We start from the raw sequence: 57,671 nt of genomic DNA on the forward strand, positions 1-57,671 counted from the left end.
TCAACCCGCGCCTCATTATGGAGCCAACAACCGCGACCAACACCGGCGCTGGTCTCATAATGAGGTGGCGGGCTGGCGTCCCGATGTCGGGATCGTTGATCCTTATCGGCATCAGCATGAAGGCCGAATTGCCGCTTCCAGCCGTGCCCGCGTAAGGAATACAGCATGCTCAAGCGCATCCTCTCCGCAGCCCTTTCCCTCGCAGCCGCCCCAGCGGTTGCGCAGGACAATGCCGCCTCCGACACGCGCCAAGCCGCGCGCGGAATATCTCATCGATACACGTAATAAAAAGCGTGCGTTCGTGGATCCTGTTGCGGCCTAGTTTGGACGATATTCATGGCAAACATTGATTTCGGAACAGGTCTCAATACGCCGACGGGGGACCTATGCCCCTCAGCGATTGAGAAGCTGAATGCCCGTTTGAACCTTCTGGGCAAAGCGCGAGCTGACGGCGGCACGAACATCACGACCTATCAAAGCTCCTTCAACGGCGTCGACAACACGCCGTTGGGGGGTTTCGAGGGTTGGACGCTCGATAGCAATTCCACGGCGCAGTGGTTGTCGATTGTCGACAACGACATCGCGGTTACCGGAACGATTAATTTTCAGTCTACGTACACCCATCCGACCGGCGCTGATGATTATGAATGGGAGTTCACGGCGTATCTGGATGCCACGCCAACCGGATCGAACACGAAATACGCTTACCCCGTGTATCTCGACAAAAATAACTATATCGTAATGAACTTTGCAAACAATAACTACGTATTGCAGTCGAAAGTTTCGGGCGTGACGGCCGATATCAGAAGTTACGCGAACTTTACCTTTGCCACGGATGTTTCGATTAAGATCCGCGTGCAAGGCCTGAACTTCCGCATTTATTACAACGGGGCGGAAATCGCGGATAGCGTGGCGGCGAACGGGGGTTTAGGTTTTGCCATTCCGTCCGCATTGGCTACGCGGAGCAAGGTGGCGCTTTCGGGCGTCAACAGCTCGCCGTTGCCCGCGAAATTCATCCGCAGTATGTCCATCACCAGTATCCCTGATGACAACATGGTTGTTAGCGCATCGGTCAGCATGATCAATGCGACGCCGGGTCGTCAGCGCATTAGCATCGTGGGAGCCAAGCAAGGCAACGTGACCCAGCCACAAGCCTCTGTGGTTTCGAGCTCGAGTCAGGTCGTTCAAAACTGGGTAAATCTGACCCTCAACGGAGACGCAATCTCGGGGGATTTGCCGGAGCTTCCGCAGTCGATCGAAGGGGACAACGTCAAGATCCTGATCCGGGATAAGGTCAATCCGTCGATTACGACAACGGCTGCTCTGCGGAACGGCGTGCCGGTTCAATGGCACGCATCGAAAATTGATTTCGGCCTAAACACGACAGGTGGCCTTCACTATGGACGCGCGATGGAGTTCGTCGATTTCGCCAAGAACACTAGCGCTGGCGTAACCGATGGCGGCCCAATTTTTCACACGCCGATCTTTGCTCAACATTGCACGCTGACACCGCCGTCGGGTTCGACTCAGTACATGTCGTACGATGAAATGGGAATGGACGACGGGTGGCCGACGAAGGTTCCAGCTGGTGTTGGAGTATGGCCTGCAAATCTGAAGTTTGCTCTAAAATGTAGCCCGGGCGCATCTGGCTTCACTGACGATCAGGCTGGCGTTTACGACGTACAATTTGCTCCCGGCCTCGACTGGTTTCACAGCGGAGCATCTCACGTCGCTATCACGAACTACAACCTGGCCGCCGGCACGGCAGTGATGACCATCACAGCCAACTCCGGCAGCGGCCAATCGAGCCGCTTTATCTTCAACAGCTATAATGGAGTTGCCAACAAGTTCCCCCCGGCGGGGCAACGCGTGTTCAAGATGATCAAGCGTGGACAGGATGCCGCCAGCGCCTTCACGGCTACTACGCTCAGCAGCTGGATTGGCCTGACGTCCGCGGCAAAGACTGACAACACGACGTACCGCGGATGCTTGCGGTTCATGTCCAACGACATGATCAATCGTCCGTACAGCTCGGTTGTCAAAGAGAACTATACGCGTAAGTCGCTACCCGACAACCGCCTTGGCTTCTTAGAGCGTGGCGGTGTAATTAGCATTGTGGAAAAACTAGACGCTTGTAAGCGAATCCGCTGCAACATGTATCTCAACATTCCAGATACCGCTGATCCGTCACTTGTATTGGAAACGGCTAACTATTTAAAAAATAACATGCCCGCCGGTATGAAGGTATTCGTCGAATATTCGAACGAAATCGTATTCAACTATCAGCAAGGCTTTTTCCAAACGAACGAACTTTTGCGCCGCACGCGCGAGAACGGTTTGGCGGACGATCAGACGCGCATCCAGCTCGCACGCGATATCAAAGCGGTGGTCGCCGTGCCGTTCGCATCGGTGTTCGGCATCGACAACCCCCGCTGGAACCTGATCGTCGGCGAGCAGGCCGCAAAGTACGCCCTGAACTCTGAGGCTCAGCAAGACGCCAACGTCGCGTCGTTGCTCGACGAGGGAGATCTCTATCTGTATGCTCGTGGCATGTGCGTCGCCTGCTATGTAGGCAATGGCTACACCTATAGTGACGTGTCGCCGGATAACGGCTTTATGTCCAAAGCCTCGCGCGACAAGGCTGGTGTCGATAACGCCGGATTCCTGAACGACTATTTCGCGGCACAAAAGGTTATGAGCGCTTGGACGCGCGACAATTACTGGAATTCGTTTGCCAACGCGCTTGCTCGGTATGCGGTGAAAAAAGGGTTCGCTGTCGGGCGATACATGCCCGTGGCCTACGAATATTCGTGGCAGCACAGCAACATGTCGACTAGCAACAAGGTCAGCGCGACCGGGTATATCAGCGGCAACACGCTCACCATCACGGCCAACAACAACGGCCCGATCCGCGCCGGTGACGTTCTCACCAAATCGGACATTATTGCGGGAACGAAGGTTCTCGCGCAGCTCACCCAGGATGCCGGGGCCGCGCCAGGCAAGGCGGGCACATATTCGGTCGATACAACCCACGCGACCGCGACAACCTCGGGTACGATTACCAGCACGACCAATCTGTATGCGTCAGCGGCCGGAACGCTGCTGGGGCAGGCTCTCCGCGACCCGCGTGCAGGGGAAGCGCAAAACTACCAGGACTCTTGGATTAGGAACACCGGGGGCATAGCGTGCCACTTCGACCACATCGGCGGAACCGGCACGCTCTACAACATCACGAGCGGTTCCTATTGGGGATATGCCGACTACATAGGCCGCGAGGCATTGGATGAGCCTTACATTTCGACCAATCGCGATATGATCGCCAACGGTTGGAGTTAGAAGCGTTGGAAAATGGCCCCGCCTTTAAGTGGACGGCGCCATTGCCTCAGGCGAAAATCCGGAGCCTCGGGAAAAGCGGGACGCGACCCAATTTCGAGACCGCCTATGCATAGGCTGCTCGACCCAACGATAGCTGATCGCGGCGCATGAAATCGTAATCGCCAGCACCAAAATCGACATCGCGTCCCCGAACAACGCTGAGCCGCCGATTTCGTTGTGTCCCTTTACAGAGGTAACGAGCGGTTGATGGAGCACTCGTCCGACACCCGACAAAAGATTGACGAAGCGCAGTTCGATGAAACCGTGAATCATGTAGATTGAGTAAGACAGACCCCCGAGAATTAAGAACGGCTTCTGCATCAGAATGCGACTGACCCCGCCTGCCTGTTGAGCAAACAGGAGGATCACGACCAGAAGAAGCGGGGGGATCGCGAGTGAGTACACGCTTGGCCCCGCAAAAATCACTGCTGCGATCACGATCCCGACTGCCGTGATTTCGCTGAACGTCCACAGACCTTTCACCACCGTGCGATCGCCCAATGTCGCAACACGGCTCTGCACGGTGTGGGCAATGACGCCGAGCGAGAATCCATACAGGCACCGAGCAAGCGCCCCGTTGTGAAAGACCTCCAGGTAGCGGTCCGTCAGAAACGCGAGATAGATGCAGCTTCCAGCGGCCACCAGTAAGCAGATCGGCACTAACCAACGCCCGGCAGTCCGGAAGACGAAAGCGAACACCAGATACGTCCAAAATTCTGCGGCAATGCTCCATGCGGGAGCGTTCCAACTACCGTTATCGGGGCCAACGAAGATCTGCACGAGAAACAAATTCGCGACCAGCAGAGGAACGCTGTAAATGTCGGTAAACGAAGGTCGACCGGCGCTGTGCGGCATCGCGACTGCAAAGACAATTTCGAAAACCAGAAACAATGCCAGCACGGCAAGGTGCAAAGGGTAGATTCTGCCAAGCCGAAGCAGCATGAATGCCGTAGGGCTGTACCCGCGCGACAGCCGCCCCCCATAGCTCGCAGCTATAACAAAGCCGCTCAGTACGAAGAAAAAGTCGACGAACAAAAAGCCGTTCTGAACGAAGCCGCTGTTCGTGAGCATCCCTTGCGTGTTCAGGTGATAAAAGACGATGACACAGGCACAAATTCCCCTGAGGCTGTCCAAAACCTCATAGCGATGCGTCGTACTTTTGACGGTTATCTGCAAAGCCCACCCCCCTCGAATATGGTCTATGCCGCTCCTGGCTTTAATCGCCTGGCTCGGAAGAGTTCCTACATCAAGAGAAACGTCTCAGATAGCTCAACTTTTTAATTGTCTTTCTAGGGAATCGACGACTGCAACTGCCGCATGATCCCGTTGAGCGCGGCGTTAGTGCTTTGGAAGCGGCCGATCTCGTTATCGCCTGAAGAGCCGTCCCAGAACGCCACCAGCGGCCAACGCTCGGGGCAATGCGGCATCAGCACGCGGAGGGCGAGCCGGACCGCGATTGTGTCGACCCGCTGCTCCGGGCTCGCTGCTACAGCCGCGCGGAGGATCTGCACGGCAAGATCGATCGTGATTCGCTGGCGGCGGTGCATCCTGCTATGGAACGTAACAGGAACACGATAGCAAGGGATTCGCGATGGCGCGCTGCCGCCTATGCATGAGCAACGACGAAGATGCTGTGGTCGAGCACCTGGCGGAAACGATGTGGGATAGCCGGCAGGATCACTTTGAGGTGCGCACGCCGTGGAGTGAGGCTGGCGGGACGTGGCAGGCTGCGTTTCGGGAGATGGCTAAGGCAGCTGTGCAGGCTCTGCGTGCGGCCAACTACCATGCGTGACTTGCAACGATATGAAGTAATAAGAGGGTGGCCAAATAAAGGGAAGCCGGAATGAAATGGATTTTGGGTGCGGTCTTATCTCTGGTGGCGACGCCGAGCTATGCCATAGAGTCGTTCGATGGAGACCAGATCTATACCATCCCGATGCCAGCCACGACACCAGGAGCACGGGTATATGTGGCTACAACTGCGAGCGTTAGATATACCTTGAGCGGGTCGCTTACGATCCTCACGGATGACGGTGAGCGCGGAATACAACCTCTCGTAAATATCGCTTTAATGGGGATTTATGGGGGGCAGGCTTTCACGGTCGCCGGGGGTATTTCTCCCTTTTACTTCCCGTCGGGAATGGACGGTCAAACAGTAGACTTTTCCATTGATTACGACTTTAGTTTTAGCCCGCTTTTTGAGACAGACGGCATTCAGCGTGACCTCCGAGTGATATCCAGTGCGACGGTTGCGCCAGCGAGCTTAGGGGCTTTCAATGTTGCCGTGAATTCTTTCAACTTGGCATTCACCTCAGGCGAATTCGCCATCAATTATGTTGAAGAGGTGCTGCCGGTTCCAGGAGTTCCCGAGCCTGGCACCTGGAGCATGATGATCGCCGGCTTCGGCATGATGGGTGCGGGCTTGCGCTATCGCCGCCGCAGCTCGACTGTCGCTTTCGCATAATCCCGTTTCGCTCTGAAAATGCCGTCAATGAAAATTGGCGGCATTTTCTGGGGCGTCGACCACACGATTTCGCTACGGCTGGGCGAGCTTACGGTCATCAATATCGATATTCATTCCCAGCCATCCTACGATTAAACCATCACCGTTGCGCAATGGTACCGCATGCACCTGCATCCAGCGGTACGCACCGTCCCACCGTCTGAGCCGATATTGTGCCTCAACCGACTGCTGATCGTGGACGGTCTCACGCCACTTGCGCATCGTGGCGATCCGGTCATCGGGGTGGATAGCAGTCGCCCAACCATATCCTTTCCAATCGTCGTAGCTCTGGCCCGTATAAGCCCGCCAGCTCACACTATCGGTTTCGATCAGGCCGTCCGGCGCGCTTTCCCAAGAGGCAACCGCGATCCCGTCTATCAATAGCCGAGCTCGTTCTTCGGCATTGTTCCAGGCGGAGTTGTCGGCGGGGAATGGATCCGCTGCACTTTGCGCTCGACGACCGGCGGAGCGGACGCCCAGTTCGCGTGCATCTCGTCGTTCGGCCTTTTTCTGGCTAAGCGCAGTATCCGCAGCGACCAAAAGCGCGTCCAGAGTCTGAACGGACGACGCGTGACGACTGGACCCGATGCTCGCCCCCACCTCGATCGAACGTCCATTCAAGATGTACGGTGCGTTCAAGGATCGTTCGATCCGCATCCTTTGCTCGTCGACATCTTGGTCACCGGCGGTGTCGAACTGCGCCAGTACAAATTCGTCGCCTCCAATCCGAACGACAACATCGCCGGCGGCCCCACACCCCAACAATCGATCAGCAACGAGGCACAAGAGACGGTCCCCCGCCTGATGCCCGAACTGATCATTGACGGGTTTGAACTTGTCTAAATCGACGTAATGGAGGGCGATCCGCCCTAGTCGCTCGTTCCGACTGCTGGACTCGAACGCCTGGACGAGCGCGAGACGGTTGCCGAGTCCGGTCAGAGGATCGGTGCGCGCTTGTCGGGCGAGAACTTGTCGCGTTGTGGTCTTGGTACGCTGTGACCGGTAGCGCTGGCGAGCGCTGCGTATGCCCCCCATGAGAAGAGCGAGCAGACACACCGAAGTTAGAGAGGCGTTTACGTTTTCGCGCATCAATAAGATGTATGTCGGGGGGATGACCGAAAGCATCAGGCTCCAGCCGACAATGGACGGCCGCATGGCGACGGTGGATGCAGCACCAGCGGCATAGCCAACCACCAGGATACCAATCGGCATCTGCCATTCTGCGGGCGGAAGCATATAGGCTCGAGCGGCAAAGGCACCAAAGACCGCTGCGAACCCACAATAACTCATCGCGAACTGCAGTTCGAACCGCCGCGCTCTAATCGGCGACATTTGTGCCTGGTCACAAAGCTTTCGCCCGGCGAACAGAACACCGAGACGCGCCGCGCTCATTACGCCGCCGGTTACAACGAGCGCTGCCAGCGTGCGATCGGGCGCGGCCCGCACGCTGGCAGCGCCGACCAGTAGAAACAGGACGGTCATGATCACCGCGGGCATTCGCGTCCCGCACATGCTCGAAACGAGTTCTACATACGTCCCTTCAGGCAGGTCGCGAAACGATGGGCGATCGGTGGTTCTCACGGTATCTATCGTATGTGAGAAAGATGAAGGGTTTATCCTCGTCTGACCTGGCTGTACCGGTTGGTACGCATGCGGCATGAAGGACTGTCAGATCTCGACCGGCATATGGGGCATTCGGAAAGGATCGGCTCGCAGCAACGCAAGGATCGTTCGGCGCTTGCCGTCAGAATCGGTGCGAGACGCCAGCATAGACCGCGACATCGGGCGCGCTTTTGTTCAGGCCAACGTTGGTACCTAGGTCCATCTGCATGTTGCGGTTTGGCTGCCAAGAAACAGCAACGCTGCCTAGCGCTGGCGTACCGCGGACTTGCGGATCAGGATCATCATCGCGCGTAACCTGCGCACTGAGATCAGCTTTAACGGCCTCACTCAGCGAGTATTCTACCTCCAACGCGCTTCCGTAGAGGGAATGACGACCTCGACCGTCGTCGTTGACCGCAGCAGCCACAATTGGGGTAGCCTGCAGCGAGATCTTGTCTGAGGTACGGTAGGTAACCGGAAGCTGAAACGAGACGCCCCAATCCCCGGCGCCAATTGGTAGCCGCCCGATTGGTAAGATCGCAGTAGCCAAGGCTGACATCGCTAGTCCGGTATCACCCTTACGTTCTATGATTGACGTCTTGACGCCGACGGTCGCGTCGCCAATGCGACCGGCGCGCTCGACGCTACCGTCCGCGTGTCGATCTCGCGCAAACCCGTATGGTGTCCAGCCGAAGCGAAGTTCGGTTTTCCCCCCAATGCCATAACGAACAGAGGTATCGCCGCTTAGGAACGTATCGGTGCGCTCGCCGTCACCCTGCTCCAGCGTCCAGCTGGCGAGCCCCGTTTCGGTCTGGAGGCGGCCGGCCGCGGTGATACAGGCGGTAGTCGTTAGCCCTGGGCGTTCACTGCAGAGCCGGTCCGCATTGCTGTCCTCAGCCTCAGCCCTCACGGCGATGCATGCCACGCTGCAGGCTAGTATCTCTTTAAACCAACGCATCTCTTCCCCCTGAACTGCTTGGGGCACTCACTATCGAACGATCGGCTCCCGTAAAGCGTCACTTTCAAACCGGACTATGGTAAACGAACGCTGAGCAAGATCGCTGGAGCCATACAACGTTGGCGTGTACCGTGCTTCCAGTCAGGTAGGGATAAGATGGCGTGATTTTCAAATCCAATCGCGAAAATGCTGAGCTCGCCCAGGCTGCGGCGAATTCGGCCACACTCGAAAACGTTCGTCTCCGTGAACAGCGATCTGCAGCCGCATATGCTGCGCTGGCGACGCGGGACGAGCGCATTGCGGCAAAGGCTGCGGAACGATCAACCGAGGTACATGTCGAAGGAGAGTGATGACCATTGGTCCCGGGCTGCTCTCGATGTGTATCCGCGCAGTCCCGACCGCGCTACCTAGGAGACGTGTGTCCGATCGGATGCGGCGGGAGTGTTTACGAGCAGCAGTGCATCAGAAGGCAGGGGCGAACTGCACGTGCGTCACGGACGACCATTGCCTGTCATGACCTCCAGCTTTTGTATAATGGCGTCTTGATCGGCGAGCGCCTTTCGGATCGTCGCCATCATTGCGAGGGCTGAAAGCCTGTATTCAGGCCACCGAACTCCAACGTCAGCGTGCGTCCACTTCCATTGAAACGCCGTGTAGTCCGTACCTAGTTTTATGCATTCCGCCTTCAGTTGCTGACCGATTTTTTGCCGGGGACCGCCCTGCTGGATTATGGGGTCAAGAAGGGCTTGGTGTTTGAAAACTTGGAACTCCTGCATCCGCTTCGACAATTCCTGCCGAAATTGCAGAAGGGCATCCCAAGCTTCTTTGTGACCGAGATTCAACCACGGCCGCGCACGGTCTAACGTCCTGGTCACACCGTCTCTATGATCTCTGTATTCACGGACGGCATTAGAAATTGACATTGCATTTCACTCGCGTGCGACTGCGACATCTAGCGATCGCAGGTGATACTGATCGATCTTATAATTCGTTTGATCGTAGGTGTGGTACCGTAAAATACCTAACAAAACCAAGATGACCGCCGCGAAAGCGCTTTCCTACAAGATCGTCTCTTTGCTCCACGGTTGCGTATGCGCCACAAGCGTTCAAACACGCTGGCAGGCAAGATGCCGTCGACGGCCGTCCGCCCGATTTCACCCCCTGCCCTATATATTGGCGGCAGGCGCAATCTCTCACCCCGGCTCTGCACCCTGATCGATGCGACACCACAAGACATCTAAATCGAGCCGTTCGTCAGTATCAGAAAGGTGCTCCTTGTTTGGTTTTGTTGGTGCGAGGAACCAGTTGTAAGAAGCGTTAAGCGCTTTAAGATGTTACTAACGTTCTCGCTTTACATGCAGGACGATGACCTTTGCCAGCGCCTTGAGCGATGCGTCCGAAGCAGCGCGCCTGACCGCGCTTTGGAGCATGGCGATCCTCGACACGCCCGCGCAACGCGATTTCGACGAAGTCACGCGCTTGGCGGCACTCGCGCTTGGCGGCGAGAGCGCAGCAGTCAGCCTCGTCGATGACCGTCGTGCTTGGTTCAAATCTCGCATCTGCATGCCGGCGACGGAGGCGCCGCGAGAGCATGCCTTCTGTACTCTCGCACTGGACGGCGTTGAGCCGGTAGTCATTCTAGATACGCACGCGGACATACGATGCATCGGGAACCCGCTGACACTCGGACCCGACGGCTATCGGTTCTACGCAGGTGCCCCGATCATTACCCGCGACGGGCATTGCCTGGGTACGCTGTGTGTTCTTGATCGGCTGCCCCGCGACGAGGTCCCGCCCAATCAACTCCGTGCGCTAGCGGATCTCGCCGGGATCGTCGTGGGACTGATCGAGGCGAGACGGTATCGTCAGATCGGAGAGGTCGCCTCGCAGATTGTGGACGTTACCTCAGATGCCATCCTGTGCGTCGATGGCGGAGGCACAATCACATTCTGGAACAGAGCGGCTGAGCAGATGTTCGGCTATTCCTGCGGGCAGGCAATCGGCAGCACGCTCGATATCATCCTTCCACCGGCCCATGCGGACGCTCATCATGGTGGCTTCAGGCGGGCTTCCGCAGGCGGGCGGACCACTCTCGTTGGGAAATCGGTCGAGCTGACCGCCAAGCGCTCCGACGGTTCGGAATTTCCGATCGAACTCTCGTTGGCGCGCTGGCGATCCACTGAAGGCGCGTACAACTTCGCGGGAATTATCCGCGATGCTTCCGCTCGCAAAATGCTTGAGCGGGAGCGGCAGCAGGCGAAGGCTTTTCTCGATACGGTTGTCGATCATCTGCCCGCCATGCTGTTCGTCAAGGACGCCGACACTAGGCAATACTTGCTGGTCAATCGCGCCGGTGAGGAACTGACCGGTTGGTCTAGGGACCACATCGTTGGAAAGACCGACCCCGAGCTTTTTGCGCACGGAGCAACCTATGAGCGGCGCGACGACGCGGCGGTCGCGGGCGAAGGCCTTTACGTATCCGAAAGCGAATTCGTGCGGCCTGACAAAGCCCCAGTAACCTTGCGCACCAAACGGCTCGTTGTTGACGGCCCAAGTCGCCAGCGCGAGTATATCGTCGGCATGTCCGAGGATGTGACGGAGACCCGCAAGGCGCAAGCAGAGGTCCAGCGATTGGCGCATTACGATTCGCTCAGTGGCCTTCGCAATCGCGCGTCGTTCGTAGACGAACTGGATAGGTTGATTGCGGCCGAAGCGCCTTTCGCGCTCGTCAGCATCGATCTCGACCGGTTCAAGGCCGTGAACGATCAATTCGGCCATCTGGCTGGCGACGCGGTGCTTGCGCAGATCGGCGACCGCTTGCGTGCGGTCGCAACGGCCACCACGATCCAGGCGCGCGTTGGCGGTGACGAGTTTGCGGTCATCGTAGCCGGCGCAGCAGCTGTGGAACAGGCACGGCAGCTTGCGGCGACGATCGCTATTAGGCTGGCATCCCCGATCGTTACCCCTTGGGCAACCGTCCAGCTAGGAAGCAGTGTCGGCATCGCACTGTTCCCGGAAGACGCCACGACGACTGAAGAATTGCGACAGCACGCCGACCTTGCTTTGTATCGAGCAAAACAAGAGGGACGCGGGATCGTATGCTTCTTCAGCGCTGATATGGACCGGGCTGCGCGGGATCGACGGGAGTTGGAGCGAGATTTGTCCGTTGCCCTCGACCAGCACGATATAACGCTCGCCTACCAGCCAGTCTTCTCTGCAGATACCGGGCAGATTACGAGTGCCGAAGCGTTGGCCCGCTGGCATCATCCGGTTCGCGGACCGATCCCACCGGACCTGTTCATTTCGATCGCAGAGGAAAGCGGGCTGATCAGGCAACTAGGGGCGCGGATCCTCTGCCTGGCCTGCGAGGAAGCGATGACGTGGCCGCACCATATCAAGGTCGCGGTGAATATCTCTCCTATGCAGATCCACGCAGGTGATCTTTGCCAGGTTGTTCGCCACATTCTAGGCAGTACCGGCCTCGCCCCGGATCGTCTTCAGTTAGAGGTAACTGAGGGCCTATTCCTACGCGACGTCGACCACACATTCCGCGAGCTTGCGCAACTGCGCGCTCTCGGCATTCAGGTTCTGATGGACGATTTCGGCGTTGGCTATTCATCCCTCAGCTATTTCGAACGGTTTCGGTTCGACAAGGTGAAGATTGACCAAAGCTTCGTGCGGCAAATGCTTTCTTCCCAGGCTTCATCTGCCATCATTCAGGCCGTTGTCGGGCTCGGTCGAAAGCTTGGTATGGGCGTGGTAGCGGAGGGGGTCGAAACTGCTGAGCAGATGTCAGCCCTCATCGAAGCTGGGTGCACCCATTTGCAGGGCTATCTGTTGAGTAAGCCGCTTCGAAGCGAAGAGATCAAGGCATGTATTGTAAACGATGATCGAATTTTAGCGGTTGCTTCAACGGACGGTCTACAGGCGAAAGCCGCATAGGCCCGGCGGCGGAGCTCAACGGTATTTCTTCGCCTACATGGGTAGCGAAAGCACTTTCCTACAAGATCGCCTTTATGCTCCACGCTTGCGGATGCGCAATGAACGATCAAACACGCTAGCTGCCGAGTTGCCGTCGCAGGCGGTTCGCCCTGCGTCGCCCCCTGCCCCGTATATCGGCGGCAAGCGCAACTTATCGCGCCGTCTCTGCGCCCTGATCGATGCGACTCCGCATGACACCTATGTCGAGCCGTTCGTCGGCATGGGCGGCGTGTTCCTGAAGCGCACGCGCCAGCCTCGGGCCGAGGTTATCAACGATATCTCCGCGGACGTCACCACCCTCTTCCGGATCCTGCAACGGCACTATCCGCAATTCATGGACGTGCTGAAATGGCAGATCACCAGCCGGGCCGAGTTCGATCGGCTGCGCGCCGCGGCGCCGGAGACGCTGACCGACCTCGAGCGGGCGGCGCGCTTCCTCTATCTCCAGCGCCTGTCGTTCGGGGGCAAGGTCGACGGCCGCAACTTCGGCGTCGATCGACGGACGCCGGCACGCTTCGACATGACCAAGCTTGCACCAATGCTCGACGAGCTCCACACGCGCCTGACGGGCGTCGTGATCGAGCGCCTGCCGTATGCCGACCTGATCCGGCGATACGACGGGCCCGGGACGCTGTTCTTCCTCGATCCGCCTTATTGGGGCTGCGAGGGCGACTATGGGCCGGGTGTGTTCGAGCGTGCGGACTTCGAGCGCTTGGCCGAGCAGCTGGCGGGGATCGCCGGGCGCTTCATCCTGACAATCAACGCGACCGATGGCGCACGGGAAGTGTTCGGTCGGTTCGATGTCGTTGAGGCCGAGACGACTTATACGATCGCCACCGCGGCAACCGGCGGCGGCAAGCCGGTCAAGGAACTGATCGTGCGCGGCTAAAAACCGGGATACTCAACGGGGGTGACCTCCATAACGGGGTCACTCGCGGTTTTGTCGGCGGGCGCCTGGTGGAGAGTATGTTCGCACGTGCTATCACGCCTCGACATGATGGGAGGCTTTATGGAGGGTTACATATTCTTGCTGCTGGCATGCGCGACACCTTCCCTTGCCCAAACCAGTACGAATTGCAGCACGATCGGCGGGCAAACCAATTGCGTGACTGATCAACAAGTCGACCCTGCCTCGGCATTGCTCCAGAGAACTGCCAACCCGCCCCCGTTGGTGTCTGATCAAAGCAATGAAGCGGCGGCAGAGCGACGATCGCGCGCCTACGCTCAAGTAGGGGATTTGATCGCTAAAGGTGACTGCCCGGCGGCAAATCGGCTCGCAAAGTTCTATGGGCAACGCGACATTGTGAAGGATACTGCTAAGGCCTGCCCCTGATACTTCGGCGGTAGGGGGCTCCTTGCACACCCCCGGCGGCGGGTCAGGTGGGGCGGAGGGCGGGATCAGAGCGGGTCGCAGTTCGGAGACAACCGGAACTACGACCCTGGCCGCCTGCGTCGCTTGGGGGGACTTTAGCGGTTGCCGGCACGGTACATCACAGCGTCCAGATCGCGCCATGGTTTCAAGCGTCAAAACTTCAGCAGCAGCCGGACCCATCGGATTAGGGCTCCTAGTCCTCTCGCTTGCCGAATAGGCGCGGATCGACGCGGAAGAACTGCGCCAGCAGCGGTACCTCGTTCGTCGGCAACTGATCGGGCCCGGCGCCTCGAGCAAAGCGCGCCACATAGCCCGGTGGCCGGCGTAGCATGCGAGACAACGTTGCGAGGGTCACGCGATGCTCGGTGGCCAGCGATCGTAGCGTCTCGCGTACCCGGTCGGGTGTGGCGGCGGCGATAGGCTTCATTCGGGCATCCTCGGTTCACCATCGGCGAGCCACCTACGAAATCAAGAACACGTCCGCTACCGCGATGGCATAGAGCCATGGCGGCAAGCAGGGGTGCCGTACGTCAACGCAGCATTATGTAGCAAACTCGCCAAAGCGATGACCAAGATTTTGCCCTGTGCAGGCGAAGGCATCGCAGGCAGTGATATTGCGCGTAACTCCTCCTTGGAGAGGGCCTTAAGCGGGTCGATTTTTTGCGGCAGTGTCATATCTGGATGCGCTAGCGAATGGCTATTTCCCCAACGTCGCCAACTTTCACCATGGGGACTTCGCTAATGTTTCCGTGGGAGAAAAAGGAGCCCTGCAGTGCAAAGAGCTGTGCCAAGTGGTAGACATGCTCGACAGTTACCCCAAAAACTGTTTTGTATTTCAAGAAGACGGATACAGAAATGTATATGGAATGATCTGGAGCTTGGTGTGGAAGAGTAATGTCGAGTTCCAGCCAGAAAGTGTCTTCTTCCATACCGGCGCCAATGGGATTGCAAATGCTATCCGGCCCGGAGCCCCGCCCTGGCAACTCGTAAGATACCGACTTTGGGTTTGTGACCATGCCAACGGCACCAGAGGCTTGATAAGTGATATCGGTTGCTGGGGATTGGCCACTATTGCGAAAGATAAGCTTTATTCTAGGCCGGAACGATTCAACAAAGACGCTCCCAGCGCTGACTGTTACATACGCTCGAACTTGCGCTTCCCCGATACGTCTAGCCTCAAAGTTCGCTTCGCGCGCAAGTGCTAATGCGACCCGATTAAGCCACAGCGTTATTCCAAGTCCAATTATGCCAGCAACGCTAACAATAAGCTGCCACCACGCCCAAACCGAAGCATTCTCAGCGGCTTGCGCAGCGCGCCACTGGGCACAAAGATCGCTCTCCTCACGGGACCGCTGATCGTGGCATGGCTGCTTTTCTTTGAAGGGCTGGAGTGCCCTTGGGTCAGGCGACGTGGCCGCGGCAGTATCTGCATTGCCGCCGCCGTCGCGATAGCTGGGGTAAGCATTTGGTTGGTTCGACCCTAAAGTCGTTAGCCACGACCCAATGCCGACGGACGTTATAATTAGTCCGAAGATAGCCGGAGCGAGGAGGCTCCTATCGCTTCTAAGCATTGAATCAGGAACACCGCTGTCAATTTACCCCGCGCCAGCTTGTTCCCGATATTTTGTTCTATGTCCACGATATCTCTTTTATTCAATTGCCGATACCACCGCGCGTCAGGCGGCAAGCTCCAATGGGCCGCCTAGAGCGTTTGCCAACACGTGCTGCGCCAGTCGCTTGATCCGGCTATCGTCAGATACCTTGGCCGTCGGGGCCACGCCGGGATCGTTGATGCCGCGCGACTGATCGGACTTGATCCCGAGCGTCTCGAGCAGGACTGGATCGCTGCCCTCGTTGGTGTGCAGGTAGTGGGCGGTGACCTGATCCAACTGCCCAGGGCGGCGAAGGCGGCCAATGACCTGGTAGTGGACCTGCGGCGACCAATCGAGTTCGCCGAACACGACGTCGCGGCAATGCTGCTGCAGCCCGTCGAGGCCAGCGCCCGACCGTAGCGAGATCATCATCACCCGGCTGCTGCCGTTGGTGAACGCCTCCTTGCTGCGCTCCTTTCCTGCCCCGCTCTCCGATCCGGTGTAGAGGACAGGCTCGAACTCGCGCAGTTCCTCCTTCCAGATCTCGTAGACCTCGCGATGCCATCCTGCGAGCAGCACCCGCGGTGAATCGCGCAGCAGCAGCTTGACGTAGGCGGCGACCGATCGCGCCTTCGCGATGCCGGTCATCTGCCGCATCTTGAGGTCGAGCTCGCGCGCGGCGGCACCCGCCTCGACGAAGCTGCCGCGCAGCACGGTCATCGCCAGTGTCCGGGTCAGCGCCTCCTCGTCGGCGACCGCTCCCCGATCCCACTCGACCTGCCAATCGATGATGTTCGGCCGCGGCATCGATGCGTCGACCGTGGCGTCGTCTTCCGTCCGGCGGAGGAAATAGCCGCTCTCCCGCAAGTAGGATCCGAGCGCGTCGGGGTTCTTGACTATCTTGTCCCCGCCACACCATTCGCGGGTGAACTCCTCGACGCGGCCTAGCAGGTTCGGTCGGACGTATTCCATGACCTGGTGGATCTCGCTGCCGTAATTGTAGATCGGGGTCGCGGTCAGGCCAACGCGCAGCTCTGCGCGGCCGGACAGGATCGAGGCCGCCCTGCCCTTGTCCGTCGTAACGCCGTGGCGAAGCTCCTGCACCTCGTCATAGACGACGGTCTTGAACAGGCCGTCCTTGATGACGTCGACCCAGCCCGCGACATTCGAATAGCGGAAGAGGTACACGTCGGCGGCCGGGAGGTCGTACGGCTTGGTCCCGGCGATGATATGCACCCGCAGGTTGGTGAACCGCTCCAGCTGCTTGCGCCACTGCGCGGTGAGGTGCGCTTGAACCACGACGGCGGCTGGCAGCGGCGCGCCCATCGTCAGCGTCGCCGCGGCCGAGATGGTTTTGCCCAGGCCGACGTCGTCGCCGATCAGCAGCCCGCCATTGTTGATCGCGATCCGCGCGGCCTGGGCTTGGTAGAGATAGGGCTGCATCCCGATCCGGAAGCCCGGGACCTCGCCCGGCTGCCAAGTGGGCAGCAGGATCGCGTCGCGCTCGGCGATCCGGTCGGTGACGCGCTGCGCGCCGGCGTCGATCGCCTCCTGCTGATCGTGCTCGAGCGGATAGCGGAGCATGAACCATTGAAGGTCCGAGCGGATCTCGTCGGTGTCGCTCAGGTGGAGGGTCGTGGCCGTCGTCGGAACGCGCGGGAACAGCCGCTTGAACGCGATCGCGACGTGCGGCGCCAGGTCGTTGATCGCCCAACGCCCTTTGCCGGAGGGATCAACGCCAAGAGTCAGGGTGCCATAGGTCTTCATAGCGATGCTCTCCCCGTAGATACGAGATAGACCGGCTTCCCGCCGATCGCGGGCGGCAGGCCCATTGCGGTTCCGGTGACCAAGATCAGCGCGCTGATCGCTTCGTGCGCGGCGTAGCGCTCGAGTTGGCGGTAGATGACGCGCTTGTTGCAGCGGGTCTTCGCCTCGAGACCGACCGAGCCGAGTAGGAAGTCGATCCGGTCGGCGGCGCTCAAGCGGTGCTCGCGCTCGAAGCCCGCGCCAGCAGCAGTGAGTGCCTCCTCGATCGACAGCTGTAGCGCCGCCTCGTCGCCGACCCGCAGTCGCGTCCGGCGCAGCAGCATGACGATCTCTACCGGCGTCATGCTACAGGTCCCTTCCGAGCGCGCTTGGCGAGTTCCCATTCCTTGTTGACGCTCGACATCTTCGCGACGTCCTCTGGGAAGATTCCTGCGTTACAATGCGGGCAGGCCGGGACCATGTTCCTTTGCCGGAAATGCTCGTCCATCTGTTTCGCGGCGATCCGGATTAGGTTGTGCTCTTTGGCCTCCTCGACCGCCGCTCGGTCCCGCTTGATGCGCTCGACCGCGGCACCGTAATTCTGGCAGAGGATCTCAAAGGCGTCGAACGGCTCGACGTCCGTCTCGCAGTCCTTGCACCAAACCCGCCGCTCCTTGGGGTCATAGACCATCGCGCGGTGATTGCAGGATGAGTGAGGACGGCGGGACATGCCGCGCGCGACGCGGATATCTCCGATGTCGATGACCTTGAGGCCGGACAGATAATCCATCTCGACGATCGGCGGATCTTTGGGCTTGTCCGTCATGCGGTCCTCCGATCGCGGCGGCGGCGCAGGTTCACCGGACGCCCATCCCGATCGACGTAGCGCCGTTCCGAATAGTCTTCATCGAACCCCTCGGGCTCGTCGAAATTGAGGATTATCCCCCGATCGTCGATCGTGTACGTCCCGATCGGCGGCTCGTCGAAGATCGCAGTGCGGAGATACGCGCCCGCGCCGAACGCCTCGGACCGCTTTCCCTGCCGCTGCCACAGCATCACGCAGCGCCAGAACGGAGATCCCTCCGGCGGGTATGGGTTCGCCCTGATCTCGCCCTTCCCGTTCGTCAGGCTGGGGCCGAAGCGATCGCTCCAGTCGAAATGCCAGATCCGGACGCCATCGGTGATCCGGTAATCGTGAGCATCGCTGAAGGTGGATATGATGGCCCCGCCGCGCGCGAGGCTGCTCCTCCCGATGTGAATGCAGGTCATGGACGACGCCCTTTCTCCGCAATCTTCCGAAGTGCGTTGATGTCGTTCGACAAGCGCCAGAGCGGCCAGCCGAACCAGATCATCGTGACGAACACGTATGCGAAAATGTCGTCCCCGCTCATACAATCGTGTCCTTTGCGGGGGGTGCGGGGAGCGGGGCGCGGGCGAGATCCACGATGTTGTCGAGCTTGCCGATCGCGTAACAAAGGCCCTGCCCGAACCCGTCCCCATAAGTGTTGCGCTCGTCGCTGATTTGTTGGCGGAGCATGAGCACGCGCAATTCCTCGCGCAGTTGCTGCACTTGCTCCACCATCCCCCGGTCCACCCCCTCGCGCATGGCGGCGAGGGCCAGCGACCGACTTTCATGCAAAGCACGAAGCGCACCTTGCACAGCAGGATGATCGTTCCATAGCTTCCCTGCGCGAGCGGCATCTTGCTCGCCGGGACTACCATCCCCGTATAACGGCACGATGGCGCACGCCGCTTTTTGGGCGATTTCGAGGTCGAGCTCGCTGTAACCGATCCCGTCAAACCGACTCGCCACCCGCTCGACATCCTCATCCCCGGCGTCGGGGCGGGTGCCAACGATCAAGCCGCAAACCAGCGCCTCGATGTCGACCATGTCGATCATCACACGATCGTCCGGATCAATGATGGCGCGATCGATCGCGCGGGCATCCCCATACAGCATCTCGATGATCAGCGATCGCGCATAGGTGCCGTCCGAATCACTCGCCCCGGACCCATCGGGAAGGGTAATGCGTGCCTCGATCGCCGAGGCGAACTGGCGCTCCCAGTCGCTGACTGGGTGGTCGCTGCTCATAAGCCATTCGCGCACGAACTCGACGGTGTCGGGCTGCGCGTCGGGGCGGGCGGTGTGGGCGAGGCGGATGTTCCAAGCTGCGATAGCTTTAGCCGGGATTGACCATTCCGGCCCTCGCGCGCCGCAATGAGTGCATTCGACCCAGTACCGCGGATCATGCTCTTCGTCGCCGTCAGGATCGAATCTGGCCGCGTTGCCGCAGTGGGGGCAGGTATCGAGCAGCAAGGAGATCTCAGCCTGCGTAACATCCTCGCGCATCGGCGCGGCTTTGGCGGGGGCGGTCATGCGGGGGTTCCTTTTGGACGATCTGCGATGAGTTCGTGCGCGGCACGGAAGATGTCGCCGACACCATTGAAACGGCGGCTGTTGCCGACGTCGGGGTAAGTCGACCAGTCGGTTGTCTCGGCGTGAACGATGCCGACGAGCGCAGACCAGGCGCATTCTTCGTCCCACTCAGGCTCGTAATAGCCGCTGGTCGCGCCGACCATCATAGTGCCCTTAAGCGGGTGAACCGGCGGGCGCATCCGCACCCGATAACCGGCGCGCGTATCAAAGACGATGTCGTCGCCGTAGCCCTGGAAGGTCGCATGGCACCGGCTCCGATTCCAGCAGGTGCGATCCCGGATCAGCATGCCGTGGTAGTTGTCCCAGCGCTCGGACCGGAACTGCATGCGGCGATCGTCGAGCAGCGGCAGCAGAGGGGCAGCTCGCTTCGACAACTTCTTGAGGATGCGGAGGTTCATGCGACGCGCCATTGGCGTCGCGCAGCTGACCTTTTCGCTTTCCGACAAACTTCCGCTAGCGCGGGGCGGTGTTTCCGGTACAGATGCAGATAATCGCGGAAGACGCTTTGATTTATCAGGGAAATCAGCTGACTCTTAATCAGCGGGTCCTTGGTTCGAGCCCAAGTGCGTCCACCATCTCTTCTCCAGACGCTAGTTATCCCGGTAGATCCCGGCCACTAGCCTAGGCGGGAATAAGCGCCGCTCTGAGCGTCTTCGTGACCGTGACCGGGCTTTTCCGTCTCGGGTCCAGCGTAACCTGATCTGCCCTCAAAATCAGCTGGTCTGCGTAACGCTGCAAGTGGTTCACCGACCCGTGTGCGTAGCGGCGCACGAGCGTACGGTGGAATAAAGGCTAGTGCGTCTTGCCCGAGCGCCTACGACATACGACACGGTAGCTACTTCCTTCGGCACGCTAGCTGTATTACGTCCATAGCACGGTTATAAACTACGGGACGAGATATGGCGCAGTTGTGGAAGTTGGCAGCGATGATCGCTGCAGTTGCAGGCGCGTCGATCGCAACGGCGCAAGACTACCGTCCGTTTGATACAAGCCGGCTGAAGGGGCCGCATTCCGGAACACGCAACCAGTTGCTCGTGCTCGGCAGCACGCATCTATCGGGTATGCCGGCGGCGTTCCAGCCCGAGCAGCTCGACCCGCTCCTCGACAAGCTGGAAGTATGGCGCCCTCAAGCGATTGCCATCGAGGCGGTGTCCGGGGCGCAGTGCGATTTCATGCGGCACTACCCCGATCACTATAAGGACAGCGTCGAAAGCTACTGTTGGGACCCCGCCCCCGCTGCCAAGGCGACGGGGCTCGATGTGCCGTCGGCGACGGCTGCTTGGAGCCGCCTGCTCGCGATCTGGCCCGCGACGCCGTCGGCTACCGACCGTAGGCGCCTTGCCGCATTGTTCCTCGCCGGCGGCGAGGGCGCTAGCGCGCTGGTCCAATGGCTGCGCCTCCCGGAGAACGAACGCCATGTTGGCGAGGGTCTCGACACCACTTTGGTCGCGCGGCTCGAGCGGCTACGCACCCGGAACGACGAAAGCCTGTTGATCGCAGCCGCACTGGCCGTCCGGCTCGGCCTCGAACGCGTTCATGCGATGGACGACCACACCGCCGATTCGCCCGTTACCGATGAAAAAGGCTACGAAGCCGCGATCTCCAAGGCCTGGGATAATCCCGCCACATCCAAGCGCAAGGCAATGGATGCAGCACTGGCCGCCAGGGTGGGGCAACCGGGTACCATGCTTGCAATGTATCGTGCCTTGAATCGCGCCGACCAGGGGAAACTGATCTTCGCCAGCGACTTCGGTGCCGCGCTGGAAGAGCCTTCGACGGAACGCTTCGGCCGGGGCTATGTCGGCTATTGGGAGACCCGCAACTTGCGGATGGCGTCGAACATCCGCGATATGTTCGCCATGCGACCGGGCATCCGCGGTCTTGTGGTCGTCGGCGCCTCGCACAAGCCGTACATCGAAAACTACCTCAACCAAATGCACGACATGACGGTAGTAGATGCGGAGACCGTGCTTCGCTGATCACGAACGCTTTAGCACAATAGATGAAAGCTGAACCCGACATCTCAAACGCTGGAAGCGGCCTTTAACGTCACGGAAGAGAAACAGTGTCAAACGTTCGCGCGCCTCTGCATCTGTTCCAACTTCAGACATTCGTTATGTCCGTGTTGACGGGCCGGAACGGACGATCGCGCAACCGTTACGGTAACGCTTCCGTTTTCTGATTTGGCAGGCTCACCACCGATACTGCTTCAGGAACCGATCATATCTACTCACCAGATCGCGCACGCAGCGTAAGTCTGCCGCTGACCAATCTTTAGTTGTCAAAGACGAACTCCGGGGCCGAGGACAACAACGAACGCTACGACGCAAACGATTGCCGTGCCGCGTAGAATCCAGCTGGGTGGGACGTCCGAAGAGCATTGCCTCGGCGACGGAGTCATGAAACGCGCGATACTCAACAGGCCAGCGTTACCACCCAACGCAACCCCGATGGACGCGCCTAGGGTCGACTGCCAGGCGGCGTCTGCGGACAGCCCCGCGAGTAGGGAGACCCCACCCGTCGTCACCCAGATCGTTATCGCCAACCGGCGCGCGTGCGCCGCCACGCTCGGACCATTCAAAATGCACGACAGCATCCGGGCAGCCGCCCAGATGATGGCAACGTATCCAGCAACGCCGACGACAGCGAGAACGCCTCGTGCGAACCACGGATCTAAGACGCCCGCCATCACACCCGCCGCGTTCCAGTCTCCGATACCGAAAGTGGCAGAGAAGATCAGGTAACCGAACGACGTCAGGCCATTGACGACGAATGCGATCCAGGCCGCAAGCTTGACGGTCGCAGCTATACTGAGGCGCCAGCAGAGCCAGCTCAACCCCATGAGGGCAAGATTGACCACAGTTCCAGCACCGGCAACGATACGTCTGCCCCAGACGGACATCGCCTGGTGGTTGCATTCGAAGCGGAACGTACTCCACGCAATCGGCTCCCCGCCCATAGCCTTGCAGGCCAGACCATGACCCAAGCCTTCGTGGAACGTTGCCGCTGCAACCCAGATGACTGCCGCCATGGCGATAATGTCGGCGACGGCAGCGGGCGATTTGTGGCCGTGGTCAATCATGACAGCGCTCCTGCTTCGATTAGTCGAGCGCTGACGCGCCATGGACCGCATAGGAACAGAGCGAGGTTCAGCGGCAAGTGGCAGATCGACAAAGCCGTAAAGTTGATGAGCAGGATCACCACGGCATAGATGCGCCCGACGAACCGATGCCCGACCCTGCCCTTCGACAGTACAAGCCCTGCGGCGCCGCTTGCCAGCGCAATGCTTTCTACCGCGACATGCGCCATCGCGGTCACCGCTCTGCTACTCAACATTGATCCCCCTACGCCGATCTCGCCTTTGTGATCACCAAGGCGGACTGGCGTGAGAAGACGGTATTGCGCCGTATCAGCGTGCTTTTTCGTGAAGTCGGATTGGCGTTACGCCAGTCCGTCAGTGGATTCTTAGCCAACCACGTGCCCGGCAAAGGGCTACACTGGTTTCACTGACCGGCACGATGGTACCGTCTGCCAGCTTAAGTGACCAACGCCGACCGTCGCGTTGGGCCCCAACCACGCCGCTGTTCGCAACCCAGGCGCTACGATGAACCTGCACGCCGTGGCGATCGCCAAGATCCATGACCGCATCCTTGAAGCGGTAATGGATGAGCACAGACTCCATGTTGCGAAGCACCAGGCGGCAATAGTGGTCCTCTGCGCGGACCGCGAGAAGATCCTCGACATCGCGGATACCGGCACGCGCAAGGATCCCAGACGTAACAGGATGCAGTGGCTGAACAGCATCGACCGGTATGGGGCTGCTTTGAGGTTGCAGGATCGTTCGCCGGGCTTTTGCGACCCGCACAAGGTAGGCAACGAACGCCGTAACGAGCAGCCCGTACACGAATGGGCGCCAACCGATCACAGCGTTCGTCCGACCCATAAGCCGATAAAGCAGCGGCACCTCGATGGCGAGGAGACCGTTGAACAGCACGGCTCCCACGACCAGCTGACGGCCAGTCAACTCGTCCCCGGGCGTCAATCTGCGCCATGCGAACCAACACGCGATATTGACAGCAACCAGTCCACCCCAGAATGACGATGCTGCCGCAGGACCGAACGTCGTCGAAACGCCTAAGGCATTCACGATTGTTAGAATGGCTGTGACGCCTAGCCATATTGTTATGGGCGTCCGTAATTGGGAAGCGATCGAGAGAGCCCGCATACGTATCAAGGGTGTCCAATTTGTCTGGATTAAGAAGGTGTTCGGCCCTTCGTAGAAGCCTCGATCAACCGCGTCGATCACCTCCTGTCCCTTGCCTAGCTCCCCTCCTTAAGTCGCCACCCAATTGGCTCTGGCGGACCTTATCCGATGGGCGACAGCGATCAAAGCATCTCGGTAGCCGTGATCTTAATCCGGTAAATAAAAGCTTCCGGCTCATAGCCCAGACGCGGATCCCCGGTTCATGTGCATCCGGCGTCGCCCTTGGTGAAGACTCTGACCGCCGCGACCGACGCGAGGTCCACAACGAGCAGGTTCGCAACGCCGTCGTTGGCACCTCAGTGCCATCCCAAACGCAGCCCGCCGTCGCTCTCCATACCCCAGCCCAAGCCTCGGTCGGCGGAATGGGAACCGTCGTACCTCGGCTGGGGCCCCACGAACGTACGTTTGCTTTTCGCCGTGCTGGCGGTGATTGCTTTGCCCCATTTGATGATCACGTCGTGGTTTGAACATTCCGTCACCACGAATGTCCCCCGCTCAGTAACGTCCAGACGGTAAATACTTGCTGCGGGGCGTCGCCATCCGGAACCGACCGGCTTTTGCAACGTCCGGTAGCCAGATGCATTTGCGGGGCTTCATGACCGGACCGACGTTGATATTTCTCCATGCTCTCGGCGCCAGCGCCAGCGAATGGAACCACGTTTTCGAACATCTGCCGGAGCACGATTGCGTGGCACTGGACCTGCCTGGTTTCGGCACCGCGGCGGATGAAGGATACGCCAATGTTGGCGAGATGGCGAACTGGCTGGTGGACGAAATACGCGCTCGCGCGCCCACATCGTGCGTCCTCGTCGGTCACAGCATGGGCGGCAAGATCGTCAGCCTTGTTGCGGCCCGCGCGGTAGCAGGCGAGATCGGACTGTCAGGAGTCGTCGGTGTCATATTGGTCACCGCCTCGCCGCCATCGCCGGAGCCTATGGACGAAGACCGTCGCACTGACATGATCGGCTGGTTCGCCCATGGACAAGCCTCGCCGACCGATGCCGCGACCTTTATCGACGCCAATACGGCGAAGCCGCTCGCAACCCCTTTGCGGAATGCGGCGATTGACGATGTACAGCGCTCCAGCCGAGAAGCGTGGCTTGGCTGGCTCGAACGCGGCAGTCGCGAGGATTGGAGCGCTGCTGTTGGACGTATTGCGATCCCGGCGCTGATTATTGCCGGTGCCGAAGACGGGGATCTTGGCGAGGACGCGCAGCGTCGGCTCAACTTGCCGCATTACGCCGACGCCGACCTACGCGTCGTCCAGGGGGCGGCGCATCTCATCCCGTACGAACAGCCGCAGGCGCTTGCCGGACTGATCGAAAGTCACCTGGCAACGATAGCGTCGGCCGAACTTCCCGACGATTTCGGGAAACTGCTCGCCTCCGATCGCGTCAGCCGCAGGACACGGACTGTGCTGCTCGAGCGGTTGCAGCCACCGGCGCAAACGGAGTTCTGGACCGCGGAAGAGCGTGCCACGGCTGCGGGACTGGTCGTGCAGATCCTGCCCCGCTCCGGTGGGGATAGTGCTCTGGTGGACCGTGTCCTGGCGGGGATCGGCGATGGAACGGGTGACGGGTGGCGTTTCGCCGCCCTGCCGTGCGATCGCGAAGCATGGCAGCGCGGCCTCGCGACGTTGGAGAACGTATCCGGCGGTTTCACCGCTCTCGAACGCGACGAACAGACCAGAGTGCTGGAACGCGTCGCCGGCGGCGAGTTCGGCAGCGATGACGCGGCACAGCTTTCCCCGCAGCAGATGGCCTTGTGGTTCGAGGACGTCCGTGCCGAAGTCGTGCGCGTCTGGATGTCGCTCCCGTCGACGATGGCGTCGATAGGCTATGATGGATTCGCGGTCGGTGGCGATGGTCACCGCAAACAGGGTTATACCCGTACCGGCGCGGACGAACTGGAATCATGGCAGACGTCACCGGATCGCCGGTCGTGAAGGCGAAACGTTACGCGCCGAGCGACGTCGTCGACGCGGTGGTGATCGGCACGGGCGCCGGCGGCGCGCCGCTTACCGCGCGGCTTGCGCAGGCGGGCCTGTCAGTCGTCGCGCTGGACGCAGGGCGCGCTTTCCTGCCCGCCGAGCATGTTGCCGACGAAGTCGCCGCCGACATCTACTGGATGGAGGAGCGACTGAGCGGCGGGGCGACGCCAACGGCGTTCGGTTCCAATAACTCCGGCATGGGGGTCGGCGGATCGACGCTCCATTGGGGGGCCTTCTGCCCGCGTCCCGACCCACGCGATCTGCAACTGAAGACGCTGACCGGCGAAGGTACCGACTGGCCGATCAACCATGCCGAACTGATCCGCTACATTGCAGAGGTGGAAGGTTTCACCGGCGTGTCCGGTCCGGCGCAGTATCCCTGGGATACCAGCCGCCGCTACGCCTATCCCCCCGTAAAGCGGAACGCCTCCGCCGATGCCATGGCGCGCGGCTGTGCAGCGCTGGGCATTACCGCAACGGACGCACCCGCCGCTTTGGTCTCACGCGATCGCGATCAGCCGCATTGGGGACAGCGGCAAGCGTGCATCAATTGCGGCACCTGCCATCAAGGCTGCCGCACGGCGGCCAAGACCAGCATGGACACGACCTACCTGCCCCTCGCCACCGCGCATGGCGCCGAAATCCGTGCCGAAGCCCGCGTCCTGTCGTTCGAATTCGACGGTACGGGCCGGATCAGCGCGGTGATCTATCGGAAGGATGGCGAAGAACATCGCCAGCGCTGTTCCTCCGTCTTCTTATGTGCGGGCGGGATCGAGACACCGCGCCTGCTCCTCAACCTCGGCATCGTCAATTCGAGCGGTCAGGTCGGGCGGAATTTCATGGCGCATGTGGCGACTCAGGTATGGGGTCGGTTCGACGCCGAAATGCGAATGAACCGCGGCTATCCCTCATCTCTGATCAGCGAGGACATGATGCGGCCCGGCGAAGCGGGCTGCGCCGGCGGGTATCTAATCCAGAGCCTTGGCGTATTGCCCGTCACTCTGGCGACCGGCCTGGCGCGCGGTGCCGGCATGTGGGGCGAGCGGCTCCAGACGATCCTTCGCGGGTATAACCGGATGGCCGGGATCGGGATCAACGGAGAATGCCTGCCCCATGCGGACAATCGCCTGACGCTTTCCGACGAAGTCGATGCGTTTGGACATCGCAAGGCGCGTATCGACTTCAGCTACCACGCCAACGAACAGGCGATCGACCGCCATGCGCGGCGCACGCTGACCGAAATCTGGCAAGCGGCGGGCGCGCATGACATTTTCGCGGTCGACCGCTCTGCCCATACGATCGGCACCTGCCGTATGGGGCATGATGGCGACACGGCGGTGGTCGATCCGGACGGTCGCAGCTTCGACGTGCCGAACCTGCTGATCTGCGACAATTCCGTCTTTCCGAGCGCGCTCGCGGCCAACCCCGCGTTGACGATCATGGCGCTGTCGCTGCGCACCGCCGACCGCTTTCTCGCTTCTGACCGTTGAGGAGTTCATCATGGATCTGGGTATCAAAGACCGTATCGCGCTGATCAGCGGCGCAGACTCGGGAATGGGCAAGGAGACGGCACGCCTGCTGCTCGAAGCGGGCGTTCGCGTCGCGATCACCGACCAGCCAGGCGGCACGCTGGACGAGGCGCTCGCCGAACTGTCGCCGCTCGGCAGAGTCATTGCCGTCACCGGCGACGTGACCAAACCCGACGACGTCCGCACCTTGTGGGCACAGGTTCGTGACGAACTCGGCGAGCCCGACATTTACGTCAATGCGGCGGGCGTCACTGGTGCGACTGGTGACTTCCTCGACGTGGACGACGCCGGCTGGCAACAGACGCTCGACATCAATCTGATGGGTGCCGTGCGCATGTGCCGGGAGGCGATCCCGGTGATGCGTCAAAAGGGCTGGGGCCGCATCGTGCTGTTCGCATCCGAGGACGCGGTCCAGCCTTATGTCGACGAGCTTGCCTATTGCGCCTCCAAAGCAGGCATCCTCAGCCTCGCAAAGGGTTTGTCGAAGGCCTACGGTTGCGACAACGTGCTGGTGAACACTGTTTCGCCCGCCTTCATAGCTACGCCCATGACGGACAAGATGATGCGCAAACGCGCCGAAGAGCGCGGCGAGAGCTTCGACGCGGCGATCAACAGCTTCCTTGAGGAGGAACGTCCCGGAATGGTGTTGAAGCGCCGCGGTCGCGCGGACGAAGTCGCTGCCGCCGTTGCGTTTCTGTGCTCCGAACGTGCCAGCTTTATCAACGGCGCGGGCATTCGTGTGGATTCCGGTTCGGTTTTCACCATCGCCGGATAAAGGACACGCCGCGGTACCTTCCGGTGCCGCGGCGTTGCCACACAACTCTGAGGATCAGGGGTTAGCCAAGAACGGTCTTGAGTGTTCGGGTGCTCGGGACGTGACGACAGTAGACGCCGGTCAGCATGCATCCTGGTGAGACAGGACATCGAGCGCCATGACATGGGCAAGATGCGACAAACCCTGCGGCAAGTTTCCGAGGAACACGCCGGTTGTTGGGTCCGCCATCTCGGTCATGATGCCGACGCCGCGATCGAGCGCAGCGGTAATCGACATGAATGCCTTTTCCGCTTGATCGCGTTGACCGAGCAACACGCGCGCCTCGACCATCCAGAACGTGCAGGCGAGGAAACAGCCCTCCTCCGCGTCGACGCCGCTATACCGGTAATGGTACGGCCCGGCACCGAGCTCGGCGTCGATCGCGTCGAGTGTTTTCCTAAGTTTCTCATGCCCGTCGAAGCCGAAGCGAACCGCGAGCGCCAGCGAGGCGTCGAGCTTGTCGCTGCCGGGATAGAAGACGAATGCCTGCTTCGTTTCGGACCAGCAATGCTGTTCGATCCACGCCGCGATCCGGTCGCGTTCGCGGGCCCAGCGGTCACGGCACGTCGTGGGCAATTGACCATCGTCCGCCAGCTCGACAGCACGCGCAAGCGCCTGCCAGCAACTGACCTTGGACATCGTGTAATGCTGCGGATCCTCCAGCTCCCAGATCCCGGCGTCTTTCTTGCGCCAGGCGTCCGCGCATTGATCGGCAAGGTGCGAGAGCAGTTCGGCACTGGATGGATCGAGGATGTTGCCGCACCCGACAAAACACGAAGCCGTCTCGAAAATGTCTCCATAGATACCGTGCTGATGCTGGTCCGTCGCGGCATTGCCGATCTGCACCGGCGCCGACCGGCGATAGCCCGGCACGTCGATCTCGGTAAGGTCCGGCACCAGTTCGCCACCTAGCGTATAGCAGACGCGCGCGTCATGTTCAGCGAGCCGCTTCAGCAGCCAGGTAAAGGCCGCCTTTGCCTCGGCCTGCGCGCCGGCGGCCAGGAATGCCTTAATCGTATAGCCCGCGTCACGAATCCATGCGTAGCGATAGTCGTAATTCTTCACCCCGCCGATTCCTTCGGGAAGCGACGTCGTGGCCGCGGCGGCAATCGCGCCCGATGGCGAGAACAGCAACAGCTTCAGCGCCAGCACGCTGCGGATGAAGGCGGCGCGATGCTCGCCGTCGTAAACCACACGCGATGCCCAGGCGCGCCATTCCTCATCGGAAAGATCGATACGGTCGTCGATGTCCGCGATCGTGGGAACCACCAGGGGTTCATCTTCCCCGGCAACGATCGCAAGCACTTCGCATTGCCCCTGCGTAACGGTGAGCGTGCCTCTGACGGCGTCATCGGCGCGTTCCGACACGAAGCCTTCGCTATGCCGGAAGAGACCCAGCACCGATCCAACATGGAAGACCGAATGGCGGCCAATCTTCGATTGATACGGGCTAGCACCGTTTGCCCGGCGACCGGGCCGCATTTCCACCGCGAACGCGACGGTGCCCTCAAGCCCTTCTACCCGCCGCGCCAGTTCCGCCCAGGGCAAGCGGCCAGCCGTGCCGCTGTTCATCGACTCCGTGACCTTGGCCTGCCCTTCGGCGGTCTTGAAGATAGTCTCGAGAACGTTGCTGTCTGGCCGATACTGCCGCTCGACCTCGAAGGGTTCGGTTGGCGTCACGCTGAAGCGACCGCCTTCTTCCGGATCGAGCAGACGATCGAACAGCGGTGGGGAATCGAGATTCGGAACGCACCACCAATCGATCGAACCATCGGCACCCGACAAGGCAACCGAGCGACCGTCGCCCAGCGCGCCATAATCCTCCAACGCGAGATAGCCGTCGGTTCTGGTTCCACTTGCAGCGGGCTGAGTGGCACGCGAGAGCAAGCCTGCGAGAAGGCCCGTCACGCCTGTGACCCCGACAGGAGGCTCGACGCCGCGGCAGCGTGATCATCCGGTTCCGCTTTGCTGCTACGCGGAGCCGCGACGACCGCCGGAGCTTGGGCGACGTCCCGCGCGACGATCTCGCCCTTCCAACCGGCCTTTGCAAAAAGCTGTTCGGTAGCAGACCCGATGCCGGCGCTATCACCAGAGAAAACGATCGTTTCGGGCATGCTCACTCCGGGCGGATGATGGCTAGACGCAGGGCCGGTCGGCCTGCACGAACAGCAAAGTAGGGAAGGTCCCAACGCAAGAGGATCAAACCCTATCCGTTCTCCGAAGGCAGAAAGATGGTCCGACGCCTGACGCCACCGGCTGCGCGACCCATAGGTCAAACCGAGCGACACTTAGGCGGAGCGCCAGCCATGCGTCGGACCATGCGATCTCGACAACACTCCGCGCGTCTTGCGGCATTCATTCCCCCTTCCCCTTCAACCTTCGACGCCCATTCATCTTTGCCCGTCGAAGGGCTGATGCGCGCTCGTGATCGGTGCTGCCCGGGCACGTTATTCCTTGTGGGTCGTTTGCTGCATACCCAATCAGCAGGAGCCGATATGATTGAAGATCCCCGCACCAGCCAGCCGACGAGTTTTCCCGACGAGCCGCAACAGCCGAGCCCCGGTCTGACGACTGAGATGCGTACCAAACCGGACCATGGCGAGGATAGCTATGTCGGTAAGGGCCTGCTCGAAGGCCAGGTGGCACTCATAACCGGCGGTGATTCCGGTATCGGTCGCGCAGTGGCGATTGCGTATGCGCGCGAAGGTGCAAACGTCGCCATTTCCTACCTTTCCGAAGAGCAAACCGATGCCGAAGAGACGCAAAAGTGGGTCGAGAAGGCAGGCAAGCGGTGCATTCTGTTGCCGGGCGACATCCGCGACAGGGATCACTGCGTAAAGCTCGTCGAACGGACGGTCGCGGAACTCGGCGGCCTCAACATCTTGGTAAACAATGCCGCCGCGCAAACCATGAACGAGGGGCTGGATAGCATCGACGACGACGAGATGCAGGCCGCTTTCTCCGCCAACGTCTTTGCCATGATCCGTCTGGCCAAGGCGGCCGCACCGCACATGAAGCCGGGTTCGGCAATCATCAACACGACCAGCGAACAGGCCAAGGTCGCGGGTAAGAACATGATCGTTTATGCGGCGACCAAGGGCGCCATCTCGAGCCTGACGGTAGGCCTGTCCAACCTGCTATCTGGGGACGGCATTCGCGTGAACGCGGTTGCGCCCGGCCCGATCTGGACGCCTATCCAGCCGATCGCAAAGTCCCCGGAGGAATTGGAGACACTCGGCCAAAACACGCCGCTTGGACGCGCCGGACAACCGGGCGAACTCGCGCCCGCCTACGTGATGCTAGCGTCGACGGAAGGGAGTTACATGTCCGGCAATGTCGTAGCGGTCACCGGTGGCGTTCCCATTTCCTAATTCTGACAACCCGACCTCAGCCGACTGCCGTCTGCGGTCAGCTGAGGTTGAACGCCCCGCGGATCTTGAGACTACTTCAGAGCGGTTAGCTCCCGCACATCGTCGAGAGTTCAGGCTGTAAGCTGAGCGGCTGAACGGAACCACTGGCCAGAGCATCAGCCGTCAGCTGGGCAATATTGCGCAAGAAAGTCACAATGACGCGGTAGCGTGCGTACCGTCCTTGATATTCCTCTGGAAAGGTCTGCAAACGATGTTTCCAGATCTGATCCCTTTATCATACTGGCAATGCGATGATGTGCACGCGGCACGATGCCTTGTCCGAGCATGACTGAAACCCAGGAATCGATTCTGAACAGGTCGTCCTGTCCCTGCCAAGCGCCGGCCGTTGCGGCAAAAAGAGAAAGGCGTTCAGCAAGGCTATCAGGAATTGGCATGCTCGCGCAGTCACGCCAGAACGGGGAGTCGGTACGTTCCGTGACGTGGTAATGGAGAATAATGAAGTCGCGTACATGCTCCCACTCGTGCCTGGATTGAGTGTTGAAGCGTGAGGCCAGTGCAACGTGATCGTCCCCCCGAAATGGGAACAACTGAATCAGACGGATCACCGCATTCATGATCAGATGGATGCTGGTCGACTCGAGCGGCTCGATAAAGCCCGCCGCAAGGCCCAGCGCGATACAGTTCCGGTTCCAGGCCTGCCGTCGCATGCCTGAACGAAACCGCAGTGGTCGCGGCTCGAACAGCGGGCGGCTATTCAGAGAACCGATCAACGTAACGTGCGCCTCATCGTCACTCATGTGCCGGCTAGAATAGACAAGGCCGTTACCAGTCCGCGTCTGAAGCGGAATTTGCCAGCGCCAACCGGCGGCATGCGCGATCGCGCGGGTGTACGGCACCGGCGGACCGACTGCCTCCGTCTGCACAGCAAGCGCCCGGTCGGTTGTGAGCCATTCTGACCAATCTTCGAACCCGGTCTCAAGCGTGGCTTCGCTCAAAAGCGCGCGGAAGCCGGTGCAGTCGATGAATAAATCACCCGCGATCTGTTCACCCGACGCCAGGACAAGCGCTACGATATCGCCGCCTTCACCATCGCGCTGGACCTGTTCGATGCGTCCCTCAACGCGCCGCACGCCCCAAGGCTCTGCCAACGTCCGAAGGAACCGCGCGTAGGCGGTCGCATCTAGGTGATAGGCGTAGGCCAGCGAATGGTGTTCATCGTGTCCGAAAAGGCCTGCGCCGGCCGCCTGCTGTTCGAGCGAGTAGTCGCCGTATGCGCCACCGAACCCACGTTCACGTGCCGCGAGCCAGAAATGCTGAAAGTCGGCGATCGCCACCGACCGACCGACGCTTCCGAATGGATGAAAATAGCTGTCGCCAATCTTGCGCCAGTTCTCGAACGCGATGCCGAGTTTGAAGGTCGCCTGCGTGGCACGCAAGAACGCGGCTTCGTCGATGCCGAGGAAAGCATGGAAACTGCGCGCGGTCGGAATGGTGGACTCGCCGACGCCGACGGTGCCAATCTCGTCCGATTCGACAACCGTCACGTTGACCAGCGGCCCGAGCTGGCGGACGATCGCCGCAGCAGCGATCCAGCCGGCGGTACCACCACCAGCGACGACGACGCGGGTACGCGGTGCGTCCATGGGTGCCGTCATCGGTTAAGCCGGTTTAGCAGATAGGCGCGCAACTGACGTGCGCCAGCCTCATCGAGCGGTGCGAGCGGTCCGCGCGCGGGCACGGGCAAATGCGCTGCGACTGCCTCAGCGTCACCGAATACATAATAGTCGAACATCGCCCGCCATGCGCGTTTCTCTTGCGCGGGCCGGTCCCGCAGGCTGAGGAATGCATGCAGCACCGTATCCATAGGCGTATCCATGAATGTGGGTACCGGATTCCACCAATAGTTCACCAGCACATTGAAGTCGTCCAACGCCTCGACATGATGCCACCACAACGCCGGGTAAACGATGACGTCCCCAGCCTCGAGTTCTGCCACCGATCCGGCGGCAAGTGCGGCGGCGAAGCGGGGATAGGCTGTTAGATCAGGTGCGGTGAAATCAACCATGCTGACCACCTGCCCGCCGGGCGTGGGGGCAAGCGGACCGGGATACAGGTTCGCGACTTGATCCGGCGGGAACAGCGTAAATCGCCGCCGTCCAACCGCACAGACCGCAGCATTGTTCGACATGTCGTGATGCGCAGACGCGATCGTGCGGTTTCCGATCCAGATGCTGGCGAGCGGCGGGTGGTGATTGAAGACCGGGCCGTATGGCAGCAGATCGTTCTCAGCACGAAAACCGGGAAGATAGTCGTCAAGATCGGTGGAGCCGAGATAATAGGCCGGCCCCGCGACGTCGCCCAGTTGGCCAAGCAGAAGATCAAGAAAGTCGCCCAGCGAGATCCGCTTGGCGGTGAAATTCAAGGCCGTGGCGGTCTCGTCATAATGGAAGCGCCCCTTGATCGCAGGATCGCCGACATATCCTGTAACTGGGCGGTCCGTGTCGAACCGACGAAGATAGGCGGCGGCTTCTCGAGGCGACGCACGTCCGGCCTGGACTAACGGCCAGTCGGCGGCAAGCCCGCGCAGGATCACAGGTTCGTCGAGTGCTAATAAAGCTTCTAAATCGACGACGCCGGTGCCCTCGATCTCCCGCACCCGTCGCGATACCCGCAGGCGCTCAGCCATGGGCCTCCTTTCGAAGCTTCCGATCGATCAGGTGGCGAAGGTTGCCGAGCGACGAAGCGATCCAAAGGGCAGGACGCAAGAAGTCGTCCCGGTGAAGCCGTGCCAAAGCTTCGCCGTCAAGCGCAGCCAATCGCCCTGCATCGACGGTGAAGCGATGGGGAATGTCATAGCGGCGCCCATCAGCAAGATCGAGTTGCAGTGTGGCGGGTTCAAGCAAGTCAGCGGCAGCGAACGCTTCGAACATCCGTTTTTCGGTTTCCAGACCGACATAGATCCTTTGTAACATCGCCGAGACGTAATCGAGCAACGGGCCGTTCCCGCCGAGGTCACGGAAAACCGGCTCGCCAGTCCTGCCGACGCGGGGATGGTCCAGTTCGACGTGGATCATGGGTTCGCCATCGGACGACACGCCAATCGAAAAGGGTCCACGCGCCCGAGCCGCCGGCACGTACCGCGCATCCCACCGTTCACCGTCGAGAAACAGGTTCTCATCAGGATCGAGGCCCAACAGGACTGTGGCGAAAAGAGAACCGTCGTCATCTCTCCGTATCAGGATCGCATAGTCGCGCTGCAGCTCCTCAAACTCAGGCGGAAAGACCCGCGTCTGATTGATCGCGTCGCCGTAGCGCGCGTGATGTCCGACTGCGACACGCAGGTCCCGGTGGTCGACGTTGTTGAGCAAGACCGGAGACGTCATGAAATCATCCTAGACGAGAAGGCCGCTGGGGTCAGCGGCCTTCCCGATAGTTCGTTAAAAGCGGTATCGGGCCCCGACTAGGTATCTCGCGGACCCTTCCGCCAGGTACCAGATGTTGCTCTCGTCACGACCGTACGACCGCACTCCCTCCTCGGTAAGATTGATCGCCTCGAACCCAAGTGCCAGACGCGGCGTGAGATCAAAGTTCACCGACAGATCGAGCTGCCCATAAGGCGCGGTGAACACCGGATTGCGATCGCCGCCGCGGTTGATACCGCTCAGGAACTTGTCGCGCCAGTTGTACGACAGCCGCGCCGAGATGCCACGCTTGTCGTAGATCAGGGTCGCATTGGCGGTATCTGAGAGGCCTACCAACGCAAAGGTGTTGACGCTCGGATCTGCGGCAACGTCGATACCGATATTGCCGCGAACTAGCGTGTAGCTGGCTGCCACGCCGAAGCCCGTGTTTCCAAGGAAATACTGTCCGGCAAGTTCGAAGCCATAGATATGCGCATCCTGATTATTGATCGGCGTATTCACCGCGAAATTGAACAGCGGATCCTGTCCGTTGGCGGTGACGTCGTACTGACCCAAGACCTGATCTACGAACCCCTGGTTCAACGCACGACTCTGCGTGTTGTAGTTGGCCGCAAACTGAGCGTTCGTCGTCGCCACGTTGCCCGCATTCTGCTGCAGCAATGCGGTGTAGGTAAACAGATTTACGTCAGTAATGTCAGCATTGAACGTGCCCGCCAACTGCTGGCGCGCAGTACCGGACCGCGTTCCGGCGGTACCGGAGGTGGGATCGCGCAGGCCAAACAGGTTACGGTTGACCACCGTCTGGCCGATGAAGTTATGGACCTGCTTGTTGAAGAAGCCAGCAGACAGGAAAACGTCTTTTCTCGGATACCATTCGAACGAGACGTCAATGTTGTCCGATGACAGTGGGTCGAGATCGGTATTATGCGCGGTGCCCGTCGCTATGCCACCGATCGCCGTCGGGCGGCCCGGACTGCCAACGTTGGTCGAGGCAAATAAGTCGCCATAACCAGCCCGTGAGATCGTCTTGCTGTACGAAGCCCGTGCAAAGAGGTTACGGATGACCTCGAACTTGGCATCCACCGACGGGAGCCAGTTGCTGTAGCCGCCACGCGAAGACAATGTCTGGCGATCGGACGTGTTTGCCACGAAAAAGTCGTTGTCCGCAGTCCACACGATTGCAGTGGGTACCGGCTGAAGCGAAACCGCCCGCACTTTGGTATTCTCGTACCGTACGCCGGCGACCAATTGCGCGTTATGATCGAAAAGCTTGCCGTTCCACGCCCCTTGGACATAGCCCGACCAGACATTCTCGCGGACGCGGTTGTCGTCATTCGCGTCGATGTTGTTGGCGTGGTTCACGCCGTCGTTCGTCACGCCAAGATAATAGTCGTACAGCGTATTGTAGAGCTTTGTGGCATCCTGTGTGCGGAACGCGACCAACGTGTTGGCGTCCGGTTTTCCATCGTTGTGTTCGAACTTGCATACGTTGCAGAACTGAAACACCTGACCGGGGGCGAGCCGTGCAACGTCGGGCGGCAGCGAATTGCCCCAGTCACCCAGGACCTGGCGAGTATTGTATTGCGTCTGCCGCGTGTCCGTGGTGCGGTAATCGACGCCGGCATCGACGCGGAGTTGATCGTTCAACACCCAACCCGCATCTGCGCGCAGTTCTTTAACCCGCTGCGTCTGATTGGACGCGAACTGACGTTGCACCGCGCTCGACAGATCCCCGAGATCGATCACGCCGTTGCCGTTGCCCTTGATAAAAGCCTGGCCGGTCGGCGTCGTGCTGGTCGAGCCGTCGTTGATGGCGATCGTCTGTTGCGGGAAACCATCCTTTCCGAGCGTTAGCGAATGCGCGGCAACGACCGGCGCATTGAACGCGACAGTGGTCGACGTCTGACCATTGGGGTTGTCGGGAGAACTATCCGCCCGACCGATGTGGCCATCGATCGCCAGAGTGAAGCGTTCAGTCGGCTTCCACTCGATGTTGCCCCCAAAATCGTACAGCTTGTTCTTCTGTGCGCGATACGCTTGCTCAAATGCTTCGTCCTTCACGCCGTTGATGGTTTCCGAAAGGAAGCTCGTCGTCGCAATGCCGTTGCTGGCGTCGTCGAACGTGACCACGCCGAACGGGCGATTGAACCAGTTGGACTGGGTCGATCGACGTTCGGATTGACGCAGCTGAGCGTAGAGGCCGTCTGCCGTAAGGGTCAGCGTGTCGGTCGGGCGGAATTGCAGAACGCCAGATCCGTTGATGCGCTCGCGGCTCGCCTCAGAAAAGTGATAGCGGGAGTCATTGGGCACCGAGACCAGAACGTTGCCGTTGGTCGGACGGTTGTTGATTACTGTCTGACCGTTGACGAACCCGTTGCCAGGATTCAGGAAGTCGGTGAGCGACCGGATGTTCCAGTTGTCGGGCGCGACGCTGGAGAAGCTGAAGTTGCGCTTCTGGTAGCTTCCGAACAGCGAAACGCCGAAGCGCTGATTAGGATCGCTCCAGCTCGCAGTACCGGAAACCTCGGGCGTTACTCGCGCGCCGCAGTCGAAACAGTCTGACGAGCTGTTGTCGTATGCGCCCTTGACGCCTAGCGAGCCGAGCAGGCCCGTGTCCCTGGAGTCGAGCGGACGACGGCTGACGACGTTCACGGCCGCTCCGATGCCACCCGAGGGGATCGCGGCGCGGCCGGTCTTGTAGACCTCCAACGTCTTGACGCCTTCGGAAGCGAGGTTGGAAAAGTCAAACGACCGACCGAAGCCACCAGCACCATCGCCGCCTTGGTCACCGCCCACTGCAACGATGTTCGACGTCGCAAGCTGACGGCCGTTGAGCGTAACAAGATTGTACTGAGCGCCAAAGCCGCGGACCGTAACGGTTGAACCTTCGCCGTTACGACGATCGATCGACACGCCCGTGATGCGTTGCAGCGATTCCGCCAGATTGGTGTTGGCGAACTTGCCGATGTCCTCCGCGCTGATCGCGTCAACGACACCGAACGAATCGCGCTTGATCGCGATCGACCGCTCGAGCGATGCGCGAACGCCAGTCACGACGATATCGTCGCTTGGAGTCTGGTCCGGCATCGCGTTGGTGGCGGTCGCGCCGGTCTCGATCTGCGGAGCGCCTGGCGACGTATCGGCTTGTGGGGTGCCCTGTTGGGCCTGAACCAGCGGTGTCGGACTTGGCGCTGCCTGCGCATTCGCGACGGCTGGCATCGTCAACCCAGCAACCAGCGCGAATAGTGACGTCGAGCGCGCGAACGCCGACGAAATAGATCCCCTCATACTCATCCTCCCTGACCGGCATGTCCCTGCCGGTGTATGAACCTGGCGGTGTAACCCCGCGTAATTCCACCGTGCTTTCGCCCGACATCGATGTCAATCGGTCCGCAACATCGCCGTCCGTGTCGTGCGTATTTGTTTCAAGGTGTGTCAAAAGCAGCACGGACCGACGCCCGGCGTTGTTCAGTCAGCCTGACCGTGCCTACTGCGATCGCCGTCTGGGCATCCGTCGCGAGCTTGACGGCATAGGTGCCGCCTTGAGACGCCAGCCAGCGGCTTCCCATTGTGGCAATGCGCGTCGAGCGGCAGTGATCGTCAACGTCGGTATGCCCAGACGAGGGACGCCGGGCTCGTAACCAACGGGCGGAAACATATCAGGCGTTAGGTTGTTCGCCATCGGGGGAAATATGCCGTGAACGTATTTCAGCCTTTCGGCCTTGGTCGTCGCCTTTACGAGTACGTCGGCCCGGTCCGCCGCGGTAATTGTGGTGTCGCGCCAGGTCTCAAACCTCCGCGCATCCGTTCCGCCGGCTGTCTCTGATGCCGACGGCTGTGCAGGCCCCTTCCCCGGCAGCGTTTGCGTCAAGAGCACCATCTGCGTGAAGCTCAACAGCGCGCAGGCGGTCCGCGAGGATCGCGTACTCCTCGTAGAAGTCTTCCCATGCCGCATCTTCCCGAGCGGCTTGGCGGCGTGATCACTCCCTCCGACATCGATATCAATGTGTCGTGCGATGCCATTGTCGTACGTTGCGCGGCATCGGCGCCTTGATAGGATGAGGCGTGACCAACAGCACAACCCTTGCGCCCGAGACCAGCGAACACCGCGCGACTCTGCTGTTTCGGCTTTGTATCGGCGTGTATTTTCTGGGAGGCTTCCTCAACTCGCTGGTCGGACTGCTTGTACCCCGGTTACGGATGATCGAAGGACTGACTCATACGCGTGCACTGCTGGTGCAGTTCGCGTTCCATTCTAGCTATCTCCTCTTCGCCTTACCGATCACCGCGCTGGTGGTTAAGTTTGGCTACATGCGAAGCATCGCGGCGGGGCTGGTTGTCATTGCGCTCGGTTGCGGCCTGCTGGCCGCCTCGCTTGGGTCGTTCGGATATATGGTGGTCCTACTCGCACTCTTAGCGCTCGCCAGCGGAGTCACCTTCCTGCAGATCGCCGCCAACATCGTCGTCCCGGTGGTCGAACCAACACGCCGCGCCGTTTCGCGACTGACCTTCCTGCAAGGCTTCAACTCGCTCGGCACCGTGCTTGCGTCGTTGGCAGGATCCACACTGCTGCTCGGGACTGGTCGGCCACGAACCGGTGACCTGACAAATCATGTACGGGTCGTTTTCCCGTTCCTTGCCGTTGCGCTGGTCGCATCTGCGCTTGCATCAGCCTTCATCTACCGACGCGATTTGCTGCTCGCGTCCTCGACGCCGCGCCATGTGCCGCTCTCGGGCATTGTCGGCGTGCTGTTGAACCGGCGGCTGCTGGCGGGTGCAGGCGCGATGTTCGCCTATGTCGGCGCCGAAGTCACGATCGGCACACTCCTCGTAGAGTATTTGGCGATGCCCGAAACTCTGGGCATCTCTCCGGTGGCGGCAGGGCAACTCGTAGGTCTGTACTGGGCTGGTGCGCTGGCCGGGCGACTGGTAGGCGCCCGCTACCTCGCTCGGTATAGCGCACCGACGATGCTGCTCGGCTGCGCGATCACCGCCATTGCGCTCGTGGGGATGGCAATCGGGTTGCAAGGTCCGGTGGCGGCTTCGGCATTACTTGCGGTCGGGCTGTGCAATGCGATCATGTATCCGACGATCTTCGCGCTTGCGCTGCCTGACGATCATTCCACCGCGACCTATGCCTCAATGTTGTTGTGCATGGTTGTCGTGGGCGGCGCCATCATCCCGTTGCTGACCGGCGTTGTTGCGGACATGGTCGGGTTGAAGATTGCGTTCGGTCTTCCAGGCGCCTGCTACATCGTCATCGCAGGGTTCGCATGGTGGCGGCATCGGACATGGACTTTATAGCGGGATGATGCCGCCGGTAACCATCAAGGATGTCGCTCGCGCCGCAGGTGTGTCGCCAAAGACCGTTTCGCGGGTAATGAATGCAGAGGCGCATGTCAGGCCAGCGGTACGGGATCACGTCCTACGGGTCGTCGCCGAACTGGACTACCGCCCGAACGCCTACGCCCGCAGCCTGTCGAGTTCTAGATCCTACCTCATTGGGCTGTTTTTTGACGATCCGGCATCGGGATACGCCGCAGACGTCCAGCTTGGAGCGATGGTCCGCTGCCGTCATCACGGCTACCATCTTGTTGTCGAACGAGTTGACCGCGGCGCATCCGGGGCGCTCGACCAGGTGTCGAAAACGGTGCAGGCCTTGCAGCTCGCAGGGGTTATTCTCACCCCGCCAATCTGCGATTGGCCCGATCTCGCCGACCTGCTTGATCACCGCGGCATCCCGGTCGTGAAATTGAATTCGTCGCCAAACGATTCATCTGCCGCGGTGATTTACATCGACGACTATCAAGCCGCCCGCGATATGACTGATCATCTTATCGCGTTGGGACACCGCGACATTGCTTTCGTTCAAGGGATTGTTTCGCACGATGCGGCCGGCAAGAGGCTGGCTGGGTTCAGCGACGCGATGCGTTGCGCAGGGATTGGCATCCGAGATGCCTGGATCCGGGGCGGTGACTTCAGCTTCCGATCCGGCATGGCGGCCGGAGACGCAATTCTGTCGACAGACGACCGTCCCAGCGCTGTGTTTGCCGCCAACGACGAGATGGCTTTGGGAGTTTTGGTCAGCGCCGCACGTAGGAATATTGCCGTACCTGGGGCCCTGTCCGTCGTCGGCTTCGACGATGCACCCATATCTCGCATGGCGTGGCCTCAGCTGACGACCATTCACCAACCCAATGGCGTTCTCGCCAGTGTCGCCATCGATATCCTGGCCGATCCGTCGTACCAACAGGCTTGCGACCGACCCGCGCGATCGGTTCAGGTGCCGTATACTTTTATCGAACGTTCAAGTTCGGGCCCGGCTTGACGTGCAAATGCCGTTATCTCACCGCTCGATAACGGGCGGCATGGAGCGGGCGACGGCGAGGAAACAGTGACCGGCTGTTCAAGCTTTCGCACCGCACTCCGTAACGGCGCCGCCACCTCACTTTGTAACCGTTCGGCGATGCTGCTTGCCGCATCGCGTTCCAAACTTTTGCGGCTCGTGCGATGCAGATCAGAGCGAGTTTGTTGGCCTACTGATTGGTCGAGTAATTCCGTTCAATCATCGCTCAATTGCGGCACGCACCTCCGTGCGTGCCGCAACCAATGATGGAGAGAGGGTATGAACGCTCTGAGAGCTATATCAGAACCGCACAGTCGCACCGACCGACAAGTTGCGGCCCAATGAGTCATACCGCTGCGGAATGGTGTTGGTTCGCGCAAGGGCGACGTTGTACGAGTCCGGAACGATCGGCGCGCTCCGATCCAGCAGATTGTTCGCAATCAACCGCAGCGAGAACGCCTTGTTGACCGCAAAGTTGAGCGCCAGATCGAAATAGTTCTGAGGGGCGACCCGGAAATACCCCGTCCGCGCGCGCTCCGGCGTGCCGCCGATCGCGGGATCGTCCGAATTGTCGGCATTGGTCAGCGAACCGACATAACGCCAGTTAGCCGAGGCGCTGAACACCTTGCTCATCGTGGTGTAGGTTGCGCGCAGGCCGTGCGACCACTTCGGGATCAACTGGCCGCAACCATTGCCATAATAGCCCGCACAATTGCGCGACGGCTGCACCGGTGAATCCTGGCCACCCGCGAAGGTCGTCAGCGAGCCGTTGAAGTTCCAGTCGATCTTGCCGAGCTTGTCGAGGTTGAGCGTGTATTGCGTCTGGAAATCATAGCCGCGCGCGATCGACGTGTAGAAGTTGGTCGTTCCCTGGCGAATGAAGCCCGTGGTCGGGTTGCTCGCTGCCGACGAATAGAGCGTACCCGTGCCCGGGTTGCGCACGATACCCTGACAGAAGAACGCATCGCCGTTCGAACGCTGGCATCCATCGGTGTAATAGCTGTAGTCGTTATACCCGAGCGAGTTATTGATCTTGATCCGATAGCGATCGACCGAGAAGAACAGCCCCGGCACGAAGCGCGGCTTGATGATCAGGCCGTAGGTCTGGGTGTAGGCGGTCTCGGGATCGGCGGTGAACCCGCCCGAGCGCACGGTGCACCCGGTTGCGCCGGTCGACGCATCCCCCGGACAGAGCAGCGTCGGGCTGCCGTACAGCGCGTCCGACAGACCCGTCGCGCGGCAGACGTCGCGCGATGCGATCGGCGACCCGTATGTCACGCCGCCATTGGAGTTGCTGGTGACGGTCGGTGCGCAGAAATCGTTGAACGTGCCCGATCCGCCGCGCGCGAACTCGACGTTGGTCGCCTGGCGAATTTCCACCACCGTCGGCGCGCGCTGTGCCTTGTTGAACGAGGCGCGGAACGTCAGGTCGCGAACCGGGGCGTAGATGCCCTCGACCTTCCAGGTGTTGAAGGTGCTGGGATTGCTGCTGTACTTCGACAGGCGATAGCCGCCGTTGACCTGCAGTTGCTCGACGAACGGCTTGTGCTGAACCAGCGGTGCCTGGACTTCGATATTGCCTTCCCAGACATCCTGGCTGAGGAAACTGTCGGTCCCGCCGAGGCGGGCGCGATACGCGCTGTCCGCCCGCGATTTGAGCGTATCCTTGCGATATTCCGCGCCCAATGCGACCGCCACACCCTGTTCGGCGAACGGCGACGTGATGCCGTACTTCCCGAGGTCGCCGGTCACGTTGGCCTGAACGTCGTACAGCGTGCCGACGGTTACCGACGTGCCCTGATTATAAAGATAGTCGATCAGCGCCGGATCGCTGTTGCCCGCGCTGAAGGCGTCGAAGGGAACGCACGCCGCGTCGGCCGTCGCCGCGCAGGTCGGTGCAGCGCGGGTTCCGCCGACGTTGATCGCATTCTGCAACCGCGTCGGGTCGACGAAGCTCGGCGAGTAATCCTGATGGTTGCGGGCGTAGACGCCGCCGACGTCATACGTCCACGCATCGCCGACTTTGCCGCGCACGCCGCCGGTGAGGCGGAGGCCGGTGTTCAGATACGCGTCGGGCTGGTCATTGCCTTCGCCCAGGCGGTAGCGAAGATCGATCGGTGCAGTCGCCGCGGTTCCGGCGGCAGCACCGCAGATCGCGGTGGACTGGCTGGCCGACAGGAACGGGTTGTTGCAATTCACTTGGACGTTGCCGCCAGCGATCGCCGGGTAATTGTTGTAAGACTTGTCGCGGAACCAGATGCCCGATGCGTAGAGTTCGGCGTTGGGCGAGATGTCGAGGCTGGCGAAACCACCAGCGTTCACGCGCTCGGAGGGGCGCTGGTAGGCATAGTTGCTGAAATAGTTCGACGCGTTCCCCGCTCCCGGCCCGAACGGAACGAAGGTCCGCGAGCCGTTGGGGTTGTTCACATATTGGGCGTTGGCGTTGGCGCCGCTAAGCGGCGTTATCAGGCCGCTGGTCGAGCTGCTTGGCGTCAGCCCGCACGACAAGGGCGCGTTCAGGCTCGTTTGTGTCAGATAACAACCCGAGTTCGAACGATCGGACAGCAGAATCGCGTCGGTGTGTTTGTAATTGACGAACCCGTTGAGCCGCAGCGCGCCGTCGAAGAACTTCTTGCCCGCGGTAAGCGTCACGTCGGCACGGCCACCGTCGTTGCTCAGACCCTGCTTGCTGCTGAAACCGGCGCCGCGCGCCAGCGACGACACCACCGTGTCCTTGTTGTTGTGGTTGTAGAAATTGTAATTGCCGTCGAGCTGGATCCCTTCAAAATCCTTCTTGAGGACGAAGTTGACGACACCCGCGACTGCATCGGAACCGTAAACCGACGAGGCACCACCGGTCAGCACGTCGACTCGCTCAAGCAGCGACGGCGGGATGATCCCGACGTCTTGGCCGTTCTGGGTACCGATCCGCTTGCCGTCGATCAGCACCAGCGTGCGTTCGAACCCGAGGCTGCGCAGCTTGATCCGCTGGCGACCATCCGAATCGTTATAGGTCTGCTGGCTGTCCGGCGCGACTTGCGGCAGCCGGTTGAGCACGTCCTCGACGTTGATCGCCGCCTGCGCCTTGATGTCCTGCGCGGTCACCGACGTGATGGGCGCGGCGGAGGTCGTGTTCGGACGTTGAATGCGCGATCCCGTCACCACGATCGCTGCATCCGCTTGCGGATCGGGTTCTGCTGCTACGACCGCCGTTGCGGCGTCTGCCTCAGTCTTTGCCTGTTCGGGCGTTTCTTGAGCGACCACAGGTGCTGCATGCAGGAGAAAAACAGCGGCCAATACGGCCTGCGACGCAACGTTTCGTACAATCATAGCAACCTCATCCAGACGGCGTGCAATCACGCTCTGCAACTGGTGGGTCTGGTATCATCAAAATCGCAGAATACAAATACCAAAGCATAACCAAAGGCTTTAGAGGTTTCATACCCTGTACCAAGCGGAGGTGTGCGGGATCGAGATGCGCGTGCTGATGCTCGCGAGGCCGATTCCGGCACGAATGATGGCGGGCGTTGTCGCCACCGCAGCTCTCCTGAGCAGCGCCCGGCTTTTCTTCCAACGTAAGGATCCGTTTGCGACGTTCATTCGGCCGCCCTTACTCTCGCAGCAGCAGAAGGTTCGACCGGCATCATTCCGCAAAGCGTTGGGTAATGGCGCTTCACCTTCTAGTCCCGTCAGCCCCCTTGCCGGTGCGGCCGAACGCTGTCAGCCGCAGGAATGAGGATGCCTTCTCCTGACGGGCGCGAGGCGATAGCATATCCGAACCAACTCGCGCTTCGTACGCCTCAGGTCGTGACCCTTCCCTCCTCTATCCCTATCAAGTCCAAGTGCTTGCAGACCGGGATCTACGCATGCATGAGGAATTGATGTTCGGAACTGATGATCTCTCCGGCGCGGCGCATGTCGTTCAACTCGCGCTGACGCCGATCTTCCTGCTCACGGGCCTCGCCTCGCTGCTCAACGTGTTCACGACCAGATTGGGTCGCATTGCCGACCGCGTCGATCGACTTGCAAGCGATCCTTCAGGTCATCCCCGGCAGTTGGCCCGTCTTCGTCTGCGGTCGCTTGCGCTCGACGTGGCTGTCCTACTGGCGACCCTTGCGGGAGCGCTGACTTGCTGCGCTGCGCTGACCCTCTTTCTCGGTGCGCTGCGCAACGCTGGAACGGGCTATATCCTCTTCGCCTTCTTTGGATCAGCCCTCGTCTTTGCAGTGGCAGCATTGGGAGCATTTGGGTTCGAGACCATCTTGTCCGGCCGTTCGGTCAGAGAACAGGCGCAACCCGAGGGTGATAGACAGGAGCATTGTCAGCCGGACCGGCATAGCGCCCCGGCGCAGCGTACCGGCATTCGGACGTACGGTACCATTCGCCCTGACCAATCAGGCAGTCCTAAAGGCGAACCCGACCCACCGACGTTCGGGGTCAGCAATCTGCCGATGCCAGGAGCATAAACGAAAGGCGGCAGAACAACGGCACCGGGCAACAACCCGCGGACGGAACGGTCGAATTCTTTGAAGATACCCTTCGCTTCATCTCGCCAGAATCTATCGGGCGAGTTCCGCCCTATGGCGTGCATGCGCTGCAAGTTCTCCAGCGCGTGCTGACCAACTGAACTCAAGCATTGCACCCGGCGATCGACCCTCGCTTAGTGAGTGGCAGGCAAGCGCAAACGCTACCGGTCAAACACCGCCTGTTCTTCGAACGCAATGCCGCGGGTACGTGCCGGTCCAAAAGCGCGGCAAACTTCCGAAGAGGGAATGTCCGTTCAGAAAGCTAATACTTCGTACGGTTTCGGCTCCGGGTTCACGCAGAAGCGACCATCGGCATCAAAGCATACCCAGGTTCTGGAGCCATTGCTTGACCTCGCCCGGCCATTCCCTGGTGATCGGATCGGGCGTTGGACGCATTCCGAAGGCGTGACCGCCTTTTGCATAGAGACGCATATCAACCGGTACGCCAGCGTCGTTCAGCGCCAGCGCATATGCCATCCCTTGACGGACATTGTCCGTCGGATCGTCCATGGCATGAATGATGAGCGTTGGCGGTGCATTCGGGCTGATCTTCACCCACGGTTTCAGTTCAAGGCTGTTCCTGCCCTTGCTGGTATCGAGCATCCGCGCCGTGTAGGCGACGATCGCGAAATCCGGCCGGGGTGATTGCTGATCGGCTGGATCGGCTACCGGGTAAGTGCGGTCTTCCGTGTTGCTCATATTCGCTACAAGATAGGCACCTGCAGAAAAGCCGATCACGCCAATCTTATGCGGATCGATCCCGTATGTAGAGGCGCGCTCCCGCAACAGGCCCATCGCTCGCTGAGCGTCTTCCAGACCCAATAGGACTTTTGGTCGCTGCTGCGGCTTTCCTGCCTCTGTTTCCCAGATCTGGGGTGTCCGATACTTCAGCAGTACGCAGGTCATGCCCTGCTGCACGACCCAGTTGCAGATTTCAGTTCCCTCGAGATCGGTCGCAACTGCGTAGAACCCGCCACCGGGTAAGACCATCATCGTCGTTCCGGTATTACGCCCTTTAGGCTTGTAGACGGTCATGGTCGGCCGCGTCACATAGCTGGCCCAATGCCACATTTTTCCTGCAACAAGTGGCGAGCCATTTCCGGTAGCTTCGGGATGGTCGCCCGTATCCGGCTTCGCCAAGGCAACATTCGCAGGCCACAGCGGGACTTGCGTACCACCTGCACCCGGTTGCCACACCCCTTCCCGTTCAACCTTGGGAACGACGACCCTGGCTGGCGAAGCGTCGGGCGAGCTGGGCTGACCATAAGATGCGCCGGCGATGCCGAACGCAAAGAGAGACGGCATAACCAACCGGAACCGCGACAAACCTTGTCTCCTGCTATTTTCGTGCAACCAAGCCGTGAGACCAGCGTGATGCATAAGCAACGTTCAGAGTGGGACGACATCCGACCTTCTACTGTTTCGTTCTGAGAGCAGCATCGCGTCGCCTTCCGGCTTCCCCAGTTCGATCGAGCCTTGAGTACCTTACCGCTGAGCAAAGCAAGAGGCGGTCGGTCGGCCAATTCAGTATGCTTGCCTGAACCGGAGAACGATCAGGGTCTGCCTACTGCAAACATCCAGAATAATCACGGCTACGCCAGCATCGCTACGCCTGCGACATTTTCAGTCCCATCCGGTCAAGGGTTTGGGCATAGTGCGAAAGGGCTTCGGGAGTTGGTCCGGGATAAGCGCCGGGGGTCGGTTGATCGCCGATAAACCCCATGTCCACCTTACCTTCCGGCAGGCTATAGAAACCGAGAACGAAGAGCTTTCGCATCGTGTCCATGAACGCCACCGGAGCCGCCATCTTGGCGATCGGCACCGCAACGCTCAATGCGTCGAGCAGTCCGCCACGTTGCCCAGGCGTGATCGCAACAAAGGCCTGACCGTGCAGGATCCGGCTTTGCGCATCGAGCCATATCAGACCGCCGATCACCTTTTCGCGGTCAACGCGCTGGACCGGATAGGGTGCGCTGATCCATTCGTCGATGAACGCGCCGACGCCGAGCGCCCCTGCCCCTGGCGATACTGTGTCCCTGGGCAGGATCAGGTCGCCGAGCAAGTCGACCGTCCTGCGCTGCGCAACGCTCAAGGTCAGCGCCCATGGAACCTTCGGCATCATCAGATCGGGGTCACGGCCATAGCCGATCGCCTGCGCGAGCGGCGGCGTGTCGGGCCAATCTACGATGACGTCGAACGGCGGCGCCGCCCCGGCGGCATCACCCATGCCCGCGGCCATCGCGGGCGGCGACCAGCGCGCCATCGGCAACACCGCGGCGGCCATCATCCATTGCATCGTGGTGCGGCGCGACAGCGTCATGCGAAAGCTCCCGACTTCAACCGCTGCGCCAGCCGCTCGGACGCGCGCAACGCGAGCGCGAGGATAGTGAGCGTTGGGTTCTTGTGTGCGCCGGACGCAAAGACCGCGCCGTCCATCAATATGAGATTGTCGACGTCCCAAGTCTGGCCATAACTGTCGACTACCGACGACTGCCTGTCCGCCCCCATCCGGGCCGTACCCAGTTCATGGATGATCTCGCCGCCCGCGGTCATGATCTTTTCCGGCGGCAAATCGGGGTCGAGGATCGTACCGCCCATCCGCTTGAACACGGCATGCGCGGTTCGCCGGCCGTGCGCTACCTGGTTCACTTCATTTTGCGACCAGCGAAAGGCAAACCGCAGCACGGGGATACCGAACCGGTCCTTCACGACCGGATCGACCTCGCAGAAACTGTCCTTGTTGGGGATCATTTCGCCGCGCAGCGTCAGCTGGATCGTCGCGCCCGAGGCGCTTCGGACCGCCTTTTTCAGTGCCGCCCCCCAGACGCGCGGCAAGGCTTCTGCAGGCGGAATGCCGAACCGGCCACCGATCTCGAAATGATACCCACGGGCAAAGTCGAGCTCGCCGCGCTTCTGTTGCTGATACAGCCAGAAGGGGATGTAGATGTGCTGCCCACCAATCCCTTCTTCATTGTAGCGCGGGCGATCGGCAAGTGCCGGAATATAAGCGCGGAAGGACGCGCCAGTTGAATCGGTCAGATTACGACCCAACTCTCCGGAGGAATTGGCAAGGCCGCGCCCGCCTTCCCCCGAATTGAGCAGCAGGCGGGTCGTTTCGCCGGTGCCAGCCGCCAGCACCACTGTGCGCGCCTTTACCTGATGTCGCATCCCAGTCTTGCGATCGACATATTCGACCCCGCCAGCACGATCGGGACGCGCCATCGTCACGCGCGACACCATCGCATCGGTAACGATCGTCAGCCGCCCGGTCGCCTTTGCCATCGGCAGCAGCGATGTGGTCGTCTGGAACATCGCACCGATTGTGCAGCCGCGCGTGCACGGCGTCGCGTTGAGGCAGGCACTGCGCGGCGCAACCGCGTCAGGCATGTCACGCGTCAGCACTGCGGTGTGGGCCGCGCGCACCGGGATCCCCAGATCCTCGGCGGCGGCCTTGATGAGCATTTCCGGGATGCGCGGGTGCGGTGGCGGCATCAGGCATCCTGCTGGGGAATCCGGGTGGTTCTCCAGCCCCAGCGGGCCACCGTTGACGCCGATCATGCGTTCGATGCGATCGTAGAACGGCGCGACGTCATCATAACCGATCGGCCAATCCACCCCAAGGCCATCTCGCGAGAACGGTTTGAAGTCATACGGCCCAAGCCGGGGCACGTGCCGCCCCCAGTGGTTGGTCCGTCCGCCCAGCATGCGCGGGCGATACCAACGGAAATCGGAACCCTCCCGCAATGTGTACGGCTCGCCCTCCACCTGCCATCCGCCGCCGACCGTCGCATCGAAATAGCCGAACGGCTTGTCGGGCGTGGCTGCACCGCGCAACGGCGCGTCGCTCTCGGGCGCAAACATGTTCACTTCGGCCTGGGGATCATAATCGCGCCCTGCCTCGAGCAGGATACACCGTAGCCCGGCCTTGGTCAGGGTGTAGGCCGCCATGCCACCTGCCGCCCCTGATCCAACGATGATAACATCGGCCTGCGGATCCGACGTGGATTTCGCGTTCCGTTTCACTTGCTCGCCCCCACCGCACTTGGCCCGATAACGCGGAGCTTGATGTTGCGGAACGCCACTGGCTCGCCATGATCCTGCAGTGCGATCAAGCCGCTGGGAAACGTTCCAAAGAAAGGCATCTTGGCAAATTTCGACGCTGCCACACGTTGACGCCAGGCATCGTCGCCGTAGGAAACGTCGGCGGTCGGTTTCCCGTTCAGCCATTGGCGGATACGACCGGGCTCGACGAGCAACCGAGCGTGATTCCAGTTGCCAACGGGCCGCGCTATCCCGGGGGGCGGCACCGTCAGATCGTATAGCGCTCCGGCGTGATGCGAGGGGATCTTGCCGTCGGGATGGCCGACGTCATCCAGGATCTGCATCTCCAGCCCGGTTTCATAGATCTGCCGGGTCTGGGGCACGTTGCGCGCGAGGTACAGAACGCCGCTGTTGCCGCCTTTCGCAACCCTCCAGTCCAGCGTCAGTTCGAACGCGCCATAGCTGTCGGCGCTCACCAGATCTCCGCCGCTCATGCGCCCGCTCGTCGCGGTGAGTTCAAGTGCGCCGTCACGCACCGTCCACGACGGCGAGGGAGCCTTGCCATCGAACGATCGCCAGCCGTCGAGGTCATGACCGTTGAACAACAGACGCCACCCCTCCGCCCGTTCCGACGCCGAAATCGCGTTGGACCTTGCCTCTCGCGCTAATGCGGGAGCCGTTGACAACGCCACGACGCACAGAACCGTTGTGGACATTCTTCGCATCAGGTCTCTCCTGTCGGTGCCCATCTTTGACGAGGAGCGATCTCGATCGATTGTAGCCAGTTCATAACGCGACGGAAACAGGCGTTGCCTCGGCGGGACTCTTCCGGACGAAAAAGTAAGCTAGTGCCGGTTCCGGCTGCACCGACTTACCCTCCATAAAACCGGTTCTTGCAGTTGCGAAGAACGATGTATCGTTCAAATGAATGTGCAGGCGTTTGTTGTTCCAAACCAGCCCAGTGCTTCGAGGGTGGCGGTGATAGACGCGATTGGGCTTCGCCATGCAAGCACATGCCAGCGACAACATTGCTTCCGGTTCGGTCACCCCTATGCTCGAAAACTGGTACCCGACCTCTGCGCCGTTGTTCCTCAAGGCGATGCCCCAAGCCTGTTTTGGAGTTTTGGCGCAGGCCTGAATCGTACTGCGGCGTGTGACGATAGTGCATTTGGCACGGCGCGGTCCTATGTCGCATCGCCAACTCCAACCCGAAGTGGTGCCACATGTCGAAGCCCATGAAGATCGATTTCGTATCCGATGTTTCGTGTCCCTGGTGCATCATTGGTCTGCGCGGGCTTGAAGAGGCGTTGGCCCGCACCGGCGACCTGGTCACCGCCGAGATAACTTTCCAGCCGTTCGAGCTAAACCCGCAAATGGGTGCGGATGGTCAGAACATCGGCGAACACATCGCCGAGAAATATGGGTCCACGCCCGAACAATCGGCCGCCAGTCGCGCGATGATCCGGGAGCGCGCTGCTGATCTCGGATTCGCGATGCGGATGTCGGATACGAGCCGCATCTACAACACCTTCGACGCGCACCGGCTGCTGCATTGGGCGCACATCGAGGGTAAGCAGGCGGCGCTCAAGCGCGCGCTGTTCGACACGTACTTCACCGACCAGCAGGACCCGTCCGACCATGAGGTGCTGACCGCCGCCGCTGCGAAAGTCGGCCTTGACCCGAAGCGCGCGGCAGACATCCTTGCATCGGACGAATATGCAGACGACGTCCGGACTGCGGAGAAATTTTGGCAATCGCACGGGATCAGCGCGGTGCCTGCCGTCATCATCAACGATCGCTATCTGATCTCCGGAGGGCAGCCGCCTGAGGCGTTCGAAAGCGCGTTGCGCGAAATCGCCGCCTCAGCGTGAGCTATCTCTCCCCACGACCCGGGGAGACCCTAATTTACGGCGTCGAACACGAAAGCGGTTCCCACAAAATCACCCTTTAAAGGGGCGCGGAGCCCACGCTCCATCCAGTAGGCGCCGCTGGCGCGGGCAGGCACGCCCTCAGGGAGTGCCGCACCGCCAAGCACCCGGACGGAATAGGTCTGGGCAGGGTCGAGCCCCTGCGGATGCTCGGCAACCGGATTGTCGCGCCACATCGACGAATGCAGCATTTGGAACATCACGCCCTGACGTCGGTCCTGGCCCACATACATCGTCGCTGACGACGCATTGTCCTTTGTTGGTGGGTCGATGCGATAAAGTTGCCCGCGCTGCACAGTCTGGCGGATGCTCTTATACGCCGCGACCCATTTTGCGGCCGTGGTGAAGTCCCCCGCCTGCCATTTGTCCAGATTGGCACCGATCCCCAATCCACCCTGCATCGACGACAGGAAGCGATAATCGAGCGACGTCGCGCGGGTGTTCGCCCAGTTGGGGCTGTCAGTCACCCATGCCATCATCACCGATACGGGATAGGCCTGTGTAAAGCCGTCTTGGATCATCAAACGGTCGGCCGGATCGGTATTGTCGGATGGCCATACTTCGTCGGAAAGTCCGAGGATGCCAAGGTCGACGCGGCCACCACCGCCCGAGCAGCTCTCGATTTCCAGCTTGGGATGACGTCGTCGCAGTTCGGACAGGATATAGTAGAGGTTCCGGACGTACTCAACGTAGACCCGCTGCTGATCCTTTACTTGCACCGCCGGCCATCCGGGTTCGGTCCAGTTACGGTTATAATCCCATTTCAGGAACGCGATGGTGTTGTCGCTTACCAGCTTGTCGAGCACAGCGAGCAGGTGATCGCGCACGTCGGTGCGCGCGAGGTTGAGCACCAACTGGTTGCGGCCTTCGGTGCGTGGCCGATCCGGGTAGTTCAGGACCCAATCGGGATGCGCGCGGTACAGGTCGCTATCGACGTTCACCATCTCCGGCTCGACCCACAAGCCGAAATCCATTCCGAGCGATTGCACCTTGTCGATCAGGGGCTTCAGCCCGTTCGGAAATTTGGTTCGGTTGACCGTCCAGTCCCCAAGCCCGGCCTTGTCGCTGTTCCGCGCACCGAACCAGCCGTCGTCGACGATGAACCGTTCGACCCCGATCTTGGCCGCCTTCTCGGCCAAGGCTTCCTGACCGGCCTCGGTGACGTCGAAGGCGGTCGCTTCCCAACTGTTGTACACCACCGGGCGTGGCTTGGCGCGTTCGCCGCCCGGGAGGATATGCGCGTTCTGAAAGCGGTGAAAGGTGCGCGATGCCCCGCCCATCCCGCCGTTCGAATAGCCGGCATAGAAAACAGGCGTATCCAGGACTTCCCCAGGCTTCAGCGTCCACGAAAAGTCATAAGGGTTATATCCGCCCATGATGCGGATACGACCGAGATTGTCTTGACCGACACTGATCCGGAACGATCCAGACCATGCCAGCGCGCCGTACCAGACCGGCCCTGAGTCCTCGCTGGTGACACCTTCGCGACCGATTGCGAAATACGGATTGTTGCCGTGCCCGGTTGAGCCACGCCGGCTTTCCAGCAGCGTGAGCGCCGGCGTGACTGCGACGTCTTTCTTTGTCCATTCGGCCGCGTGGCGACCGGTGAGGTAGTGCAGTCGGTAATCATCACCAACCGGCAGGGTGAACACAGCTGAGGCGATTTGATCGACCCGAACCTCGCGCCGATCGCCGTTACGAACCGACGCCGATCGCGCCAGGACTCCGGTCTCGGGATCAATCGTATAGCGTAACGTGACGGACAATGGACGCCGGATGTCCACCAGCTCGATCGTTAGCGTTTCGCCCTGCACGCGGTGCGACTTGTATTTGAGAACGAGATCGCGGTTGCCGTCCGCAAAGATGGCCTTGATGCCGGGATCGCTGACCAATCCCTCGCCCTGACCCGGATATTCCTGCAACGTCACTGAGCCGGCAGGATCGAAGCCGGAGAGCTCGCCCGGCGCCTTTACCAGCACTGGATCACCAACTTTCACCGGGTCAGTGGCAACGAGGGGGTCTTTGGGCGCCAGCGATGCACCCCAATAGAGCGGCTGTAGATATCCGTTCTTATCGACGCCAAGCGCATACGTTACACCACCTCCGTCGAGACGGAAAATGCGTGCGTCCTGGGGAGCCGTCACCTTTGCAATAGCCGGCGTTGGGGCAGCCACGCCGATCAATCCGGTGAGAAACACCTTAGCCAGCTTCATCGCAATGTCTCCCATCGTTCGCTTCGAGCGCAATCGTTTGCACCAAAATATATGATAATTGTCCGGGAGCAAGGCAATTCATCCGGGATCTTAGGGCAGAGGCTGGAAGCGATGCTGTTCCAACTTGTTTGGTCCTCGGACATCTCCGGGCGCTGGTCCAGGTTTATCGCACACCCCCCTGAACACGGGATCTGGCCGACATGAACGGCCCGACCGGGCGCCGTTCGGGTGCGAAGTGTTGGAGGCCGACAGATTGGGCCATGCCTACGTAAAGCGCCTCCACACCCCCCTTGGCGTGGTACGTCTCGTGCCAGAAGCCCGCGTGAGCCGAGAGTTCGCGGATCTGCCGCCACCAAGCCGAATGAGGTTCGCTACATGTAAACTGCTCAAGAGTGTCCAGATCGCGCCAATATTGGCGGAACCCGATGTGCATCGGGCTAAACATCATGCCCTCGTGTGCCAAGAGACCCTCGGGGCGATCACGCGCGATTTGACGTAACCCAGGTCCGATCCGGCGTAATGCCAGCAGGCCCCGCCATCCCTTCAGTTTGAATCCCAACATGATCATGACGATGTCGGGATAGTTTGAAAGGTCCACGGACTGACGGTTCACCGGTACTTGCATTCCATCACTCCATGATGTGTACGGTGCACACATAGACCAATTGTGTACGGTGTAAACATGCCCGATGTCCATAATTTCGATTTGCGAGCACAGCTCCTCGCCGCCGCGTTAGCCGCTCTGGAGCGGGGCGAGGATGTCGGTCTACGAGCGCTCGCCCGCGAAGCAGGTGTTTCGGCGATGGCGCCGTACCGGCACTTCCGCGACAAAGCGGCTCTGCTCGGGGCCGTGGCAATGCGCGGATTCGAGGATCTCCGGAGTGCATTGCTGGCTGCTGACGAACAGCCGGACGCGCGCTCTGCGCTCGTTGCGCAGGGAGAAGCCTACCTAGCCTTTGCCCGTGCGCGGCCGGCATTATTTCGTCTTATGTTCGCCTGCCATGATTCCGGCCCCCCGACCGACGAAGGGAATGCCTATGGGGTGATGGTACGGCGGGTTCTGGAGCTTTCTCCCGCTGACCCCGAAGCGGCAAAGCTGGCGTGTTGGTCCGCGGTCCATGGAATGGCGACGCTCGCGCTGGATGGCGGCCTGCCGATCGGTGGGCCACAACTGGAGCATGCAGCTTTGTGCCTTGTTATTTCAGGCCTGACCGGCCCGGCTCTTGCCTGACCCCTAATAACGGTCCCGGTCTCGCGTTCGACCCCGTTGCTCAGACCTCCAGCCGGCATCGGGCAGGACGGTTGGTCGTTAGTTCAACTGCGCGCGCTTTCGGGGAATAGTCGTATCATCGTGTCGAGAACGTCTGTACCGCCTGCGCAATTGCCTTTCCGCGCTATCGTTCGGCTGGCGGACTGCTTACCACCGCGGGAGAATGACAATGTCCGACACGTTGGCAAACCGATACCCGCGATCGTTGCGCATTCTGCACTGGGTGCGCGCCGGACTTGTGCTAAGCCTGATCGCCGCTGGGTGGACGATGACTGGCCTGCCCGATGCCGCGGCGGTAAAGTTTACCGTTTTTTACCCGTGGCATAAATCATTCGGAGTGCTGGTGGTTGCGATCGTTCTGGTTCAGCTCGCGATCCGCTCTCAATCCACGCTCCCGCATCCACCAGACGCCCTTCCCCGCCACGAGCGCGTGCTTTCAGAAATGGTCCACCGCACGATGTACCTCCTGCTGATCGTTGTACCTCTCATGGGCTATGCGATGTCGAGCAGCTACACAGAGAGCGACGGTGTCTTCTTCTTCGGTATGCATTTGCCCGAATTGCTGCCCAAGAACGATGCGCGGTTCCGCGTTTTCCAGTGGCTTCACAGCACCCTCGCCTACACGCTGCTTGGCCTTATCGCGTTGCACGTCGCGGGGGCGCTCAAACACCGTTTCCTCGACCGCGACCGGTCTGCCGACGTGCTCCCGCGCATGTTTTGAGTTGCAGCGCTATCGAGAGCCTACCGATCCTCTATTTGCCATCGCTCCAGCCGACACAGGATTCCGCATGACGAGGCGGTAAAGGCTCGGCAACAGTACGAGTGTCAGCAGGGTCGAGGTAACGATTCCCCCGATCACCACCGTCGCCAAGGGGCGCTGCACTTCGGCGCCCGCACCGCTAGCGATCGCCATCGGCACGAAGCCGATCGCCGCAACAAGCGCGGTTGATAGGACCGGGCGCAACCGGTCGCGTGCGCCTTGGCGAACTGCCTCGTCGACCGGCAGCGCGTCGCCGTCGCGACCATCGCGCAGACTGTTGATATGATCCACCAGCACCAGCCCGTTGAGCATCGCGATCCCTGACAGCGCGATGAACCCGATGGCCGCCGTGATCGAGAACGGCATCCCGCGTAGCCACAACGCCAGCACACCCCCGGTTACCGCAAACGGGATGCCGGTATAGACGATCACCGCCTCCTTGATGCTGCCAAGCGCCGCGTAGACCAGCAGGAAGATTAGCAGCAGCGCGGCGGGGACGACGATCGACAGGCGCTTCTGCGCAGCCTCCAACTGGTGGAACTGGCCGCCGAATTCGATCTGGTAGCCGGGCGGCAGCTTGACCTGACCGTCGACCGCGGCGCGCGCACGCGCGACGTAGCCGGCGAGGTCGCTGGTCTTGAGATTGACCATCAACGCCGCACGACGGTTGCCGCTGTCGTGCAGGATCGGCTCGACCGTTCGCGTCTCCCGCAGCCGCGCGACGCGGGACAGCGGCACCATGCCGTAGTCGCCGACGCGCAGCGGCAGTGCGAGGATCGCGGCCGGGTTCGCGCGGAGACCTTCGGCCATGCGCACGACGATTGCGTGCCTCGCTTCATTGTGCGGGATGAATCCGACCTCCGACCCCGCGACCGCGTCAGTGATCGCCGCGTTGACCTCCGCAGTGCTCAACCCAAGCCGCAACAAGGCAGCATGGTCGAGTTCGACGACGATGCTCTTCGGGCGTCCCGCGGTCTCGAACTCGACGCTTTCGGTGCCCGCCTGCTTCTCGAGGATGGCTTTCGCCTGCTTCGCCGCGCGTTCGAGCACGTCGTAATCATCGCCGAAGATTTTGACCGAAACATCCGCGCGCACGCCCTCGAGCATTTCGTTGAACCGCATCTCGATCGGCTGAGCGAACTCGAACGTCTGGCCGCGATAGACCTCCTCACCGATTTTGCGAATTCCCTCGACCAACTCGTCCTTGCTCCTCGGCGCGCCGTTCCCGGTCGGCCAGTCCTTCTGGGGCGCGTAAAATATGTAGAGGTCGTTCTCGTTGGGCGGCATCGGATCTGTCGCGACTTCGCTGGTCCCGATGCGCGAGAAGGTATGCGTCACCTGCGGGAAGTGCCGCTTGATCTGGCGCTCGGTTTCCCGCTCGATCGCAAGGCTGCGTTCGAGCGACATGCCGACCGGGCGATAGACCATCGCGGTGATCGCGCCCTCGTCGAGCTGCGGGGTGAATTGCGAGCCGAGCGTCCGGAACACCCCGAACGTCACTGCCAGAAGCGCGGCCGCCCCGATCACGAGCAGCCACGGATGCGCGATCGCGCGCTCGAGCACCGGCGCATAGCCACGCTCCGCGTAGCCGATCACCCCCGCGTGCCGGCCGTCTTCCTTCTCGCTCACGG

At 60.7% G+C, this 57,671-nt stretch carries 51 protein-coding genes (2 of these 51 only partly in view); 19 read left to right on the top strand and 32 right to left on the bottom strand.

The genetic code is table 11. The features are described from left to right. Both QBJ92_RS08880 and QBJ92_RS08885 read left to right on the top strand, forming a co-directional pair. Nucleotides 1-155, top strand: partial view of an SGNH/GDSL hydrolase family protein gene (locus tag QBJ92_RS08880; protein ID WP_277969327.1) — the 3' end only. Its footprint begins 1,312 nt before the window's first position; only the last 155 of its 1,467 coding nucleotides appear in the window; its start codon lies beyond the left edge, outside the window; the stop codon is at nucleotides 153-155. Between the two features lie 181 nt (nucleotides 156-336). Next, complete coding sequence (locus QBJ92_RS08885; RefSeq protein ID WP_277969328.1) at nucleotides 337-3,336, top strand: hypothetical protein; 3,000 nt, start codon at nucleotides 337-339, stop codon at nucleotides 3,334-3,336. A gap of 24 nt (nucleotides 3,337-3,360) precedes the next feature. Here QBJ92_RS08885 and QBJ92_RS08890 read toward each other — a convergent pair whose 3' ends face one another. Together QBJ92_RS08890 and QBJ92_RS08895 are read right to left on the bottom strand one after the other, a co-directional pair. Continuing rightward, nucleotides 3,361-4,551: an acyltransferase family protein gene (locus QBJ92_RS08890; protein WP_277969329.1), complete on the bottom strand. Its 1,191-nt coding sequence runs from the start codon at nucleotides 4,549-4,551 to the stop codon at nucleotides 3,361-3,363. Nucleotides 4,552-4,664: 113 nt separating this feature from the next. Then, nucleotides 4,665-4,922 carry a hypothetical protein gene (locus QBJ92_RS08895; protein WP_277969330.1) on the bottom strand — a complete coding sequence of 86 codons (258 nt, stop codon included), beginning with the start codon at nucleotides 4,920-4,922 and terminating at the stop codon, nucleotides 4,665-4,667. 65 nt (nucleotides 4,923-4,987) lie between these two features. Between QBJ92_RS08895 and QBJ92_RS08900 the strand changes: the two genes are divergently transcribed. Then, nucleotides 4,988-5,167 carry a hypothetical protein gene (locus QBJ92_RS08900; protein ID WP_277969331.1) on the top strand — a complete coding sequence of 60 codons (180 nt, stop codon included), beginning with the start codon at nucleotides 4,988-4,990 and terminating at the stop codon, nucleotides 5,165-5,167. A 51-nt stretch (nucleotides 5,168-5,218) separates the two neighbouring features. Next, nucleotides 5,219-5,839 carry a PEPxxWA-CTERM sorting domain-containing protein gene (locus tag QBJ92_RS08905; protein WP_277969332.1) on the top strand — a complete coding sequence of 207 codons (621 nt, stop codon included), beginning with the start codon at nucleotides 5,219-5,221 and terminating at the stop codon, nucleotides 5,837-5,839. A 72-nt stretch (nucleotides 5,840-5,911) separates the two neighbouring features. Here QBJ92_RS08905 and QBJ92_RS08910 read toward each other — a convergent pair whose 3' ends face one another. Both QBJ92_RS08910 and QBJ92_RS08915 read right to left on the bottom strand, forming a co-directional pair. After that, a complete protein-coding gene (locus QBJ92_RS08910) occupies nucleotides 5,912-7,459 on the bottom strand; it encodes a diguanylate cyclase domain-containing protein (protein ID WP_277969333.1) in 1,548 nt (515 codons plus the stop codon). 163 nt (nucleotides 7,460-7,622) lie between these two features. Beyond that, nucleotides 7,623-8,438 (bottom strand): transporter, encoded by an 816-nt coding sequence (locus QBJ92_RS08915; RefSeq protein WP_277969334.1) that lies wholly within the window; start codon nucleotides 8,436-8,438, stop codon nucleotides 7,623-7,625. 161 nt (nucleotides 8,439-8,599) lie between these two features. Here QBJ92_RS08915 and QBJ92_RS08920 point away from each other — a divergent pair, with 161 nt between their 5' ends. Beyond that, nucleotides 8,600-8,788, top strand: coding sequence for a hypothetical protein (locus tag QBJ92_RS08920; protein WP_277969335.1), 189 nt, complete (start codon nucleotides 8,600-8,602; stop codon nucleotides 8,786-8,788). Nucleotides 8,789-8,929: 141 nt separating this feature from the next. Here the strand turns inward: QBJ92_RS08920 and QBJ92_RS08925 are convergent, their stop codons facing one another. Further along, nucleotides 8,930-9,313 (bottom strand): hypothetical protein, encoded by a 384-nt coding sequence (locus QBJ92_RS08925; RefSeq protein ID WP_277969336.1) that lies wholly within the window; start codon nucleotides 9,311-9,313, stop codon nucleotides 8,930-8,932. A gap of 490 nt (nucleotides 9,314-9,803) precedes the next feature. Here QBJ92_RS08925 and QBJ92_RS08930 point away from each other — a divergent pair, with 490 nt between their 5' ends. Then, on the top strand, nucleotides 9,804-12,380 hold the full coding sequence (locus tag QBJ92_RS08930; protein ID WP_277969337.1) for a sensor domain-containing phosphodiesterase: 2,577 nt from the start codon (nucleotides 9,804-9,806) through the stop codon (nucleotides 12,378-12,380). A gap of 91 nt (nucleotides 12,381-12,471) precedes the next feature. Next, on the top strand, nucleotides 12,472-13,308 hold the full coding sequence (locus QBJ92_RS08935; protein ID WP_277969338.1) for a DNA adenine methylase: 837 nt from the start codon (nucleotides 12,472-12,474) through the stop codon (nucleotides 13,306-13,308). Between the two features lie 676 nt (nucleotides 13,309-13,984). On the opposite strand, the gene QBJ92_RS08940 is transcribed toward QBJ92_RS08935, so the two are convergent. The 10 genes from QBJ92_RS08940 to QBJ92_RS08980 all read right to left on the bottom strand — a co-directional run bounded on the left by QBJ92_RS08940 (nucleotide 13,985) and on the right by QBJ92_RS08980 (nucleotide 19,964). Continuing rightward, nucleotides 13,985-14,218, bottom strand: a complete 234-nt coding sequence (locus QBJ92_RS08940; RefSeq protein ID WP_277969339.1) for a peptidase S24 — start codon at nucleotides 14,216-14,218, stop codon at nucleotides 13,985-13,987. Between the two features lie 259 nt (nucleotides 14,219-14,477). Further along, nucleotides 14,478-14,720: a hypothetical protein gene (locus QBJ92_RS08945; protein ID WP_277969340.1), complete on the bottom strand. Its 243-nt coding sequence runs from the start codon at nucleotides 14,718-14,720 to the stop codon at nucleotides 14,478-14,480. 593 nt (nucleotides 14,721-15,313) lie between these two features. Further along, complete coding sequence (locus QBJ92_RS20625; protein ID WP_431358381.1) at nucleotides 15,314-15,478, bottom strand: DUF6471 domain-containing protein; 165 nt, start codon at nucleotides 15,476-15,478, stop codon at nucleotides 15,314-15,316. Then, on the bottom strand, nucleotides 15,468-17,150 hold the full coding sequence (locus tag QBJ92_RS08950; RefSeq protein WP_277969341.1) for a DEAD/DEAH box helicase: 1,683 nt from the start codon (nucleotides 17,148-17,150) through the stop codon (nucleotides 15,468-15,470). The genes QBJ92_RS20625 and QBJ92_RS08950 overlap by 11 nt, the downstream gene beginning before the upstream one ends. Beyond that, nucleotides 17,147-17,494 (bottom strand): hypothetical protein, encoded by a 348-nt coding sequence (locus tag QBJ92_RS08955; protein ID WP_277969342.1) that lies wholly within the window; start codon nucleotides 17,492-17,494, stop codon nucleotides 17,147-17,149. Before QBJ92_RS08955 ends, QBJ92_RS08950 begins: the two co-directional genes overlap by 4 nt. Then, entirely contained in the window at nucleotides 17,491-17,955 is a 465-nt protein-coding gene (locus QBJ92_RS08960) for a hypothetical protein (protein WP_277969343.1), read from the bottom strand. The genes QBJ92_RS08955 and QBJ92_RS08960 overlap by 4 nt, the downstream gene beginning before the upstream one ends. Further along, entirely contained in the window at nucleotides 17,952-18,398 is a 447-nt protein-coding gene (locus tag QBJ92_RS08965) for a hypothetical protein (protein ID WP_277969344.1), read from the bottom strand. The genes QBJ92_RS08960 and QBJ92_RS08965 overlap by 4 nt, the downstream gene beginning before the upstream one ends. After that, nucleotides 18,395-18,520, bottom strand: coding sequence for a hypothetical protein (locus tag QBJ92_RS08970; protein WP_277969345.1), 126 nt, complete (start codon nucleotides 18,518-18,520; stop codon nucleotides 18,395-18,397). Before QBJ92_RS08970 ends, QBJ92_RS08965 begins: the two co-directional genes overlap by 4 nt. Beyond that, complete coding sequence (locus tag QBJ92_RS08975; protein ID WP_277969346.1) at nucleotides 18,517-19,506, bottom strand: Lar family restriction alleviation protein; 990 nt, start codon at nucleotides 19,504-19,506, stop codon at nucleotides 18,517-18,519. Before QBJ92_RS08975 ends, QBJ92_RS08970 begins: the two co-directional genes overlap by 4 nt. Then, nucleotides 19,503-19,964: a hypothetical protein gene (locus QBJ92_RS08980; protein WP_277969347.1), complete on the bottom strand. Its 462-nt coding sequence runs from the start codon at nucleotides 19,962-19,964 to the stop codon at nucleotides 19,503-19,505. The genes QBJ92_RS08975 and QBJ92_RS08980 overlap by 4 nt, the downstream gene beginning before the upstream one ends. A 636-nt stretch (nucleotides 19,965-20,600) precedes the next feature. Between QBJ92_RS08980 and QBJ92_RS08985 the strand changes: the two genes are divergently transcribed. Further along, nucleotides 20,601-21,545 (top strand): DUF5694 domain-containing protein, encoded by a 945-nt coding sequence (locus tag QBJ92_RS08985; RefSeq protein WP_277969385.1) that lies wholly within the window; start codon nucleotides 20,601-20,603, stop codon nucleotides 21,543-21,545. A 302-nt stretch (nucleotides 21,546-21,847) separates the two neighbouring features. Here the strand turns inward: QBJ92_RS08985 and QBJ92_RS08990 are convergent, their stop codons facing one another. The 3 genes from QBJ92_RS08990 to QBJ92_RS20630 all read right to left on the bottom strand — a co-directional run bounded on the left by QBJ92_RS08990 (nucleotide 21,848) and on the right by QBJ92_RS20630 (nucleotide 23,260). Continuing rightward, nucleotides 21,848-22,648 (bottom strand): hypothetical protein, encoded by an 801-nt coding sequence (locus QBJ92_RS08990; RefSeq protein ID WP_277969348.1) that lies wholly within the window; start codon nucleotides 22,646-22,648, stop codon nucleotides 21,848-21,850. Further along, complete coding sequence (locus QBJ92_RS08995; RefSeq protein ID WP_277969349.1) at nucleotides 22,645-22,902, bottom strand: hypothetical protein; 258 nt, start codon at nucleotides 22,900-22,902, stop codon at nucleotides 22,645-22,647. Before QBJ92_RS08995 ends, QBJ92_RS08990 begins: the two co-directional genes overlap by 4 nt. Nucleotides 22,903-23,020: 118 nt before the next feature. After that, a complete protein-coding gene (locus tag QBJ92_RS20630; RefSeq protein ID WP_431358382.1) occupies nucleotides 23,021-23,260 on the bottom strand; it encodes a LytTR family DNA-binding domain-containing protein in 240 nt (79 codons plus the stop codon). Here QBJ92_RS20630 and QBJ92_RS09000 point away from each other — a divergent pair. From QBJ92_RS09000 to QBJ92_RS09015, 4 genes are all read left to right on the top strand, one after another. Further along, complete coding sequence (locus tag QBJ92_RS09000; RefSeq protein WP_277969350.1) at nucleotides 23,171-23,665, top strand: hypothetical protein; 495 nt, start codon at nucleotides 23,171-23,173, stop codon at nucleotides 23,663-23,665. The genes QBJ92_RS20630 and QBJ92_RS09000 overlap by 90 nt on opposite strands. A 760-nt stretch (nucleotides 23,666-24,425) precedes the next feature. Continuing rightward, the gene (locus QBJ92_RS09005; RefSeq protein WP_277969351.1) at nucleotides 24,426-25,775 is read left to right on the top strand and encodes an alpha/beta hydrolase; all 1,350 of its coding nucleotides are present in this window, start codon (nucleotides 24,426-24,428) and stop codon (nucleotides 25,773-25,775) included. Further along, complete coding sequence (locus tag QBJ92_RS09010; protein WP_277969352.1) at nucleotides 25,745-27,310, top strand: GMC family oxidoreductase; 1,566 nt, start codon at nucleotides 25,745-25,747, stop codon at nucleotides 27,308-27,310. The genes QBJ92_RS09005 and QBJ92_RS09010 overlap by 31 nt, the downstream gene beginning before the upstream one ends. 10 nt (nucleotides 27,311-27,320) lie before the next feature. Then, entirely contained in the window at nucleotides 27,321-28,124 is an 804-nt protein-coding gene (locus tag QBJ92_RS09015; RefSeq protein WP_277969353.1) for an SDR family NAD(P)-dependent oxidoreductase, read from the top strand. Between the two features lie 120 nt (nucleotides 28,125-28,244). Here QBJ92_RS09015 and QBJ92_RS09020 read toward each other — a convergent pair whose 3' ends face one another. Both QBJ92_RS09020 and QBJ92_RS09025 read right to left on the bottom strand, forming a co-directional pair. Continuing rightward, nucleotides 28,245-30,050, bottom strand: coding sequence for a glycoside hydrolase family 15 protein (locus QBJ92_RS09020; protein ID WP_277969386.1), 1,806 nt, complete (start codon nucleotides 30,048-30,050; stop codon nucleotides 28,245-28,247). Nucleotides 30,051-30,067: 17 nt separating this feature from the next. Then, nucleotides 30,068-30,277 (bottom strand): hypothetical protein, encoded by a 210-nt coding sequence (locus QBJ92_RS09025; protein WP_277969354.1) that lies wholly within the window; start codon nucleotides 30,275-30,277, stop codon nucleotides 30,068-30,070. 381 nt (nucleotides 30,278-30,658) lie between these two features. Here QBJ92_RS09025 and QBJ92_RS09030 point away from each other — a divergent pair, with 381 nt between their 5' ends. After that, nucleotides 30,659-31,534, top strand: a complete 876-nt coding sequence (locus QBJ92_RS09030; protein WP_277969355.1) for an SDR family oxidoreductase — start codon at nucleotides 30,659-30,661, stop codon at nucleotides 31,532-31,534. Nucleotides 31,535-31,689: 155 nt separating this feature from the next. On the opposite strand, the gene QBJ92_RS09035 is transcribed toward QBJ92_RS09030, so the two are convergent. The 4 genes from QBJ92_RS09035 to QBJ92_RS09050 are packed head-to-tail and all read right to left on the bottom strand — an operon-like array spanning nucleotide 31,690 to nucleotide 38,244. Further along, entirely contained in the window at nucleotides 31,690-33,189 is a 1,500-nt protein-coding gene (locus QBJ92_RS09035; protein ID WP_277969356.1) for a tryptophan halogenase family protein, read from the bottom strand. After that, nucleotides 33,186-34,220 (bottom strand): cupin-like domain-containing protein, encoded by a 1,035-nt coding sequence (locus QBJ92_RS09040; protein ID WP_277969357.1) that lies wholly within the window; start codon nucleotides 34,218-34,220, stop codon nucleotides 33,186-33,188. The genes QBJ92_RS09035 and QBJ92_RS09040 overlap by 4 nt, the downstream gene beginning before the upstream one ends. Then, a complete protein-coding gene (locus QBJ92_RS09045; RefSeq protein WP_277969358.1) occupies nucleotides 34,213-34,917 on the bottom strand; it encodes a SapC family protein in 705 nt (234 codons plus the stop codon). The genes QBJ92_RS09040 and QBJ92_RS09045 overlap by 8 nt, the downstream gene beginning before the upstream one ends. A gap of 54 nt (nucleotides 34,918-34,971) precedes the next feature. Continuing rightward, entirely contained in the window at nucleotides 34,972-38,244 is a 3,273-nt protein-coding gene (locus tag QBJ92_RS09050) for a TonB-dependent receptor (RefSeq protein WP_277969359.1), read from the bottom strand. Nucleotides 38,245-39,021: 777 nt separating this feature from the next. Here QBJ92_RS09050 and QBJ92_RS09055 point away from each other — a divergent pair. Both QBJ92_RS09055 and QBJ92_RS09060 read left to right on the top strand, forming a co-directional pair. Continuing rightward, complete coding sequence (locus QBJ92_RS09055; protein ID WP_277969360.1) at nucleotides 39,022-40,260, top strand: MFS transporter; 1,239 nt, start codon at nucleotides 39,022-39,024, stop codon at nucleotides 40,258-40,260. Between the two features lie 4 nt (nucleotides 40,261-40,264). After that, on the top strand, nucleotides 40,265-41,284 hold the full coding sequence (locus QBJ92_RS09060; RefSeq protein ID WP_347342788.1) for a LacI family DNA-binding transcriptional regulator: 1,020 nt from the start codon (nucleotides 40,265-40,267) through the stop codon (nucleotides 41,282-41,284). Between the two features lie 318 nt (nucleotides 41,285-41,602). Here the strand turns inward: QBJ92_RS09060 and QBJ92_RS09065 are convergent, their stop codons facing one another. Beyond that, nucleotides 41,603-44,566 (bottom strand): TonB-dependent receptor domain-containing protein, encoded by a 2,964-nt coding sequence (locus QBJ92_RS09065; protein ID WP_277969361.1) that lies wholly within the window; start codon nucleotides 44,564-44,566, stop codon nucleotides 41,603-41,605. A gap of 602 nt (nucleotides 44,567-45,168) precedes the next feature. Between QBJ92_RS09065 and QBJ92_RS09070 the strand changes: the two genes are divergently transcribed. Beyond that, entirely contained in the window at nucleotides 45,169-45,768 is a 600-nt protein-coding gene (locus QBJ92_RS09070; protein ID WP_277969362.1) for a DUF2721 domain-containing protein, read from the top strand. Between the two features lie 375 nt (nucleotides 45,769-46,143). On the opposite strand, the gene QBJ92_RS09075 is transcribed toward QBJ92_RS09070, so the two are convergent. From QBJ92_RS09075 to QBJ92_RS09090, 4 genes are all read right to left on the bottom strand, one after another. Beyond that, a complete protein-coding gene (locus QBJ92_RS09075; RefSeq protein WP_277969363.1) occupies nucleotides 46,144-47,154 on the bottom strand; it encodes an alpha/beta hydrolase in 1,011 nt (336 codons plus the stop codon). A 280-nt stretch (nucleotides 47,155-47,434) separates the two neighbouring features. Then, the gene (locus QBJ92_RS09080; RefSeq protein ID WP_277969364.1) at nucleotides 47,435-48,148 is read right to left on the bottom strand and encodes a gluconate 2-dehydrogenase subunit 3 family protein; all 714 of its coding nucleotides are present in this window, start codon (nucleotides 48,146-48,148) and stop codon (nucleotides 47,435-47,437) included. Beyond that, the gene (locus tag QBJ92_RS09085; protein ID WP_277969365.1) at nucleotides 48,145-49,851 is read right to left on the bottom strand and encodes a GMC family oxidoreductase; all 1,707 of its coding nucleotides are present in this window, start codon (nucleotides 49,849-49,851) and stop codon (nucleotides 48,145-48,147) included. The genes QBJ92_RS09080 and QBJ92_RS09085 overlap by 4 nt, the downstream gene beginning before the upstream one ends. Continuing rightward, nucleotides 49,848-50,618: a 3-keto-disaccharide hydrolase gene (locus QBJ92_RS09090; protein WP_277969366.1), complete on the bottom strand. Its 771-nt coding sequence runs from the start codon at nucleotides 50,616-50,618 to the stop codon at nucleotides 49,848-49,850. The genes QBJ92_RS09085 and QBJ92_RS09090 overlap by 4 nt, the downstream gene beginning before the upstream one ends. 474 nt (nucleotides 50,619-51,092) lie before the next feature. Here QBJ92_RS09090 and QBJ92_RS09095 point away from each other — a divergent pair, with 474 nt between their 5' ends. Beyond that, complete coding sequence (locus QBJ92_RS09095) at nucleotides 51,093-51,740, top strand: DsbA family oxidoreductase (protein ID WP_277969367.1); 648 nt, start codon at nucleotides 51,093-51,095, stop codon at nucleotides 51,738-51,740. A 29-nt stretch (nucleotides 51,741-51,769) separates the two neighbouring features. On the opposite strand, the gene QBJ92_RS09100 is transcribed toward QBJ92_RS09095, so the two are convergent. Both QBJ92_RS09100 and QBJ92_RS09105 read right to left on the bottom strand, forming a co-directional pair. Beyond that, entirely contained in the window at nucleotides 51,770-54,082 is a 2,313-nt protein-coding gene (locus tag QBJ92_RS09100; protein WP_277969368.1) for an alpha-galactosidase, read from the bottom strand. 91 nt (nucleotides 54,083-54,173) lie between these two features. Further along, nucleotides 54,174-54,635 (bottom strand): monooxygenase family protein, encoded by a 462-nt coding sequence (locus tag QBJ92_RS09105; RefSeq protein WP_277969369.1) that lies wholly within the window; start codon nucleotides 54,633-54,635, stop codon nucleotides 54,174-54,176. Between the two features lie 57 nt (nucleotides 54,636-54,692). On the opposite strand from QBJ92_RS09105, the gene QBJ92_RS09110 reads away from it, so the two are divergent. Continuing rightward, nucleotides 54,693-55,241 carry a TetR/AcrR family transcriptional regulator gene (locus tag QBJ92_RS09110; protein ID WP_277969370.1) on the top strand — a complete coding sequence of 183 codons (549 nt, stop codon included), beginning with the start codon at nucleotides 54,693-54,695 and terminating at the stop codon, nucleotides 55,239-55,241. A 208-nt stretch (nucleotides 55,242-55,449) separates the two neighbouring features. Next, on the top strand, nucleotides 55,450-56,001 hold the full coding sequence (locus QBJ92_RS09115; RefSeq protein ID WP_277969371.1) for a cytochrome b: 552 nt from the start codon (nucleotides 55,450-55,452) through the stop codon (nucleotides 55,999-56,001). A 9-nt stretch (nucleotides 56,002-56,010) separates the two neighbouring features. Here QBJ92_RS09115 and QBJ92_RS09120 read toward each other — a convergent pair whose 3' ends face one another. Next, nucleotides 56,011-57,671, bottom strand: the 3' portion of a protein-coding gene (locus tag QBJ92_RS09120; RefSeq protein ID WP_277969372.1) for an efflux RND transporter permease subunit. 1,528 nt of this gene lie beyond the right edge of the window; the window shows 1,661 of its 3,189 coding nt (coding positions 1,529-3,189); its start codon lies off the right edge, out of view; it ends in the stop codon at nucleotides 56,011-56,013.

Origin of the sequence: Sphingomonas echinoides (genome assembly GCF_029623395.1) — a bacterium.
Lineage (GTDB): Bacteria > Pseudomonadota > Alphaproteobacteria > Sphingomonadales > Sphingomonadaceae > Sphingomonas > Sphingomonas echinoides_A.

Excerpts from the sequence above, each read along its gene's own strand:
- QBJ92_RS09090 (WP_277969366.1), bottom strand. The coding sequence starts at position 50,618 with ATGGGCACCGACAGGAGAGACCTGATGCGAAGAATGTCCACAACGGTT.
- QBJ92_RS09110 (WP_277969370.1), top strand. The coding sequence starts at position 54,693 with ATGCCCGATGTCCATAATTTCGATTTGCGAGCACAGCTCCTCGCCGCC.
- QBJ92_RS08995 (WP_277969349.1), bottom strand. The coding sequence starts at position 22,902 with ATGTTGAGTAGCAGAGCGGTGACCGCGATGGCGCATGTCGCGGTAGAA.
- QBJ92_RS08980 (WP_277969347.1), bottom strand. The coding sequence starts at position 19,964 with ATGAACCTCCGCATCCTCAAGAAGTTGTCGAAGCGAGCTGCCCCTCTG.
- QBJ92_RS08940 (WP_277969339.1), bottom strand. The coding sequence starts at position 14,218 with ATGAAGCCTATCGCCGCCGCCACACCCGACCGGGTACGCGAGACGCTA.
- QBJ92_RS09040 (WP_277969357.1), bottom strand. The coding sequence starts at position 34,220 with ATGGCTGAGCGCCTGCGGGTATCGCGACGGGTGCGGGAGATCGAGGGC.
- QBJ92_RS09060 (WP_347342788.1), top strand. The coding sequence starts at position 40,265 with ATGATGCCGCCGGTAACCATCAAGGATGTCGCTCGCGCCGCAGGTGTG.
- QBJ92_RS08895 (WP_277969330.1), bottom strand. The coding sequence starts at position 4,922 with ATGCACCGCCGCCAGCGAATCACGATCGATCTTGCCGTGCAGATCCTC.
- QBJ92_RS09050 (WP_277969359.1), bottom strand. The coding sequence starts at position 38,244 with ATGAGGGGATCTATTTCGTCGGCGTTCGCGCGCTCGACGTCACTATTC.
- QBJ92_RS08965 (WP_277969344.1), bottom strand. The coding sequence starts at position 18,398 with ATGACCTGCATTCACATCGGGAGGAGCAGCCTCGCGCGCGGCGGGGCC.
- QBJ92_RS08930 (WP_277969337.1), top strand. The coding sequence starts at position 9,804 with ATGACCTTTGCCAGCGCCTTGAGCGATGCGTCCGAAGCAGCGCGCCTG.
- QBJ92_RS08900 (WP_277969331.1), top strand. The coding sequence starts at position 4,988 with ATGAGCAACGACGAAGATGCTGTGGTCGAGCACCTGGCGGAAACGATG.
- QBJ92_RS09015 (WP_277969353.1), top strand. The coding sequence starts at position 27,321 with ATGGATCTGGGTATCAAAGACCGTATCGCGCTGATCAGCGGCGCAGAC.
- QBJ92_RS09005 (WP_277969351.1), top strand. The coding sequence starts at position 24,426 with ATGACCGGACCGACGTTGATATTTCTCCATGCTCTCGGCGCCAGCGCC.
- QBJ92_RS08905 (WP_277969332.1), top strand. The coding sequence starts at position 5,219 with ATGAAATGGATTTTGGGTGCGGTCTTATCTCTGGTGGCGACGCCGAGC.
- QBJ92_RS09080 (WP_277969364.1), bottom strand. The coding sequence starts at position 48,148 with ATGACGCTGTCGCGCCGCACCACGATGCAATGGATGATGGCCGCCGCG.
- QBJ92_RS09105 (WP_277969369.1), bottom strand. The coding sequence starts at position 54,635 with ATGCAAGTACCGGTGAACCGTCAGTCCGTGGACCTTTCAAACTATCCC.
- QBJ92_RS09115 (WP_277969371.1), top strand. The coding sequence starts at position 55,450 with ATGTCCGACACGTTGGCAAACCGATACCCGCGATCGTTGCGCATTCTG.
- QBJ92_RS09035 (WP_277969356.1), bottom strand. The coding sequence starts at position 33,189 with ATGACGGCACCCATGGACGCACCGCGTACCCGCGTCGTCGTCGCTGGT.
- QBJ92_RS09070 (WP_277969362.1), top strand. The coding sequence starts at position 45,169 with ATGCATGAGGAATTGATGTTCGGAACTGATGATCTCTCCGGCGCGGCG.
- QBJ92_RS09095 (WP_277969367.1), top strand. The coding sequence starts at position 51,093 with ATGTCGAAGCCCATGAAGATCGATTTCGTATCCGATGTTTCGTGTCCC.
- QBJ92_RS08990 (WP_277969348.1), bottom strand. The coding sequence starts at position 22,648 with ATGATTGACCACGGCCACAAATCGCCCGCTGCCGTCGCCGACATTATC.
- QBJ92_RS08885 (WP_277969328.1), top strand. The coding sequence starts at position 337 with ATGGCAAACATTGATTTCGGAACAGGTCTCAATACGCCGACGGGGGAC.
- QBJ92_RS09025 (WP_277969354.1), bottom strand. The coding sequence starts at position 30,277 with ATGCCCGAAACGATCGTTTTCTCTGGTGATAGCGCCGGCATCGGGTCT.
- QBJ92_RS08945 (WP_277969340.1), bottom strand. The coding sequence starts at position 14,720 with ATGGAAGAAGACACTTTCTGGCTGGAACTCGACATTACTCTTCCACAC.
- QBJ92_RS09010 (WP_277969352.1), top strand. The coding sequence starts at position 25,745 with ATGGCAGACGTCACCGGATCGCCGGTCGTGAAGGCGAAACGTTACGCG.
- QBJ92_RS08960 (WP_277969343.1), bottom strand. The coding sequence starts at position 17,955 with ATGACGGACAAGCCCAAAGATCCGCCGATCGTCGAGATGGATTATCTG.
- QBJ92_RS08975 (WP_277969346.1), bottom strand. The coding sequence starts at position 19,506 with ATGACCGCCCCCGCCAAAGCCGCGCCGATGCGCGAGGATGTTACGCAG.
- QBJ92_RS08915 (WP_277969334.1), bottom strand. The coding sequence starts at position 8,438 with ATGCGTTGGTTTAAAGAGATACTAGCCTGCAGCGTGGCATGCATCGCC.
- QBJ92_RS08935 (WP_277969338.1), top strand. The coding sequence starts at position 12,472 with ATGCGCAATGAACGATCAAACACGCTAGCTGCCGAGTTGCCGTCGCAG.
- QBJ92_RS08955 (WP_277969342.1), bottom strand. The coding sequence starts at position 17,494 with ATGACGCCGGTAGAGATCGTCATGCTGCTGCGCCGGACGCGACTGCGG.
- QBJ92_RS09045 (WP_277969358.1), bottom strand. The coding sequence starts at position 34,917 with ATGACGTCTCCGGTCTTGCTCAACAACGTCGACCACCGGGACCTGCGT.
- QBJ92_RS08950 (WP_277969341.1), bottom strand. The coding sequence starts at position 17,150 with ATGAAGACCTATGGCACCCTGACTCTTGGCGTTGATCCCTCCGGCAAA.
- QBJ92_RS09030 (WP_277969355.1), top strand. The coding sequence starts at position 30,659 with ATGATTGAAGATCCCCGCACCAGCCAGCCGACGAGTTTTCCCGACGAG.
- QBJ92_RS09000 (WP_277969350.1), top strand. The coding sequence starts at position 23,171 with ATGAACCTGCACGCCGTGGCGATCGCCAAGATCCATGACCGCATCCTT.
- QBJ92_RS08970 (WP_277969345.1), bottom strand. The coding sequence starts at position 18,520 with ATGAGCGGGGACGACATTTTCGCATACGTGTTCGTCACGATGATCTGG.